The sequence below is a fragment of the Curvivirga aplysinae genome (assembly GCF_009711445.1).
Lineage (GTDB): Bacteria > Pseudomonadota > Alphaproteobacteria > UBA8366 > Aestuariispiraceae > Curvivirga > Curvivirga aplysinae.
The window spans coordinates 1-49017 of the sequence record NZ_SMMC01000204.1; the positions used below are offsets into that span (position 1 = coordinate 1).

Genomic DNA, 49017 nt, shown 5'->3' on the forward strand with positions numbered 1-49017 from the left:
TTAATTTTCTCCACAAAAATCCTATATAATAGATCGTAAAATTAAAAAGGATTTAAGATATGAGAGAAGTCAAAGAAATCATTCAAGGTCTTCCTGCGTCAGATGGCGATGGTGTAAAATTAACGCGCGTAATCGGCACACCTAAACTTGATATGTTAGATCCATTTTTGATGCTGGATGCTTTTGGATCAGATAGTCCCCAAGATTACTTGGGAGGTTTTCCTGCACATCCACATCGTGGGTTTGAGACCGTCACCTATATTTTAAATGGGCGTATGCGTCACAAGGACAATGCCGGTCATGAAGGTGTTATCGAAGAAGGTGATGTACAATGGATGTCAGCAGGTCGCGGCATTATACATTCCGAGATGCCTGAACAAGAACAAGGTTTGTTAAAAGGATTTCAATTATGGATCAACCTTCCTGCTACTCAAAAGATGTCTGAACCACGTTATCAAGAATATGTTTCAAAGGATCTACCTATTGAAGCCAATAAAGCTGGAAGTCGTATCAAAGTAATTGCCGGTAAAACTGATAAAAACACAAAAGGACCGATTGAGGCAGAAGCGACTGCGCCGATATATTTCGACATCAATCTCAAAGCAGGTGATAACTTCACACAATCGATTCCAAAAGGTCATAACTCAGCCCTTTATAATATTGAAGGCGATTTATATGTAGGTGCTAGAGAAACCTTGGTGGGCCAAGATCAACTCGCCATTTTAGAAGACGGTGACACAGTCTCCATTAAAACAATGGGACAAGATGCTCGGTTCCTGTTATTGGCAGGAAAGCCTTTAAATGAACCCGTGGCTCGGGGTGGTCCATTTGTTATGAATACAAAGGCAGAAATCCTTCAAGCCTTTCAGGATTACAACGATGGAAAGTTTTAAACCTCCCATTTTTCTTTCCTATTTGCCTTTTTCAACAAAACCCACTAGATAAAGCCCACGCAGATGGTCGGATGATCGCGGTCTTGCAAGGGAAACCAGCTTGACTGAGGAAAGTCCGGGCTCCACGGAAACACGGTGCCGGATAACGTCCGGCGAGGGTGACCTTAGGGAAAGTGCCACAGAAAAGAAACCGCCTAATCACGGTTAGGTAAGGGTGAAAGGGTGCGGTAAGAGCGCACCGCTGACTTGGTAACAAGTCGGGCATGGTAAACCCCACCGGGAGCAAAACCGAATAGGAACAGTCGCAAGTTCGGCTTGCAGGTGAGTTTTCGCATCACTGTTCGGGTAGGTTGCACCGAGGTGTCTGGCAACAGGCATCCCAGATGAATGATCATCCCCGCAGATAGTTATATCTGGAGAGGACAGAACCCGGCTTACAGACCATCTGCGTATTTCTTATCAAATATATATAGTCACATAAATGTTAACAGGCTTTATTCGTATTCTTATGCCCCCTCCTCCATATTAAACGTCGAGAGGAGCAGGCCAATGCGAAGTATCATTACCTTATTCTTAATATGTTTAGGTGTTATCGCTTCATTTGATGTGGTTGGTGCCGAGAAAGATTGGCGCAATAGCTGGCCAAAAACAGATTTCAGCAAAACAAATATTGACCTTTCCGAAATCTTATCGGGCGGCCCTTCCAAAGACGGTATCCCACCTATCGACAATCCAATCTTTATTCAAGCATCACAAAATCAAATGATCGAACCGAATGAGCCTGTCATCAGCGTCATTCATAATGGTATTGCCAAGGCATATCCTTTGCGCATTATGATGTGGCATGAAATTGTGAATGACGAAATCGATAACCTTCCAATTGCAGTTACTTTCTGCCCTTTATGCAATGCCTCTATCGTTTATGACCGTCGTTTAAAGAATGAGATATATACTTTTGGAACAACCGGGAAACTACGTCATTCAGATCTCATTATGTGGGATCGTCAGACTGAAAGTTGGTGGCAACAATTTTCCGGTGAAGCAATTGTCGGAGAACTCACAGGTAACGACCTAACCGTTATCCCTTCCAGATTAGAAAGCTTTGAAAAGTTCTTGGCAAGAACTGATGAAAACGCCTTGCTTCTTATTCCGAATGATCAAAATATGCGCCCTTATGGTAGCAACCCCTATAGCAGATATGATGGTGGATACCCCTTCTTATATAAAGGCGACTTACCCAAGAATATTAAGCCGTTGGAGCGAGTTGTTTCTTTATCTGATCGCAAACAGGCTTGGAGTTTTAGTTTTCTTAAAAAACATGGTCAGATTATAACTGATGAAAACATTGAAATTACTTGGGAAGCTGGTCAAGTGTCCGCCTTAGACACGGAATGGATTCCAAATGGGAAAGATGTAGGAAATATTATTGTGCGTCAGGATGGGAAAGATATTCCCTATTTTGTAGAATTTGCTTTTGCCTTCTATGCATTTCATCCAGAAGCCCCAATCCATAACATAGAAAAATCTATTATTAATCAATGAGTAAATTCTAAGGAACCCGTCGGCTTTCTTTAAATAGAACTCTGACGGGCTCAGATACACTCATAGATCATTTTACATCAGCTCTTCGGCTGCCTTCTCAATAGCGGGCAAGTTTGCCCAGTTACCGCCAGTTGCCATCAGACAAGTCCAGCCATCAGGACGAGTTAGCATCACTGTCCAACTGCCTGTGCTTTTGGAAACAAACAACTCTACCAAGGACCCATTACCAGCCAAACCATAGCCAGACCGGATCTCTTCATAGCCATCTTCAAGTTGTTGTACGATTTTTTCATGTGGACCACACACGCCTGCTGCGGAAGCAGAAAAACTGCCAAGCCCTATGGCCAGAGCAACCAAAGTGGGTGCGATCATATTGATTAGATATCTCATATCATCCTCCTTTGTTAGAGTGCCCCAATTCAATGTGACGACATGAATGCCTAATCTTGGAAGTAGCTCTTCCTTATGGTCTAAATTTTAGATCGTTTTGACAAAACGTCTTCTAACCAATCTTCTATCAAAACACCGAGTCTTTGCGACCAATATCTCCTTTTACGATATAATTCGCGGTTCAGTTCTAAAATAAGCTTAGACTTTCTTCGCCACTATTTAGATTACTAATATAAGAATAAATAGATAAAATTTCAACTAAATCTTGCTCAAATCTCAGTAACAACGCCGTTATCCTAATTTTAATTCAACAATACCAACTTATTACACCTATTACTTACTAAAATTCACCAATCAATAACTGCCATAAAACCATCATATCTTTTTGATTGATCTCTCAATTGGGGCAGATTACTTCTATAAAAAGAAATCGAATTCATCGAGAATCCCTAAAACCAAGACGGAAATTTTACGCTTTCTAATGCCTGATAAACCTCAAAACCATAGTGTCGTTATTGGTCTAAATGCCGTAATCATTGCTTGGGATGACCCGGTTCCGCGCTTTTTAGTGCGCAACAAACATAAAAATATTAACGAACTTCCTTTTGATGTCTTTCAGCCACTTTCCTATCGCACACTAGAGGAGAATGTCCATGCGCTAGTAGATGATCAAGCAAAACTTGAACTTGGCTATATTGAACAGCTTTATACATTCGGAAACCGGGGCCGTGATCCACAAGAAGAAAAAGGCGGCCCTCGTTTCGTAAGTATTGGTTATCTTGCTCTCCTACTCGGTAAAGCTATCGAAGAATCCAATGCTTTTTCCGAAACCAACCTCTGGAAAGATATTTATGCCTTCTTCCCTTGGGAGGATTGGCGCGAAGGACAACCAGCAATCCTTACTCAGATTAATGAATCATTAGAGGATTGGGCAGCTCATGCAACGAATGACCACGATAAACAAGAAAAACGTGCACGTATTCAAAAGTTATTTGGCAAAACGACCAAAGAGTGGAATGAAGAACTTGTTCTAGAACGCTATGAACTTCTCTATGAAGCAGATCTGATTGTCGAATCTTTGCGTGACAAAAACCAAGAACTTCCCTTCCCAACTGGCATCCCAATGGAATATGACCATCGCCGAATTTTAGCTACTGGCATAGGGCGCCTAAGGTCAAAGATCAAGTATCGTCCAGTTGTATTTGAATTGATGCCATCAAGCTTTACTCTATTGCAGTTACAGCATTTAGTTGAAGCCCTATCTGGTATAAAGCTTCATAAACAAAACTTCCGACGCCTTTTGGAACGTACAGGCATGGTGGAGCCCACAGGCGAGGTTTCCGAACAAACAGGTGGCCGTCCTGCTCAATTATACCGTTTCCGTGCCGAAGTTATGGCTGAACGCCAAGATCCAAATATCACTCTGCCATCCTTATCTAACAGCTAGTCTCTCCCTAATGGAAACAATCATTATTTTAATGTATTCCTAAGAACGCTAGACTTATACTCAAAAGTAGTTTAAGTAAGCTTTCAACAGCGTCATATTTTTTTGACAAACTAATACTCTTACTGAGTATAAAATATACTCAAATTGAGCAAATAAAGGAATAAAACCATGCTTGATCAGGTAGGCACCCCAGAACTGGATCTGGAACTCAGCAATATTCGTGAACGTGTTAAATCTGTTATCAATGATGATGAATGGGATTTTTATAAATCAGATATCGAAGATGTTCTTCGTCTCAAAAAAGAGAAGAATGCGATTATCCTTGGTCATAACTATATGACGCCAGATATCTTTCATTGTGTGTCCGATATTACTGGTGACTCCCTCGCATTAGCAAAACGTGCCATGGATGTGGATGCGGATATCATTGTTGTTGCGGGTGTACATTTTATGGCAGAGACAGCCAAATTGATGAATCCTGAAAAAACGGTTCTTATTTCTGATCCCACAGCAGGATGTAGCTTGGCAGAATCCATCACTGCAGACGATATCCGTAAAATGCGTGCGCTTCATCCCGGCGTTCCTGTGGTCACCTATGTAAACACAACCGTCGAAGTCAAAGCAGAATCTGATATTTGCTGCACCTCTGCCAATGCCAAGCAAATCGTTGAATCTCTTGGTGTCGAGAAAGTTATGCTCTTCCCCGATGAGTTCTTAGCGCAAAATGTTGCGGAACAAACAGATGTGGAAATCATCACTTTCCCGGGCCGTTGTGAAGTACATGAACGTTTTACCGGACAACAAATAAAGTTATTAAAAAAGGCACATCCTGACGCAACCGTTCTTGCCCATCCTGAATGCCCACCAGAAGTTCTACATGAATCTGATTATGCGGGTTCCACAGCAGATATGAGCCGTTTTGTAGAAGAACAAAAACCAAAAGAAGTTGCCCTTATCACCGAATGTTCTATGAGTGCGAATTTGGTAGCGGAACATCCTGAAACCAATTTCATCCGCAGCTGCAATCTATGCCCACATATGCAAAAAATCACCATGGAAAATATCGCAACGGCATTACGCGATATGACTACAGAAATCACCATCGATCCTGCATTGGCTGCGAAAGCACGCCAAGCAGTTGAACGTATGATTGCAGTTCCACTGAATAAGTAAGATATAATCGATGACAGATTTAATTCCCCTTCCCCAACATATTATTAATGATGCGGTCAAGGCATCTATTGCCGAAGATTTCGGGCGGGCTGGTGATATTACAAGCGATAGTATTATCCCTGCAGATATGAGAACCAAGGTGGCGCTGAGAGCACGTATAGATGGTTGCATTGCAGGAACCGATTTTGCCAAGGCTGCTTTCACCTTCTTGGACCGTGATGCCAAAATCACTGTTCATCTACCGGATGGTAGCGAGGTCAAAGCAGGAGATACGATCCTGACAATAGAAGGAAATGCACGTGCAGTTTTAGGGGCTGAGCGGGTTGCTCTCAATTTCATGGGGCGGATGTCCGGGATCGCCTCCGTCACCAGAGAGATCGTCAATAGTGTCAAAGACACCAAGGCACGGATCACCTGCACCCGTAAGACTACTCCGGGATTGCGTGCGATTGAAAAATACGCCGTTCGCGCAGGTGGCGGCTTTAATCATCGTTTCGGGTTAGATGATGCTATCCTGATTAAAGACAATCATATCGCCGTTATAGGTGGTGTTAAACAAGCGATACATCGTGCAAAATCACATACAGGTCATATGGTTAAAATCGAAGTCGAAGTGGATACCCTTGAACAATTGAACGAAGCACTTGAAGCAGGTGCAGATGTCATCTTGCTAGATAACATGACGCCGGAAATGCTGACCAAGGCTGTAAAGATGATTGATGGCAAAGCGGTTGCCGAAGCTTCCGGCGGCGTTACAGCCAAAACCGCCCCATCAATTGCCGCAACAGGCGTTGATGTGATCTCCATAGGCTGGTTGACCCACTCTGCACCCAATATGGATTTAGGATTAGATACCCTCTAAACTAAAAAGGCAGCAAGTTGGTTTGCTGCCTTTTCTTTTCTAGCTTTTGTAAACACTATTCCATAGATTTTACGATATCCTCCACCACATGCTTGGCATCACCAAAAAGCATCATGGTATTATCACGGAAAAATAGTTCATTCTGTACCCCCGCATAACCGGACGCCATGGATCGTTTAATAAACAATACCTGTCCCGCTTTTTCCACATCAAGAATAGGCATCCCGAAGATCGGGCTAGCTGGATCTGTTTTCGCAGCTGGATTGGTGACATCATTGGCCCCAATCACAAAGGCAATATCCGTTTGGGCGAAATCACGATTGATTTCTTCCAATTCCAAGACATCGTCATAAGGGACATTGGCTTCCGCCAATAATACATTCATATGACCCGGCATACGACCTGCAACAGGATGAATGGCGTAACGAACCTTGACGCCCGCTTCTTTCAATAAATCACCCATTTCACGTAAGGCATGTTGAGCTTGGGCCACCGCCATACCATAGCCCGGCACGATAATCACAGAAGATGCATTTTCCATCAAGAAAGCTGCATCATCTGCACTACCTGCCTTCACAGGGCGGTCATCTTCACCACCAGCACCTGCCGCGGGACCAGCGCCTGCATCCGCACCAAAGCCACCTAGAATAACATTGATAATAGAACGGTTCATCCCCTTACACATAATGTAACTTAGGATCGCACCGGATGCGCCAACCAGCGCCCCTGTGATGATCAAAGCCGTATTGGCTAATGTGAAACCGATACCGCAAGCCGCCCAACCTGAATAGGAATTCAACATGGACACGACTACAGGCATATCAGCCCCACCGATTGGAATGATCAACAAGAAACCAATGGCCAAAGATAAAAGAACAATCGCCCAGAACAAGGTCGCAGACTGATCCACACACATCCAGATCACCAGCAGAACCAGAAGCCCACCAAGAGCCGCATTTAACATATGTTGTCCGGCAAATGTTACAGGTGCGGATCGGAAAATGCCTTGTAACTTACCAAAGGCCACAATCGACCCCGTAAATGTAATCGCACCGATTGCAGTGCCTAAACTCATCTCAATCAAGCTGGCCGCACCAATATTGCCCGCCTCACCGATACCATAAGCTTCAGGTGCATAGAATGCAGCCCCCGCTACAAAGACAGCAGCTAAACCAACCAAACTATGGAAAGCAGCAACCAATTGCGGCAAAGCTGTCATTTGAATTTTTAAAGCAATCCCTGTACCGATGGCACCACCGATAAGGATACCTGCAATGATGAGTTCATAAGATAATACATTCGGCATTGCCAAGGTGGTCACAATCGCAATCACCATACCTGCGATGCCAAACATATTTCCCCGACGCGCTGTGTCAGGCGAAGAAAGCCCACGTAAGGACATAATGAAACAAACTGCCGCAATCAAATAGGCAAAAGCTGATAAATTTTCCATGATCTTATCTCCCTTCCCTATTTATGCTTTTTTCTGTTTCTTTTTGAACATGGACAACATCCTGTTCGTCACGACAAAGCCGCCAAAGATATTGATACTGGCAAGCACCACCGCAATAAAGCCAAATATCTTGGACAGGTTCATATCACTAGGTCCCGCCGCGATAAGCGCCCCGACAATGATCACAGAAGAAATCGCATTCGTGACCCCCATCAACGGCGAATGCAAAGCTGGTGTCACAGACCACACCACGTAATAGCCTACGAAGCAGGCCAATACGAATGCAGTGAATAAGAAGACAAATGGTGTTGTACCTGTGGCCTCTGCAACTGATGCCACAGCAGGTGCAGCTTCAACCGCATTTGACCCAATAGTGTCAGCAAGTTGTTGAGCTTGCGATGCTAACTCATTTGCCTGATCGATAATTTGTTGCTTATCCATCGTCTTAACCCTCCTTGCTTTCTACTTTTTTCACCGATGCCTTTTTCGCAGACGCTTTCTTCACGGCAGATTTCTTAGCGCTACTCTTTTTCGCGCTCGCCTTTTTAGACGCTGCTTTCTTGGTCGCAGTTTTCTTTGCAGCCTTTTTCGCCGTCGCCTTTTTCGCCGATACCTTCTTAGGCAATGCTGCAGCTATAAGGCCTTCCAGAACTTCACCACCGCTGCAAACTAACGTACCTTTGATAATCTCATCTTCACGATCCACCGTGAATTTCCCTTCTCCGGCACTCAACATCGGTGTTAAGAAATTCAATAGATTTTTGGCATAAAGCAGACTGGTACTTTCTGCGACGCGCGATGGCATATTGGCATGTCCGATAATAGAAACGCCATGCGCCTCAACAACCTTTCCAAACTCACTCAGCGGGCAGTTACCACCTGCCTCCACAGCAAGGTCGACGATGACCGATCCAGCTTTCATAGATTTGACCATATCTTCATTGACCAGAACTGGTGCCGGACGGCCCGGGATAAGTGCAGTCGCAATCACGATATCCTGTTTGGCAATTGTTTCTGCCACAAGTGCAGCTTGCTTTGCCTTATATTCATCAGACATCTCTTTGGCATATCCGCCATCTGTTTGGGCCTGTAGGAATTCATCATCTTTCACTGCGACAAATTCAGCGCCAAGGCTATGAACTTGTTCTTCGGTCGCCGGACGCACATCAGTGGCACTGACCACCGCGCCTAATCGACGTGCTGTCGCGATAGCTTGAAGCCCAGCTACGCCTACGCCCATGACAAAAACTTTTGCCGGCGGCACTGTGCCCGCCGCGGTCATCATCATCGGCATTGCGCGACCATAATGTTCCTGTGCATCAAGGACAGCTTTATATCCTGCAATATTGGCTTGGGAAGACAAAACATCCATACTTTGGGCACGGCTAATCCGAGGAACCAATTCCATGGCAAATGCCTGAACGCCTTGTTTACTTAGAGCCTGAATTAAGTCTGACCGTGTTAACGCGTTTAGAATACAGATAAGGCTTTGCCCTTGGTTTAGTAACTTTAACTCATCTGTGCCTTCGTCCGCCATCATTGGGGCTTGGACTTTTAAAACAATATCTGCCCCTTTGGTTGTGCTTGATGCATCTTTGGCGATGCTTGCACCTGCATCTTTAAACACTTGATCAGATATTTTTGCGCCTTCACCAGCGCCTGTTTCTATGATTACATTTGCCCCCATCTGCACAAGTTTTTTGACAGATTCAGGCGAAGCCGCGACACGCTTTTCATGAGCGCGCCGTTCTTTCAACACGGCGATTTTCATCTTACTTCCCTTACTCAACTATTATTTCTTAAGTTATTCTTATCATTCAAAACACATCGTAGCCTAACAATGTATATCGTGTCTTTCTAATTTTGCATTTAAACGAATTTTTTTGAGCCTTCACATATTATGAAAAAGAAAATTCACCCCAAATATAATCAAAGAATCATGACATATACATGACTGTCATACATCTGCTCACATGATTGCATAACAAATAGAAAGAACAACGATGAAATGCCTGTTGGTTACGACCCATCCTTTAACGAATAGTCTATGCAAACATTTATCATCCCATGTTGCAGATAAACTTCAAAGCCAAGGACATGAAGTCACCATCGAAGATTTGTATGAACAAAATTTCCAACCCGCCCTTACTGCAGATGAAAGACGATCTTTCTATGACGATCCATATAACTCTTCGACGGTATCAGATGAAGTCGAAAGATTACTTGAAGCCGAACTTCTAGTGCTCGTTTTTCCAACATGGTGGTTTTCATTTCCCGCCATGTTAAAAGGTTGGTTTGATCGCGTTTGGGGGCCAGGTATTGCCTATGATCATGCAAGTGACTTAGGCCCCATCAGCCCAAGACTTAAAAAATTAAAAGAAGTCGTCGTTGTTACGACTTTAGGTTCCCCATGGTGGGTAGACCGTCTGGTTATGCGCCAACCCGTCAAAAAGATACTTAAGCATGGCTTGCTTGGTGCCTGCACAGAAAACTGTCGATTACAATTTCTGTCACTATATGAAAGCGAAAATCTCAATGAAGGAAAATTAGATGCCTTCAAAACCAAAATTAATAAAGCTTTTCAGAACTTAAAAGAAAAGAGCGACTATGATAGTCGCTCCTTATAAAGTCCTAGCTACTCCATAGCTTCCAGTTGATCAATAAAGTTACTCAGCATGGAAAGACCTTTTTTCCAGAATTCTGGATCAGAGGCATCCAGACCAAATGGTGCTAGAAGCTCTTTGTGACGCAAACTTCCACCTGCACGCAACATGTCTAGATATTTTTCTGCAAAACCGCTCTCTGCTTGCTCATAAAGTGCATATAGGCTGTTCACTAAGCAATCCCCAAATGCATAGGCATAAACATAAAATGGCGAATGGATGAAATGCGGAATATAAGCCCAATAATTTCTATAAGCTTCACCAAAGATAAAGGCGTCTCCTAAGCTTTCTTCCGATACTGCCATCCAGATGTCACAGATTTCTTCGGCGGAGAGTTCGCCATTCTTCCGAGCATCATGTACGCGTTGTTCAAAATCAAAGAAAGCAATTTGGCGCACCACTGTGTTCAGCATGTCTTCTACTTTAGACGCCAACATGGCTTTTTTCAGCTTTGGATCATCTTCATTGGCAAGCATGGATTGGAAAGTTAACATTTCCCCAAACACAGATGCGGTTTCCGCCAATGTTAAAGGCGTGTCCGCCATTAAATGCCCCTGTCCACCCGCTAAAACCTGATGCACACCATGACCAAGTTCATGGGCCAAGGTCATAACATCGCGTGTTTTACCTTGATAATTCACTAAAAGATATGGATGCGCAGATGGCACCGTTGGATGGGCAAATGCACCGGGCGCTTTGCCAGCGCGCACCTCTGCATCAATCCAGTTTTTATCAAAGAAAACCTGACCAATATCCGCAAGGTCATCTGAAAAACGGCCATAGGCTTGAAGGACCGTATCACGCGCCTCTGTCCATGGGATTTCACGATCATCTTCTTCGGGCAATGGTGCCATGCGATCCCAGAAGTTTAGTTTATCAACGCCTAACCATTTGGCTTTTAATTTGTAATAACGATGAGAAAGAGACGGATAGGATTCTTTAACAGCCGCCACTAATGCATCGACAACTTCGTCTTCTACATAGTTGGACAAATTGCGACTGGATACAGGGCGTTCAAATCCGCGCCATTCATCTTCCATTGCTTTGTCTTTTGCCAAAGTATTCGTGATATGGCTAAACAGACTGATATTATTGCCAAATACAGTACCTAAAGACTCCGCGGCTTCTTTGCGTATCTCTTCGCGCGGGTCACTCATCTTATGTAGGATTTCCGCATTGGTGACTTCTTCACCTTGAAAGGGAAATTTCAAACTCGCCAATGTTTCATCAAAAAGGCGTACCCAAGCGGAACGGCCCGTTAAGGATTTTTCATGCAAAATACGTTCTTGATCTTCTGGTAATTGATGTTCGCGAAAAGCACGCACATCACGAAGCCATGGCTGATAATGAGAAAGTTTTTCACTATCCGAAATAGATTTTCCCAAGGCCTCTTCTTCAATCAAGTTCAATTCCAGCGAAAAGAATAAAACAATCGTGGAAATAGCTGTAATACGTTCCTGTGCGTCCTGGAAAAAACGGGTCACATCCGCATCCCCCATATCACCCGCATAAACCAAATATGCATAGCTCATAAGGCGTGACAGTTTTTCATCCAGCTCTTCATAGGCCACGATAGCCGTTGCCAAAGCATCACCATCTAAATCCGCAATTTTGCCACGATATTCTTGCGCAAAAGATTCCGCTAAAATCTGGGATTTTTCCATATCATCTTTAAAAACATTTGAATCCGGTGCCGGATATAAATCTGTTAAATCCCAGTTCGGCAAATCCATTGCAACGTCAGCCATTGACATTTTTCCTTTCAGACAGGCTTTAAATTTATTTCTACCTTCCATATGTAGTGATTCAACAAATCAACGTCCAGTGACTTTTTCCAACTTCTTTTCCAAATTAAGGGCTGAAAATAGGGAATTATTGGGATTGATAGGCAGCTTGCGAAAAAGCTATACTGCTGCAAAAGCATGATAATAAATCAAGAACCACAATAGGGATTACAAACGTGAAAGACCTCACCGCCGCCAAGCAATATGACGACGCCTTAAACCTGCCTTCCTTATTTTTCGATAAAGCCGACGAAATGGCAGATACACCGTTCCTTTGGTCAAAGAATAACGCAAAACGTATCTGGGAAAGTATGAGTTGGCCGCAAGTTGCGCGTGATGTGCAAAACCTCGCTAAAGGTCTGGAAGCACAGGGAGTTAAAGCGGGTGATCGCGTTCTACTTTTGTCAGAAAATCGTCCGGAATGGTTAATTGCCGATATCGCTATTATGTGCCTTGGGGCAATTACAGTTCCCTCTTATACAACGAATACAACAGAAAATCATTTACATGTGATTAATGATAGTGGTGCCAAGGTTGCTATCGTTTCTACTGATGCTTTATTGCAAAAATTTGTACCTGCGGCAGCTGCGTCTGAATGCAACATGATTATAAGCATTGAAAAACCAAGCAAAAAGCCAGCCCAAGGATTGCAGGTTAAAAACTGGCAGGCTGTCCTCAGTGAAGGGCGGAAAATTGACTCTGATATCCGTGAACGCGCAAAAAACCTAAAACGTTCTGACACATGCTGTATCATTTATACTTCCGGCACAGGCGGTGTACCAGCTGGTGTAATGCTGTCTCACGGCGCGATTATTTGTAACTGTAAAGGGGCACATGATGCCTTAGCAGAACTACCAAATTTTGGGAAAGAACAAGAAGTTTTCTTAAGCTTCCTGCCTCTTAGTCATTCCTATGAACATACGGCTGGTCAATTTTTCCCAGTTGGGGCTGGTGCGCAAATTTACTATGCCGAAGGTATCGATAAACTATTGAATAACCTAGCGGAAGTACAACCAACAATCATGACTGCTGTACCACGTTTATATGAGAATATCCGTGGTAAAGTTCTACGTAATGCAGAGAAAACAGGCGGCTTAAAAGAAAAGCTATTGATGAACGCTTTGGAACTTGGCGCGCGTCACTATGAAGCCCCAAAATCAATGAGCCTTGGCCAGAAACTATTTAATATCTTGCTGGACAAACTGGTTCGCAAAAAAGTGCAAGCACGCTTTGGAGGACGTTTAAAAGCCTTTGTATCCGGTGGTGCGCCTTTGAATTATGATGTAGGCCTCTTCTTTATTGCACTTGGCTTACGTGTGTTACAAGGGTATGGACAAACTGAAACCGCACCTGTGGTTAGCGTGAACCGCCCTGTTAAAAACAAACTTCGTACAGTCGGTCCTGCCCTGGTCGATGTAGATATTAAAATCGCTGAAGATGGTGAAATCTTGATTGGTGGTGAACTTTGCATGAATGGTTACTGGAACAACCCAGAAAAAACCGCCAGCGCAATGAAAAATGGCTGGGTTCATACAGGGGATATAGGAAGGCTAGATGAAGATGGCTATCTGATGATTACAGATCGTAAGAAGGATATCATTGTCAATTCAGGTGGTGACAACCTTTCCCCTCAACGTGTTGAAGGCATTATCTGTTTAGAAAATGAAATCGCACAATGTATGGTATATGGCGATCGCCGCCCGCATCTGGTAGCAACAATAGTTCCAGATTTTGAAGCTTTATCCGAAAAAGGTATTGATACAAATGATGATGAAGCGGTTAACAATGCCATCAAAGCCGCAATCACGAGAGCCAATAATGAGCTTTCTGTGATCGAAAAGGTGCGTAAATTTATATTGATCAAAGAAGCATTCAGCGTTGAAAACGCAATGATGACACCTTCCATGAAAATACGTAGACATGTCATTGTTGAAAATTACGGTGAAGAATTGGAAGCACTCTATTCTTAACGCGCAAATCTCTTTTGCGTAACTAAACGAGGAAAAAATGAATACACGAGTTAAATGGGTTGAAGGACAACGTTTCGTCGGCAGTGCCGATAGTGGTCATTCTATTGTAATTGATGCATCTGATGACACTACAGCACATGGCAAAACAGCCCTAAGCCCTATGCAATTAATCTTGATGGGTGTGGGGGGCTGTTCCGGTATTGATGTATTACATATCTTACAACGCGGTCGTGAGAATGTTACAGATTGTGTGGTCGAAGTAGATGGCACACGTGCTGATACAGACCCAAAAGTGTTTACCGATATACATATGACTTACATTGTCACTGGTAAAAATCTGGACCCAGCAAAAGTGGATCGTGCCGTGAAGCTTTCTGGTGAAAAATATTGTTCAGCTAGTGTGATGCTTGGACAAGTTGCTAACATCACCAAAGAAATTAAGATCATCGAAGCAGAATAAATATAAAAAGGCCGGAAATTTCTTCCGGCCTTTTCTTTAGATCATATGGTATCAAGCTTTGTTTATTCGATACCGTAAAATTCTTTATACCAATTCACAAAATTAGGTATACCGACAGAAATCGGCGTCGTTGGTTCATATCCAAAATCATTACGCATTGGATCAATATCTGCAAATGATTCAGTCACATCACCAGGCTGCATCGGTTGGAAATCACAATTTGCTTTTCGACCTGTAGCTTCTTCTAAAATACCAATCATGTCCATTAGCTGTTCAGGTTTGTTGTTACCGATGTTGTAAACCCGTGCCGGTGCCTGCTCACTATTATCTTCAGGTGGATTATCCAAACAATTAATAACACCGGTGACGATATCATCCACATAGGTAAAATCACGTTTCATTTCACCATTATTAAATACAGGGATAGACTCCCCGTTAAACATTTTTTTAGTGAAAATCCAAGCTGCCATATCTGGACGCCCCCATGGACCGTATACGGTAAAGAAGCGCAAGCCCGTCATCGGAATTCTGAAGAGATGCGCATATGTATGGCTCATCAATTCGTCAGATTTCTTTGTCGCTGCATACAGAGAGATTGGTGTCTCAGTTAAATCATCTGTAGAAGATGGTTTTTTCTTGTTGCCGCCATATACACTTGAGGAAGATGCATAAACCATATGTTTTATGCCACCTTCTTTGTGACGAGCTAATTCCATGACATTCAAATGCCCAAGCACATTGGTTTGAATATAAGCATGTGGGTTTTCTAGAGAATAACGTACACCTGCTTGTGCAGCTAAGTGAATAATTCGATCGATATCCGGACGTGCCTCAACAACCTTTTTTAAACCTTCCTGATCGGCAAGGTCTACTTTGAAAAACTCAAAATTCTCATTTTCCTGAAGACGGTCACGGCGTGCATATTTCAGATTTACATCATAGTAATCATTCAGATTATCAATACCTACAACCTTTTCACCGCGTGACATAAGTCGCATACTTGTGTGCATACCAATAAAGCCTGCAGCGCCTGTTACCAATACAGTCATGTTTAAATTCCTGATTTAAAATCGTGGATTTGAAGGGTCACGAAAAAGATATTTCCAATTACGCAACGGTATAGCGTATAATTTCCTAGAAGATCAAGAAGTCCCTTTTAATTAGATTCTTCGTAAGTAATAAAACAATCAAAATGAGTAATAAAATTACTTGCAATTTAGGTCAGTAATGCTAACCTATATAGAAGCTAAAGAAGTTTAAGGATCGCCTTTTCCGGCAGAAGATATAAGAAAATCAATAAAATCATATCTTCCTAAAAGATGCTGCGAATAGGCAATAGACCTATGGTCGGGAGAGAAATTATGAAGTTAGAATCCGTATCCCTTGCTGATAAATATGAGCTACAAGAAGGCCGCGTCTACATGACCGGGACCCAGGCTTTGATTCGTTTACCTCTCATGCAACGTCAACGTGACTTGGCTGCGGGGCTAAACACAGCTGGATTTATTTCAGGATATCGTGGTTCGCCACTTGGCGCAGTTGACCAACAATTATGGTCTGCACGAAAATATCTTGAAGAAAACCAAATCCAGTTCCAACCGGGTGTCAATGAAGAGCTCGCAGCAACAACCGTCTGGGGATCACAACAGTCTCAATTGTTTAATGATAGCGAAGTCGATGGTATTTTTGGCATGTGGTACGGTAAAGGTCCGGGTGTTGATCGTACAGGCGATGTTTTCAAACACGCCAATGCAGCGGGCACATCCAAACATGGTGGTGTGTTAGTTCTCGCTGGTGATGATCATAACTGTAAGTCGTCCACTTTACCTCATCAAACCGAATATGCCTTTATGGATGCCTGTATCCCTGTCCTTTATCCTGCTGGTGTACAGGAATTTTTGGATCTTGGTGTACACGGTATCGAAATGTCTCGCTTCTCCGGTTGTTGGACAGCTTTCAAAGTTTTGGCTGATAATATCGAAACTTCTGCCAGTGTTTATGTATCCCCAGATCGTATTAAACCGATTATTCCAACAGATTTTGAAATGCCTGAAGGTGGCTTGAATATTCGTATTCCACATACACCACTAGAACAGGAACATTTACTTCATAAATATAAACTATATGCGGCATTAGCTTATTGTAAGGCGAATAAACTCAACAAAACTATGGTTGAAAGTCCGAAACGTCGTCTTGGCATCATCACCGCAGGTAAAACATATTTAGATGTTCGTCAGGCTTTAGAAGACCTACAAATTACAGAAGAATATGCAAAAGAAATCGGTATCTCTATCTATAAAGTTGGTATGGTTTGGCCGTTAGAGCGCGATGGTATTCGTGAATTTGCCGAAGGGCATGAAGAAATCATTGTGATTGAAGAAAAACGCGCCCTTCTTGAAAATCAGATCAAAGAACAGTTATATAATTGGAACGAAGCTGTGCGTCCCCGTGTGGTTGGTAAGTTTGATGAAAATCAGGAATGGATTTTACCATCAACCAGTGACCTGACCCCTGCCCGCATCGCACGCGTGATTGTAGACCGCCTACGTAAAATGAAAGGTGGAACAACATCCGAAATGGAATCTCACTTCGGTAATCGTCTTGCTTTTCTTGATGATAAAGAAAAAGAACTCAATAAACGCACGGCGTCTGTCACACGCATTCCTTATTTCTGTTCTGGTTGCCCACATAATACATCGACAAAAGTACCTGAAGGCTCTCGTGCGCTAGCGGGTATTGGATGCCACTATATGGCCAGCTGGATGGATCGTGAAACACATACATTCACTCAAATGGGCGGTGAAGGCACACCATGGATTGGGCAGGCGAAATTCTCAAAAACCAAACATGTCTTTGCTAATCTTGGAGACGGCACCTATTTCCACTCCGGCATTTTAGCTGTACGTCAATCCATCGCGGCTGGAGTGAATATAACCTACAAAATCCTTTATAATGATGCTGTTGCTATGACAGGTGGACAACCAATTGATGGTGTCATTACATCAGGCGATATTGCCCATCAGGTAAAGGCTGAGGGTGCAAAAAAAGTCGTTGTTGTCACGGATGAGCCTGAAAAATATACAGTCCCGGGCTTCTTCCCGGCTGGCACCGAGATTTTCCACCGTCACGATCTGGATCATGTGCAAAAAATGTTACGTGATATCGAAGGCGTCACCGTCATGGTCTATGATCAGACCTGTGCATCGGAAAAACGTCGTCGTCGTAAACGTGGCACCTATCCAGATCCTGCTAAACGCGCTTTTATCAATGAGGCCGTTTGTGAAGGTTGTGGTGATTGTGGTGAAGTTTCCAACTGCGTCTCTGTGACACCAAAAGAAACAGCTTTTGGTCGTAAACGTGTGATTGATCAATCTGGATGCAATAAAGACTTTTCTTGCGTAGATGGTTTCTGCCCAAGCTTTGTAACAGTACATGGCGGAAAACCACGTAAAGGTAAAGGCGCAAGCGATGGTGCCGTTGCCAAAGCAGGTGTGAGTGATATCTTCGAAACGCTACCTGCCCCAAAAATACCGGTTATCGAAGATCCATATGGTATCTTAATCACAGGTGTTGGTGGTACAGGAGTTGTTACAATTGGCGCCCTTCTTGGTATGGCGGCACATCTTGAAGGCAAAGGTTGTTCCGTACTTGATATGGCGGGATTGGCACAAAAAGGTGGTTCTGTGACCAGCCATATTCAAATCGCCAATACACCAGAAGATATCAATGCAGTGCGTATTGCAGCTGGTGGTGCCAAACTGGTTCTTGGCTGTGATATGATTACCGCGTCCAATTTTGACGCCATGTCAAAAACAGAACGCGATCACACAAAAGCCATTATCAATACACATGAATCTGTGACGGGTGAATTCACCAAAAATGCTGACTTCACGATTCCAACTTCTGAGATCAAGAATATCATCAGTGATGGTGTTGGTAAGAAGAATGCTCATTTTGTAGAAGCAACCGCCATTGCAACGGCATTGATGGGGGATTCCATTGCCAGCAACATGTTTATGTTGGGCTATGCCTTCCAAAATGGCTTCATTCCTGTGTCGGAAGAAGCAATTATACGAGCAATCGAACTAAACGGTGTTGCAATCAAAGCCAATCAGAAAGCCTTCTTATGGGGACGCCGCGCGGCGCATAACCTTGATGCTATCAAGAAGATCATTGGTGAACGCAAAGCCGATCCAAGAGCTACACAAAAGGCCTTCCCTCAAACAGCTGAAGAAATCATCGCACATCGTATGGCAGATCTAACTGCATATCAAAATAGTAAATATGCAAATATGTATGAAGGATTTGTTCGCAAAGTCCAGAAAGCAGAAAAATCTGTCATAGGTAATATTACGGAAGAGCTAACTGTAGCGGTTGCAAAGTATTTATATAAGCTGATGGCTTATAAAGATGAATATGAAGTTGCACGTTTATATACAGATGGACGTTTCATGAAGCAGCTCAACGAAGCATTCGAAGGTGATTTCAAAGTTAAAATTCATTTGGCGCCACCGTCAACGGCAGAAGTTGACCCAAATACAGGTAAGCCGAAAAAACGTGAATATGGCCCATGGATGTTAAATGTAATGAAAGTATTACCTTTATTCAAAGGATTACGCGGCACCAAACTTGATCCATTTGGTCGAAATGAAGAACGTAAAATCGAACGTCGCTTGATCAAAGAATATCAAGATATGCTTGATATGATTGTAAGCAATCTAAACAAAGACAATCACGCAACCGCAGTTGCTTTGGCCACATTACCTGAACATATTCGTGGATATGGTCACGTCAAAGACAAACATTTGGCAGATGTGGAAGCAAATAAACAAGTGCTATTAGCACAGTTTAAAAACCCGTCTCCCGCAATAGCAGCAGAATAAAAACAAAAGCCCGCCGAAATGGCGGGCTATTTACTGGTCGTATTTGATTATAAATCAGCTTACATGCCAATCGCAGACATATAAGTTTCAAGTAATGCTTCTTGTTCAGCACGATCGGCGTCATCCATTTTGCGGATTTTTAAAATCTGACGCATGATCTTTACATCAAAACCATCTGATTTTGCTTCAGCAAAAACTTCCTTCATATCATCCATAATGCCCTTTTTCTCTTCTTCAAGGCGCTCGATACGCTCAATAAAGCTGCGCAAGCGTGCCCCTGTCGCACCACCTGGACCACGGTCATGATGTGTTTGTTCAGACGAAATTGCCGCAGCATAATCTACAGAACCTGTATCAGCCGGAATACCTTGCATTGGTGCCGTTACTGGTTCAGATACTTCTGCTTCCATTTCGGCATCCATTTCCATTTCATCATCCATATCAGACATGAAAATCCCTTCTCTCAATTTAATGAAATCTTATTTACCACTCTTAGAAAAATTCTGCCGCACAAGATAGTGGGATGCAGCGGAGCTTTCAACGCTTTTAAGAAGAAAGTTGAAAAACTGTGTTTTTGATTGATCAATATCAATGAAATTTATGAAAAAGATCATCAATATGCTTCTCATGCTAACAAAAGATGAATTACTCAAAAAATATTCTGCACCGGTACCGCGCTATACAAGTTACCCAACCTCACCTCATTTCAAAAGTGACGTGACGAGCGAGGTATATGAAGAGTGGATCGCGACTATTCCTTCCGATGAAGGGTTATCCCTCTATTTCCACATTCCATTTTGTGACACATTATGCTGGTTTTGTGGCTGTCATACCAAAATCACCCGACGTTATGAGCCGGTACAAAAATATCTAAAATATCTATTCCGTGAAATTGAACTGGTTGCACAAAAGTTTAAAGAAAGTCATGGCAATAAAAAGCATCCGGTCAAACATATCCACTGGGGTGGCGGCAGCCCGACGATCCTTGAGCCTTCCGACATCATAAAATTGGCAAATCATATCTTTGAAAATTTCGCGGTTTTACCAGATGCCGAATTTGCTGTTGAGATTGATCCACGTGGTATGACGATAGAAGCTGTTCGTGCACTGGCTGATGCAGGCGTTACCCGTGCAAGCCTTGGCATTCAAGATATGACAGAGAAAGTCCAAAAAGCCATTAACCGTATCCAGCCCTATGACGAAACCAAAGCGGTTGTCGAATTACTTAGATCCGAAGGTATCACTGACATTAACTTTGACCTGATTTATGGTTTGCCGCATCAGGACTTAGATTGTATCCGCGCAAATGTGGACGCTGTGAAAGCCTTGAAACCAACACGTTTAGCTTTATTTGGCTATGCCCATGTGCCTTGGATGAAAACCCATATGAAGATGATCCCGGAAGAGGCACTTCCTTCTTCAGAAGAACGTATGAAACAACAGCAACTTGCCACAGAACTGTTATGTGAAGCTGGCTATCGTGCAATCGGTCTTGATCATTTTGCCTTACCAGATGATCCGCTTTCTTTGGCTGTGGAAGAAAATCGTCTTACGCGTAATTTTCAGGGCTATACAGATGACGAGGCAGAAACATTGATTGGTATGGGCGTTTCGTCAATTGGGGTAAGTGATGCAGGTTATATCCAGAACTTCCCCGACATGCGCAGTTATGTGCGTGCAATCGACGCCAATAAATTGCCCGTGGCTAAAGGGGTCGCAACAACGAGCAATGATCGAATGCGACGCACCGCTATCCAGCATGTTATGTGTCGATATGAAGTAAAATTAGATGACATTGCCCATCAATATGGTGCGGCCGATAATCTTGCGCAAACAATTGGTCCAAGATTGGCAGAATTCGAAGCAGACGGTTTAATCTCTCGCGAAGGAAAAACAATCAAAGTAACTGAGGAAGGCAAACCTTTTGTCAGAGCTGTTGCCGCTCTTTTTGACGAATATCTGGAGACAGGTAAAGGAAAACATTCTCAGGCCGTTTAATCAGCCTGAGAACACCCTAGCATCCTAGTGATTTGAATGTCTCTCCGCAAATTTTGCTTTTTGCTCTGCGGTGGCTTCCGTTTGATACTTAGCCTTCCATTCACCATATGGCATACCATAGACAACTTCACGGGCTTGATCATAATCTAAATCAACACCCTTTTCTTCTGCTGCGGCCAAATACCATTTGGATAAACAGTTACGGCAAAAGCCAGCCAAATTCATCACATCGATATTTTGCACATCGGTACGTTCCTGGAAATGTGCAACCATTCGTCTGAAAGCTGCGGCTTCTAGTTCTAATTTTGTTTGTTCATCCATAATCTTGCTCCATAAACTAAGACATTATAGTCCCGTCGTTGTTTCCTTAATCAACCAATCTACAACAGCATGTAACGCATGTTCTTCTGAAGCGCCAGATGCGATTGCTTCATCATACACACGCACTTGGTTTTGCGCACTTGTGCCGCGTTCAAGGATAGTTCTCGCATGTGCAACTTCCGCGACGCAGCCAAGACGCTCCTGATCTTCTTTTGTCAGATCAATCATTTCTTCTAAAAGTTCTGAGTAAGAGATAATCTCTCCGCGGCCAAAATCAATAAGCCCTTTAGCATGACCATATCTTTGCGCACGCCATCTGTTTTCATTCACCAACATTTTATTATAGATACGCCAGCGCTGATTATTCTTGCGAAGGCGCTGTAACATGGAAATAAGGGAGGCATAAAGTGCTGCAATTGCCACACCATCGTCAAGGCGGGTGCAAATATCAGCCAATCGCATTTCTAAGGTTGGAAAACGACAATGAGGGCGTATATCCCACCAAAGTTTAGAACCATCTTCAATAACGCCCGCATCAACCAACACATTTAAATGGTTTTGATATTCTGCCCAACTCTCAAATTTTTCAGGCAATCCCGTCCGTGGCAACTCATCAAAAACCGCAATACGATAGCTAGAAAGTCCAGTATTGCGTCCACGCCAAAACGGCGATGACCCACTTAGCGCCAATAAGTGAGGTAAGAAATAACTGATCTGATTCATCAAATCGATGCGATGTTCATCTTTTTCGATACCGACATGGACATGCATACCACATATGACCAAACGTTGGCCTACAGACTGTAAATCCGCCGCCAGCGCCTTATATCTTTCCTTATCCGTATGTTGCACAGATTGCCAATTTGCCATCGGATGTGTAGATGCAGCGATTGGTGCAAGTCCATGATTAGAGGCCGCTTGCGCCACAGCCTTTCGCATAATCACCAGTTTTTCTCGCGCTTCAGAAGCAGAATGACAAACCGAAGTCCCTATTTCCACTTGAGCCTTTAAAAACTCAGGTGTTGCAAAACCAACATCATCAGAAACACTAGCCTGAACTTCCTCAATGACTGCCTCCTGAACCTTGGCATCTTCAGTCAAATTTCGGGTTTCTGGATCAACTAAAAGATATTCTTCTTCAATACCTAATGTAATCGGCGACCTATCTTCAATCATAGCACATCCCCTTCCCTAGAAAGCGGTATATAGATCTTTATCTGCTAAAACGACGGCGAATGCTTTACGCAGAATTTCTGCGTATTTCTTCTGTCCAGCCTCATCAGCAATTAAATCTTGTCGCACTTCTAGTAATACATTTGGCATGCCACGAGGCACCGCATGATTTTCAACTGTATATCCATAAGGATCCCAACCAGAATATGGCTTATTATCACCAATCATTAAATCTGGATTTTGTTCTTCAAGTACGGCGATTAAAGCTTCACCAACACGACGATCATGATTGGTTAATACACCTATATGCCAAGGGCGTTTTTGCCCATGCATTTCATCTGTACAACTATGTACTGAAATCATAATTGGCATTTGATCATTTGTGGTTTTCGCATCGACAATTGCGGCTAATCGATTGTGATATGGCCAATATAATTCTTCCTGGCGCGCCGTTTTATCTTCACAAGTAACGCGTCTATTTTTAGGAATAATAACGCCATCACTAATGGCCCTAATGCTTGTAAAATCATCTACGGGTCGATTGATATCTATAACCAATCGGGAATACCCAGAAAAAATCGCTGGTGCATCAAAAGCTTCCGACAAGATTTCAGCAATCGGTGCGGCACCAATATCATATCCCATATGTTGATTTAAAATTGACTGATCCAGCCCTAGACTCTCAAGTGATTTAGGTACATCGTTACTGGCATGATCACAGGTAATAATCAAAGATGCAGAGCCTTTCTCATTAACTAAATGAACCGCGGCACCATCCTGATCTGTAAGTAAATTTTTCGTATTCTGCATAGGGGAAACTATATCCATTTTCCTCGATAGGAAAAGCGTAAAAGACGTAGTTATTTTCACGAGGATATTTGCAGATCAACTTTCGTTTATTACCTATCCGATCGCACGTAATTCTCGACGCATAATTTTACCCGTTGTCGTCATAGGTAATTCTTTGACAAAGGCAATTTCACGCGGTGATTCATGCGCAGCTAATCTTTGGCGTACAAATTGATTTATCTCGTCTTTGAGGTCATCACTACCAGCAACTTGATCTTGTAGAATGATGAAAGCCTTTATGCGTTCGGTTCGGATAGGGTCAGGAATGCCAACAACACCGACCATTTTCACGGATGGATGCTTCAAAAGACAATCTTCAATTTCTCCGGGACCGACGCGATAACCAGATGTGGTAATCACATCATCATCCCGTCCGATAAATTTCACATATCCCTGCTTATCTTTAAATCCTGTATCACCTGTAATCAGCCATTCACCTATGAACTTGCCTTTGGTTGCCTCTGGGTTATTCCAATAGCCAAGAAACATGACCGGATCAGGGCTCTTTACTGCAATATTCCCTTCCGTTTCTGGCGGCACAACATTGCCATTATCATCAATGATTTCAACTTGATGCCCCGGTACAGGCTTGCCAATAAATCCCGGATTTACAGGTAATGCGTGACTATTGCCACTGACCACAAGATTGCATTCCGTTTGCCCATAAATTTCGGCAATAGTCAGACCAAATGTATCACGCCCCCATTGTAGTAATTCAGCCCCCATAGATTCCCCGCCACTGATGATGGAACGCACAGAATAATCATGACGGGATTGAGGCTTTTCCACATTACGCATTAGTTTTAGTGCTGTTGGTGGAAAGAAAACATTGCGGATTTTGTGACGCGCTAATAGGGCGAAAGTATCTTCAGGATCAAACTTTTTGGCCCGATAAGCCACTACAGGTACGCCATGATGCAAGCTTGGCAGTAATACATCTAACAAACCGCCAATCCATGCCCAATCCGCAGGAGTCCAAGACACATCCCCTTCTTGGGGAAAGAAGCTATGCGCGGATTCAACACAAGGTAAATGGCCTAATAATGTGCGATGCGCATGTAAAGCCCCTTTGGGCTGACCTGTTGTACCAGAAGTAAAGATAATCAAGGCTGGATCATCAGCTTTCGTATTCACAGATGTGAAAGCTTCACTTTCTTTCTTGATAAAGCATTGCCAGTCAATAGCACCTTCTGCTGGACCATCTACAGAGATCACCAGTTTAAGATCCGGTAAGCTTTCACGAATTTCGTTGAGCTTTTCCAACCCAACTTGATCAGTAACGATAACCTTCAACCCGCCAGCCTTAGCACGATATTCAATTGCCTCCGGTCCAAACAAAACAAATAAGGGCACGGCAATGCAGCCACTTTTATATGTGGCAATATGTGAGACAACAGTTTCTGGGCGCTGTGGCAAAAGAATGCCTATTCGATCCCCTTTTTCAATTCCCTGTGCAGCCAAGGCATTAGCCAGTTTATTTGAAAGCTTTTTGAAATCACCAAAGCTATAATAATCAATACCTGCCTCGCCCTGATCAAAAATTAGGGCGGTGTCTTCTAGGTTTTGACGATCACAAATATCCACGCCGATATTATAAAACTCCGGAATATCCCAGGTAAACTTTTCATAAAGCAGATCATAATTATCTTCTTTGGAAAGCATAGGAACTGCTCCTCTGTCTGTATTCTTAATATCTATGGATTTTTATAACCAACTTAACGGCTAAGGATAAATGATTTAATTCACAACGGAATTGTTAGGTATATATTGTCCATTCCCTTGTTGACCTGCGAAATATTCACCGATTCCCGGATGATCAATTGGGTCTTCGGGATTAGCTGCAGTTAAATTCTGTTCAGAAACATAGGCAATATAAGGATTGCTATTATCAGATTGTACCGCAAACAGGTGATAGAATGGCTGGTCTTTACTTGGTCGCACATCTGCCGGGATGGATTGCCACCATTCTTCTGTATTATCGAATTCTGGATCCACATCAAAAACAACTCCGCGAAATCCATAAATTTTATGCTCTACAGAATCTCCAATGGCGAATTTTGCTTGTCTTTGACGCATGTCTGGCTCTTTTCTTTCTTAAATCCGGCCCCCCGACTATTGAGGATATAAATAATCATAAAAACAATACAAGATAGATCAAGCGAAGTTTATAATTTTTATGAGACGAAAAAGCTTACAAAGCATGGACAGTAACGCAGGGATAAGCTAGAAACCGCAATAGATATTTCAATAGAAAAAAATTATGAGGAGACTGCCAGCCATGGCTGCCAATCAATATGTTTACCGCATGCACAACCTCTCTAAAGCCTATTCAGGCGGCAAAGAAGTTTTCAAAGGCATCACCCTGTCTTTCCTACCGGGCGCAAAAATCGGTGTTTTAGGTTACAACGGTGCGGGTAAATCCACCCTCTTGAAAATCATGGCCGGCATCGACAAAGACTATAATGGCGATGCTGAACCTGCTGAAGGTTTAAAAATTGGTTACCTAGAACAAGAACCACATCTGGACGAATCTAAAACAGTTCATGAGAACGTTATGGATGCAATGGGTGAGATTAAAGATGTTCTTGACCGTTTCAACGAAGTATCCATGAAATTGGGCGAAGTGACCGATGATGATGAGATGATGACATTGATCGGTGAGCAAGCTGAGTTGCAAGAAAAAATCGATGCAGCTGACGCGTGGGACTTGGACCGTGTTGTTGATATTGCGATGGACGCACTTCGTTGCCCTCCAGGTGATTGGGCTGTTGATAAGCTTTCTGGCGGTGAAAAACGTCGTGTTGCCTTGTGTCGCTTATTGCTTTCCAAGCCTGACATGCTTCTTCTTGATGAGCCAACCAACCACTTGGATGCAGAATCTGTAGCGTGGCTACAACGTTTCTTGGCGGATTATACAGGTACCGTAGTTATGGTAACTCACGATCGCTACTTCCTTGATAACGTAACAGGCTGGATTCTTGAATTAGACCGCGGCACAGGCATTCCTTACGAAGGCAACTATTCCGCTTGGTTGGAACAGAAACAAAAACGCATGGAACAAGAAGGCAAAGAAGATGCTGCACGTGCTAAAGTATTGGCACGCGAACGTGAATGGGTGTCTTCCAGTCCGAAAGCCCGTCAGGCAAAATCCAAAGCGCGTATCCAGGCATATGAAAAACTGTTGGAGCAAGAGAACCACAAAGAAGTTGGTGTGGCTCAAATCCAGATTCCACCAGGTCCACGTTTAGGCGATATCGTGATCAAAGCGGATGCAGTAAAGAAAGCCTTTGGCGACAAACTTCTTTTTGAAGGCATGGAATTTAATCTGCCACGTGGTGGTATTGTTGGTATCATTGGTCCAAACGGTGCGGGTAAATCAACCCTATTCCGTATGATCACAGGCAATGAAACACCTGATGAAGGTGAGTTCACAGTTGGTGACACAGTAAAACTTGGCTACGTGGATCAATCCCGTGACAGTCTTGATGACAATAAAACCGTTTGGGAAGAAATTTCAGACGGTTTGGACGTGATTGAACTCGGCAAACGCAAAATGCAAAGCCGCGCCTATGTAGGTAGCTTCAACTTCAAAGGTGGCGACCAACAAAAGAAAGTTGGCATGTTATCAGGTGGTGAGCGCAACCGTGTACATTTGGCAAAAATGCTTAAATCTGAATCCAACGTATTGCTACTCGATGAGCCAACCAACGATTTGGACGTTGATACACTTCGCGCACTAGAGGAAGCGTTGGAAAACTTCGCAGGTTGTGCAGTGGTGATCTCGCATGATCGCTGGTTCCTTGACCGTATCGCGACACATATCTTGGCTTATGAAGGCGATAGTCAGGTTGTGTGGTTCGAAGGGAACTATGAAGATTACGAAGCTGACCGCAAACGCCGTCTAGGTGCAGATGCGGATCAACCACATCGTATTAAATACCGTAAGATTTCCCATTAATCCTGATAGGAAATCATGGGGGATAAACGATATAAGATTGGGATAATAGGCGCAGGGACAACAGGATTGGCCTCTGCGCTTTATCTTGACCGTTCGGGTCATGATGTCACTGTCTTTGAAAAATTTGACAGGCCGAAACCTCTTGGTTCCGGCCTGTTATTGCAACCAACCGGGCTTGCTTGCCTTGCTAATCTGGGCCTTGATAAAAAGGCCCTGCGACTTGGTGCCCCAATTTCGCATTTAAAAGGTCATACCATCAACGGCTGGAAAGTGATGGATGTCGCCTACGAAAATTTAAGTCCCCGCTTATTTGGATTAGGTATCCACAGATCAGCATTGTTCCATTTACTGTATGATGAAGTGGTTAAACGCAAAATCAAGCTTGTTAAAGATTTTGAAGCTATCTCTATTAAGCACAAAACCAAAAGCCCAATCATTCAAAATTCTCTCGGTGATATAACCAATTCCTTCGATTTGGTTATAGATGCATCTGGAATGAAATCTAAAGTTCGAGATCAATTTGCCGAGATAAAGCTCAATAAAAAATACCCTTATGGTGCGGTTTGGGGTATTTCAACAGCTAATCAAGATTTCAATTATCAACATCTCCATCAACGATATGATCTTGCACACACAATGATTGGCGTTATGCCTATGGGTAAGGCCTCAGAAACCGATCAGAAAAACTCCTATGCTTTTTTCTATAGTTTGAAACATGAAAATTTTGACCAGTGGCATAACGAGCCCTTCGATAAATGGCAAAGACATGTTGCGAATTTATGGCCAGAAGCAGGAAAACTCGCTACAGAATTTGATGATCATTCAGACTTAAACAGAGCAATTTATCACGACATTATTCTGAAACGTTTTTATAATGATCGTCTTATTTTTATGGGGGATGCGGCCCATAATACGAGCCCACAACTTGGGCAAGGTGCCAATCTAGGGTTGGCTGATGCACTTGTATTTTCGAAACATCTGGATACAGCTCCAAATCTTGAAGACGCGATCATCAATTATGATAAAGATCGAAGAAACCATGTCCATTTCTACCAATGGGCTAGCCGATGGCTCACTCCCTTCTTCCAATCAGACTCACTAATTGCAGCTCGGCTAAGAGATTTGTTTTTTAATCCCTTCCAAAAAACACCCTATATCAACACACTTTCCATAGAAGTTTTATCAGGTGTAAAGACAGGTTTGTTTTCAAATATCGATCCTGGTAATTGGCATCCTGAATACAGTTTAAAAAACAAATAGAAGCAACGGAAACAATTAGTTTCTGATGATTGACTTGTAAATAAAGCATTTCCTAGCAAAATTAGAAACACGGATACAGCAATAGGAAATTCAGTCATGAATGAAGATAACGCCAATACTGTAAAAATTTTACGCGATACATCCATGTATCATTATCATGCTCATATCTATTTTGATGAGGCGACCAAAGATATTGCTTGGTCCATTCGTGAGCAGATCGAAAAAAAATGGCCTGATATCGATATGGGTCGCTTTTGGGAGCGAAATGTTGGGCCACATCCAAGATGGAGCTTTCAAGTCGCATTTCATCATAAAGATTTTGCGGATATCACCAAATGGTTGATGTTTAATCGAAAAGATTTAGTTGTCTTTTTACATCCGCAATCTGGCGATGAATTAGCAGATCACCGTGATCATCCAATTTGGATGGGAGAAAAATTGCAGCTGGATTTATCAATGATGGAAAAAAAGTCACGCTAGACGATCAAATTACCTAGCGGCGACCACCACGACGATTAGCTGCTCGTTTTTGCTTCATTGCATTTTGCTTACGTGCAGCTGTAATTTCATCACGCATTTTAAGATAAACTGACGCGACTTGCTGGCTAGTCGCGTCTGCCAAAATAGCAGTTTTACGAAGGTTATGACCTTCCTTTAACAACGCCCCGATTAAACGTTCATGATCCGCTTTGGTAGGCTTATAGCTGCTATGAAAGGTTCGTGTGATCTTTATGTTACCGGACTTAGGCTGGTTCACAGGCATTTCTTCTTTCATGCCACGTTCACGTGCAGCTTGTGCAGCCATCTGAAACTCGTATTTCTCACGTGCTTCATTACCACGCATCATACGCAAAGTACCAGATGCCCATGCATCAACAGCAGATTGACGACGCGCTGCCTGTTCAGACTCATTAACCTTACCATCATCTAGTTCAGGATGGGTTTCGGCAATCGCCTCTTCCAAGGTCATATCCCATTGTTTAGCAAGGCGTAACGCTGCTTGTTCTGCAGCCGCCTTTTCCCCTTCTACCGTTGCCGTCTTCATTACCAAGACAACTTTACGGAAGCGTTCTCTATCTCTTTCAGGTATTACAATGGTCATAGCGGCAGCATTATCCGCTTTTACACGTTCAGAAACAAGACCCATTCCCAAAAGAAAAAGAGCCAACATAAAATCTGCTCATCAAAGTTTAGTGAGGTGTTTTCATTTTATACCTTTGGCTTCATGTCTGACCTATCCAATTTAATAGGAAATTTAGCGCGAATTGCATCATCAAGCTCTTCGCTTATATGTGTTGGGAAATGTGTCGCCAGCACTTCTTCAGCTCTAACAATTGCAACATCCAGAATAGATTTTGATCCTTCTTCCACCCATTGCCCAAAAGGTTGGCGGTCAGCGATTTTTGGGTAGAGATATTCTGTTTCCATACATTCCAAAGTTTTGGGATGACCAAGAAAATGACCAGCCCCTAAACAAGCTTCTTTGATCGTTTCTACGCTCAAAGTCTGCTCATTAACTTCGATCCCACGAATGGCGCGCTGCGCTTGACCCAACATATCGTTATCAATCAAAAGAGCCTCAAAACTACACGCCATCAAACTACCCAGCATGCCTGCGGATTCCAATACACGATTGGCACCTGCCATGCCTGCTAATACCGATGCAATTCCTTTTTCATACCCCGCTTGTGCATCAGGCATCTTCGCATCGGTCATGGAAGCAGCAACGGTTACGGGTAAATTATAATATCCCCCGATCTGTGCCGCAGCCGCCATTAATACAGCTTCTTCGCCGCTACCCCCTGAAAATGATCCTGACCGCAAATCAGAAACAAACGGCCAGATCGCGAAGGACATCGGCGTGCCCGGTGCAATCATATTAACCATGCAAAGACAGGACAATCCTTCTGCGGTTACTTGTGCCAAGGTCCCTGCAAGATGCGCAGGTGCTGTCGCCCCTGCTTGGGGTGCAATCGCAATATCACTGATGAGGTCACGTTTGGAACTGGCGATCAGCACTTCCAGATTATCTTCTCCAAAACGTAAAGGGGAAACAATCGGACAGCCGCCAAAAGTCGCAAATGGTTTTTCTTTAAACTTACCGACACCACCTGCAACCATATCAAACATCTCAACCACCGCGTCGATATTCTTTACATCAACGAAAGTCATTTCCGCAGGTTTTTGCGTCCCTGATACAATAGCATAAGCCACATTGATATCATGTTCATACGGATCATCCAGTTCCGTCGGGACAACTGTTTGCCCAAAGCCATGAATATTTTCCAGCGTATCCGTCACGCGGCAAAAATCATATAGGTCCTTTAATGCGGAGGGGCGAAAGTTCTTTTCTTTCGCATTATAAACGGTGACAGCCTCGCCGCTCGTAACATAATTCACATGGTTATGTCCCACGATCAGATTGTCATGTTGTGGATCACGACTATGTACAGTGTATGAGCTTGCAGATTTTTTTAGAGCCTCCTCAACGATGCTTCTTGGAAAGCAAATTCTATTATGTTCATTCAAATGTGCACCATTTGCCAAAGCAATTTCGATTGCTTCGGCTGTTGGTTCACCAATACCCAAGGTTTCGAGAATATCCAAAGCCGCTTCATTAATCATATCAAGATCTCGATCTGTTAACGGTTTGTAACGCCCTCCCGGTAAACCAGCACGTACAGGTCTTTGTGCAGGACCAGCTTCGCGCATCGCTAAACGGCCAGAACGACCACCGCCGCCACGACGATTTCGACGCGCTTCATTTTCCTTATCTACACGAACCATAATCAATATCCTCTAATTTTTTACTTACTTTTTCTCTGTGGAATAGCTCTTTTCTACCCCCTGCTGCCCTAGGCCTACATGAACATAATTAAAAACACAATAAAAATGTATGTACGTTCATTTTTTAAATGTTGAAAATTAAGCAAATAAAGGTAATTTATCAATCTGCAAATCGCAGAAAACGGAAAATCTTAGAATGACGGCAGCAGACGCAAAAAACACAAAAACAAAAAAAACACGTGCAAAACCTGTAAAACAAACGAGTGTCCGCGATAAAAAGAAAGCACATCATCGTGATCTTTTGAATTGATGCGACGATCAAATCAATTGCAGAACATGGATATGCAGGTACGACTGTGAGCACGATTCAAGCAATATCAGGTCTCTCTCGTGGAATGATAAATTTGCATTTCAGCTCAAAAGAAGTTCTTTTTCAGGCTGCGCTTACTCGTCTGGCCAATAATTACGAGACTTTTTGGCGCGCCGCATTGATCAAAGGTGGATCAAAACCTGCCTCGCAATTGATGTCTGTTCTTAAAAATGATCTGAGCAATCAGGTTTTAAAATCGGATATGCTTTCGGTTTGGTATGCTTTTCGCGCCGAAGCAAATAGTCATCCAGAATATCTGGAACTCTGTGGGACAAGAGACAAACAATATACAGCAATGTTGAATAATCTTTGCCTTAATTTGGCAGAGGCACAGGGAGAAAATCTGGAATATGCCAGAGACAGTGCATCAGGTATTTACGCGATGGTAGAAGGCTTCTGGGTTGAAGCCTTCCTGCACCCAAAGACATTTAATAAAAGCAGAGCGACACGTGTGCTTCACGCTTTTATAAAAAGCCGTTTCCCTAAAAGCTTTAAATAGGATCATTTATCCAGAAGAATATCTTTGGCTTGATTGATCAAAGAAGCTTTTTCGGGATCCCCACCTTGATCTGGGTGATGCTTTTGCATCAATTGACGATGAGCTTTTTTTATCTCTTCGTCACTAGCCCCTTCTTCAAGATCAAGAATTTTTAAAGCATCAGTACGTGTCATCATACTTGAATCATCATTTGAATCAGTGCCGTTTTTACGTTTGTTTCGATAATGGCGATACAAACGACCAAAGGCGATCACCATCTTAACACGATTAATCCATGGGATGACGGCAAGCGCTGCTAACCAAAGAAATTGCAAACCACCGCGCATGACGAAAAAGCCGGCTAATGCTAAGATAATCACGACAAATAAAATGCGTCCCGCACGTAAAATATTGGCAGGCTGACTATGAGCAAATGTGTTCAGCAATATTAATATTGCTGCTAATATTACGGTACCCAAAATCAGATAAAACATTGGTAGGCCCTAGTTATCAGTCTTTGCTATCGTCTTTCCAGACGGGTAAGCCAATTGCTTGTATCATATTACGAACTTCCTGACGGGCTGCAATATGTGTCATACTCATTCGACGTTGTAACCCACTTCCTCGAAGGTCAAGCAATGTTAACCCTTCTAAGAATAATTCACGAAAAATTACACGTTCTGAAAACCCTGGTACAAGATCAAATCCTACACGTTTTGCCAAGCCTGTAATCGCCTTATCCATCGCTTTCTGGTTACGAGAATCCAGTTGTCCCAAACGGTTACGTAAAACAACCCATTTAAAGGTTTTATTTGATCCCGTCCGTTTGGCACGCGTCATTTTTTGCTCAAACACCATTTGGGCATATTGGCTTAACTCTGACACCTGCAAAGTTTCCGGGTCAACATGGGCAAGCACGTCCAAATCCACAAAACTGTCATTCAAAGGAGTAATAAGTACATCCGCATAAGAATGCCCTGCCCGGCTTAAAAAACTATCACTCCCGGGTGTATCAATGATCAAGACGTCATTTTCAGAACTTAAACGTTCAACCGCAGCATTTACAGCAGCCTCATCTTCAGCTTTGGCCATCTCTACGGAGGGATTCTTACTCGGTAAAATCGCATCAACTTCCGGCATCGGAAGTAATACGCCTTTACGTGCCATCGTCGCTTTGCGGTTTTCCAGATAACGATGTAACGTCCCTTGTCGTGCATCCAAATCAAGCGCAGCAACTGTATAACCACCGCGCATCATCGCGGCAATGAGATGCATTACTGTGGTCGATTTTCCTGAGCCACCTTTCTCATTCCCGACGACAATAATAAGGGCTTTTTCTTCTTCAGATGTTGCGTCTGTTTGCACCATGTCACTCATTTAATATGCCTGTGTAAAAATCTTTAAAAATAGCATTTAAAAAAGAATATCTTCTTAATCAATGCTAAAAAGAGCAGATCAAGAAGATATTCATTAATTCAGAATCTAAAGAGATTTTTACTTCTTTTCAATATTTGCGAGCTTTTCCTGCATTTCTAAAAGCTGCTTCTGTAGATCATTCAACATATCCACCGGATTTTCTGTTTCCTCAGCATCAGCCTTTGAAGCTTCAGGTTCTTTCATAGGCTCTGCTTTCGAAGCTACAACATTTTGTTCATTTCCGGCAAATGACGTGAACATATTCATGGCTTGCTCAAACATCGCCATATTTTGACGTCCGATTTCTTCAAAATTACCAAATGGGAAAACGCTATTCATATTTTCCGCTAGATAATTCTGCATCTTCTCTTGATTTTGAGCGTAATTTTCCATCGCCATTTCAAGATAATTCGGCAACACAGATTGCGGAATTCCTTCCCCATAATAGGAAATAAGCTGACGCAAGAAGCGGATCGGCAATAAATTCTGCCCTCCCTTTGATTCTTCTTCTACAATAATCTGCGTCAAAACAGATCGTGTAATATCGTCACCTGATTTCGCATCATGGACAGTAAATTCAACACCTTGCTTCACCATTTCGCAAAGATGCTCTAATGTCACATAGCTACTCGTAGCAGTATTATACAAACGGCGGTTTGCATATTTCTTAATGATGATTGGGCTATCACCTTTTTGCTGTGCACCCATAACATTCCCTTTTTTCTTTTTATTAGAACTCTTTGATAAACATAGTATTAAAGAGCTATTCTTTGTTATCTTCCCGCGACGCAACATATTTTATGGTGCGCGTGCTTAATATTTTGCTGCATAGCCTAACAACTGTCCAACGTTTATTTTAGATTATAGATGTTTTTTACCCCATAAAGCTTCATGCATAAAATTTTATCGTGACAAATTAAGTAGAAAATCAGCAAAATATACATATACTCACCTAAATGAAAACAGAAGATGACATGCAATCTATCACCCGTCGATTATTAGCTCTTTGGCAAGAACAAATGAGCCTGATGTCTCAAGATCCCGAAACTCTGGGATATGGGGAAGCCATGTTTAAAGCTATGGGGATGCCTGTACCAGATGCCGCAAAACAAGATACAACCCCCCCCTCAGAAGCCAAAAGCGATCCAACATTTCCATCCCGGACCGGCGAAGCGTCTGGGGCCTCGTCCAATCAGCTTTCACCTGAGCAGCACGCTGCAATGGTTGATGAGCTCACCCGTCGCATTAACGAGCTTGCTAGCCAAATCGCCGAATATGAGGCAGACCCTATTCCATCCAACACTAGCAGAAAAAGCTGAAAACCTAGCGACAACCTTCCAAACAAATTATTCGCAACAGGACATACCTGATTTATTTTCCGAGCTAGACTCAGAAACCAATAGACAATTCAACGATTATCTAACGGGTATCGAAACTTATCGTGCACATCCTTATACTAGAAAGATCAATGATTTACCTGCCATATGGCGTGAAGGAAACACTTGTTTGCATGACTATACATCACTGAAGGATAGTTTAGAGAATGACCGCCCAATCCTTCTCATCCCTTCTTTGATCAATCGCGGATACATTTTTGATCTAGAAGCAAAACGAAGTTTTGCCAGATATTTAACGGAAAACGGCTATCCAACTTATTTAGTGAATTGGAATCACCCAGATGCAGCGGAAAAACAATTTAATTTAGAGGACTATATTCTACGCTTAACTAGGATTTGCCAGCATTTAATTGAGAAAACTGGAAAAGAGCCAATTATACTTGGTTATTGTATGGGAGGTACATTGGCAACAGGCCTCGCCTCTATATTTCCTGAATTAGTCCATTCACTTATAGCACTTGCTACACCTTGGGATTTCAACGCAGATGGCGGCAAACAAAAAGCTATGTTATCTCCTGCATTCCCTTTAATGGAACAGCAAATTAACGCATTTGGGCAACTGCCAACCGACACATTACAATTATGTTTTGGCCTGCTTGATCCGATGTTATCCCTTAAAAAATTTACTAAATTTTCGCAATTAGAGGAACAGAGTGAGCAAGCTTTAAGCTTTGTTGCCTTGGAAGATTGGCTAAATGATGGCGTCCCCCTTGCGGGTCCAACAGCAAAAGAATGTTTGTTTGATTGGTATCAAGAAAATACGCCAGCAAAAGAAAACTGGTTACTCAACGGCAAAATTGTGCAACCGCAACATTTTGATCGACCAAGCCTATGTATTATCCCAATAACCGACCGTATTGTCCCCCCTGAATCCGCCCTAGCATTAGCTAACACTCTTCCCCTTAACATTACATTAAAACCATCCTTAGGTCATATAGGTATGATGAGTGCTAGTCGTGCAGAAAAGCTAGTTTGGGAACCCATTATAGAATTCATAAAAGCCTTACCACGATAATCTCACACTCGAATTTTTCGAAATCCTATTGTTCTGTAACAAATAGATAACTATATTATGCGCATATTGCATTGCAGCAATAACATATTTTTTAACATAATAACAAGACGATTAAGTCACTATCTTGGAGTTAAGAATGACTGAAGTAGTTATCGTATCCGCAACACGTACACCAGTAGGTTCTTTCGGTGGAACTTTAGCAAATGTTCCTGCATCCACGCTTGGAGCAACTGTTATCAAAGAAGCATTAAACCGTGCTAAAGTTGATCCTGCTGATGTTGATGAAGTCATCATGGGGCAAATCTTAACCGCTGCACAAGGACAAAATCCGGCACGTATTGCAGCGATGGAAGCTGGTATTCCCGAAGAAAGCACAGCCTATGTGATTAACCAGGTATGTGGTTCCGGCTTACGAACGCTTGCATTAGGCTATCAAGCCATAAAAGCAGGTGATAGCAATATCGTCGTTGCAGGCGGTCAGGAAAATATGAGTATGTCTGCCCATGCAGCAAATTTGCGTAATGGACAGAAAATGGGCGATATGAAATTTATCGACACCATGATCAAGGATGGATTGTGGTGTGCATTCAACGGTTATCACATGGGCAATACAGCCGAGAATATTGCTGAAAAGTTCCAAATCAGTCGTGAAGATCAAGATGCTTTTGCAGCTGCTTCCCAAAACAAAGCGGAAGCGGCACAAAAGGAAGGTAAATTTAAAGATGAAATCACCCCGGTGACCATTAAATCCCGCAAAGGCGATATTGTCTTTGATGCGGATGAATATCCAAAAGCTGGTGTAACTTCAGAAAAATTATCCGGCCTTCGCCCTGCATTTGATAAAGAAGGTAGTGTTACTGCGGGCAATGCATCTGGTATCAATGATGGCGCTGCGGTAACTGTCCTCATGTCCAAGGAAGAGGCCAAAAAACGCGGTTTAAAACCTTTGGCAACTATCAAAAGTTGGGCAACGGCAGGTGTGGATCCGGCCATTATGGGAACAGGCCCAATTCCAGCTTCTACAAAAGCCTTGGAAAAAGCAGGTTGGTCTGTAGACGATCTTGAACTCATTGAATCCAACGAAGCTTTTGCCGCTCAATCCTTATCTGTGAATAAAGGTATGGGTTGGAATACAGATATTGTAAACGTAAACGGTGGTGCAATTGCAATAGGTCATCCAATTGGCGCATCTGGCTGCCGTATTTTGGTAACACTACTTCATGAAATGGAAAAACGTGATGCCAAGAAAGGCCTTGCGACACTTTGTATTGGAGGTGGTCAAGGTGTTGCTATGTGCCTAGAGCGTGCATAACAAAATCACCTAGTGAACAAAAAAGCCCAGAAGTTTATCTTCTGGGCTTTTTTTTGAACGTTCAACAGACTATGTCGCGACCCAATGTCCAGCGCCATTCTTGCACATTGTTTGTGTTCCGTATCTTTTTTCACCATCGACAACTGTTTCTGCCATTAGGTCTCTACAAATTTGTCCTGTACCATTCATAAAGGTACGCACAGGTGTGAAATGCCCCATCATTTCCTGATCTGCTGCTTGCCAGGTCATTGTTTGACCAGTTTCACCTTCTGTTAAGGCACGATATATTGTACCTTCCATTTCCTGACGATCATGCGCCGTTACTTCATCCATAATGAGATAACCTGCACCACCACCGGCTGCACCGCCAAGCAAAGTCATTAGCCAAACATAATTGCCACCACTACCAACAATGTTATACATAGCGAAACCGCCGACCAAAGCACCTAAAGCAGCTCCATTGGCCATTTTATCTTCTCGAGATGCAGTACCTGTCACGCAGCCCGATAACACTATGCCTAATAGAGCCGTCGCAACAATTTTGGATGACATCAGCTTTTTAATATTCAATCTGCTTTTACGCATAATTTCCTCCGGCCCGACATCGTTCATGTGCCCAATATCGGTATAGGGAATTTTCTTCCCAGACATATAAAATTCTTTTATCTAGCACATTAAAAGCAATAATCGGGCCGTTTTCAGGAAAATTGAAAATATTTTCTCGTCACCTTTTGTTTTCCCATCTCGAAACTATATAAATTCCTTTGAAAGCCTCTATGAAACAAGCAGTAAAGAATTGCTTATTTTCCTGTGACAGGGTAAGAGTTTAAACCTTGATTTTATACAGACAAATTAGAAGATTATTGTGACAAAAGCGTCTATTAAAAAGCCTAATTTCTACAAACGTATTTGGCGTGATTACTTGAGTCATCACAAGGGTAAGTTAGTTTTTGCCCTAATTTGTAGCGTCTTTACTGCGGCAAGCACATCTGGCAGCGCTCTTCTAATGGAACCTATTTTTGATGAGTTATTTGGCAACAAACGTCAGGAACTTATCCCAATTATTATGGCAACCTTTGCAGGTGTATTTGTGATCCGTGGTATCGCATCATACGGGCAAAGCCATTTTTTGACGTCAGCATCTCTCTCATGCATCCATCAGATGCAAAAGCATATGCTTTCCTCGATTTTGAAATCAGATTTACAGTTTCTTCATGATCAAGGAACAGCACGACAACTAAGCAAGTTTACTTCTGACGTGGTGACATTACGTCAAGGTATCGAACAAGTAATGATAGGTGGTAAAGACATCTTCACTGTCATTGGTTTGATTGGTGCTATGTTTTATTCGAATTGGTTTCTAGCAATTTTTGCCTTCATCTTTTTTCCTGCCGTCCTAATTCCAGTTCAGAAAGTAGGAAAAAGATTACGTAAAATATCACGTCAAAACCAACAAGAAGTCGCTGAAATCACATCAATTCTTGATGATAGTTTTAAGAATTTAAGACAAGTCAAAGCGTATACACGGGAAGAATTTGAAAACAATCGTGGTGAGACTGTTTTCTTGCGCAGTAAAAAGCTATTCTACAAGGCAATATTAACACGTGTTTTGGCCACTTCTATTGTCGATTCAATGGCTGGCATCTTGATTGCTGTTGTAATTGGTATCGGCGCCTACATGGTTTTTATCCAGGAACTTACACAAGGCGAATTTATGGCCTTTATTTCTGCAGCCCTTCTGGCTTATCAACCCGTTCGAAGTTTGACTAACCTTTGGTCATCTATCCAAGTGGGTATGGGTGCTGCTGAGCGCATCTTTGAAGTTATAGATCATAATCCAACAATTATTGATGCACCAAATGCAAAAGATCTTATTTTAAATGAGGGTGATATTGAACTTCGAAATGTGGACTTCACTTATACCTTGGATAATGAAAAGATTCTATCAAAACTATCGTTAACAGCCAAATCAGGTCAAACCGTTGCTCTCGTTGGACCAAGTGGCGCAGGGAAATCCACTATTTTAAATCTCATTCCAAGATTTTATGATACTCAATCAGGTGAAGTTCTAATTTTCGGGAACAATGTAAAAGATCTGACGTTAAGAAGCTTACGCGATAAACTTGGCTTAGTGTCACAGGAAACAGGTTTATTTAACGACACGATCAAGAACAACATCCTACATGGCAAACCAGATGCATCGGATGAAGAGCTTTATACAGCAGCAACAGCAGCTTCGGCACATGATTTCATCCTAAACTTACCAAATGGTTATGACACGATGGTTGGGGAGATGGGGATAAAGCTATCTGGTGGCCAACGCCAACGCATTTCTATTGCACGGGCTATGTTGAAAAACGCCCCTATTCTGTTGCTTGATGAGGCGACGTCCGCATTGGACACAGAATCCGAACGAAATGTGCAATCAGCCCTTGAACATTTGATGGAAGGTAGAACAACTATTGTCATTGCCCATCGTCTTTCAACGATCGTTAATGCTGATAAGATTTATGTCTTGGAAAAAGGAAGCGTTGTTGAAGAAGGTAGTCACAACGAATTACTTAAACTAAACGGCCTTTACAGCAAACTACATGAAATGCAAAAAACATCTGAAAATGTCATTTCTTTAGAACGTGAATTAGAAAACGCAACGGCTTAATATTTGGAAAAATTTATGCGCCTTTCGACAGTCACCAAACCAATAGTCCGTTCAAAAGCTGGCCACGCTATTATTGCTTGGTTATTAAGTGTTTATATTCGGTTTGTTTATCTGACAACGAGATGGACCTTTATTGGCTTTGAAGAAAGAGACCGTTTCGCAAAAAAACATGATACCGGAATTGTCTTGCAATGGCATAACCGTATTGCTCTGGTAGGTTTTGGTTGGGATGCGCGGAAACATCCGATTTCACTTTTAGTATCTGGACATCCTGATGGGCGTTTTGTTTCTGCGACACTCGCACATCTAGGAATGGGCGGTATTTTCGGTTCCTCTAGTAAAGGCGGCGCTGCAGCCTTATTGCAATGCATAAAAACTGCAAAGAGAGGCATCTTTATTGGTTTGACACCTGATGGTCCACGTGGCCCACGTATGCGTATGAAAGATGGGCCGGTCGTTATTGCAAAGAAAACAGGCGCGCCTGTATCTCTCTTAGCTTACTCAGTAAAAAAACGTAAAATATTAAAAACATGGGATCGTTTCATTCTACCTAAACCATTCAATGAAGGTGTGTTGATGTGGCGTGAACTCGATGGTATCTCCAAAGATGCAACTGATGAAGAAACAATTGCATATAAGCAATATTTAGAAGATGAATTAACAAAAGCGACAAATGAACTAGATATCATGATGGGACATGAACCTATTGAGGCCGCAGATCCCAATGAAATACCAAAGAACAAGAAACGCGCTTCCTAATACCGCAGGAAATTCTTCTATGATTGATATTCCACAAATCACATTCCCTTCATATAAATTAGCGAGTTACCTTTTAACTCCCTTAATCCCGTTTTATCTCAAAAAACGCATAAAAAAAGATAAAGAAGATAAAACACGCCTGTCAGAAAGATATGGACATGCAAGTCAAGAACGCCCAACAGGGAAACTCATATGGCTTCACGCAGCAAGCGTGGGGGAGCTTATTTCTACCTTAAGCCTTTTGGATAAAATAAATACTGAAAACCCTGATATCACATTATTGGTCACCAGTGGAACAGTAACCTCCGCAGAAATTGCCAAAAATAAGTTACCTAAAAACGTTATTCATCAATTTGCCCCTCTAGACAGTCCAGTTTTTGTAAATCGTTTCCTAAACTACTGGAAACCGGATTTAGTATTGTGGCTAGAATCTGAGTTTTGGCCCAATCATCTAAGAGAGATCAAGTCTCGTCAAATTCCTGCAATCCTGTTAAATGCACGTATGTCTGAGAAAAGCTTCAAACGTTGGTCGGAACATCCAAAATCCATCCAAACTTTACTTTCTTGCTTCACTACTCTCTCAGCACAAAGTAGTAAAGACAGAGATAAACTGGTGAAGTTAGCGAAAGATCGTGAAGTTTTATTACCAGGCAATATGAAGCTAGCTGCACAACCGCTGAGTTATGATCAAATTGAATATAAATCTCTAAAAAAAATAATTGGTAAGCGTAAGATTATTGTAGCTGCGAGTACACATCCTACAGAAGAACAACGCCTTTTAGATTGCTATAAAAGTTACGCATCAACCATAGAGCAAAAGCCCCTGCTGATTATCGTCCCACGCCATCCTCAACGCGGCGCAGAAGTTTTCGATATCATCACCAATAGTAAATTGAAGGCTGCATGCCGTAGCAAAAATGAAGACATTGAGGTATCTACTGACATTTACCTTGCCGATACATTGGGTGAGCTAGGTTTATTTTATGCACTCTCTGATATCGTAATTATGGGCGGTAGTTTCTCTGGGAAAATTGGTGGACATAACCCAATTGAACCTGCCCTTTTGGATACTGCGATTATTGTCGGCCCTGATATGAGCAACTTCGCGTCAATTACCAAGGCAATGTTAGAAGATAAAGCAATTAAACAAGTTAAGAATGATGAAGATCTAACAAAGACAATTTCGAAACTCTTGGTGAAATCTAATCGCGCATCTTCTCTGAAAGAAAATGCAAAAAAATGGGCGGGCAGTCGGAGCAAGTCTATTTTAAAGCGTGTAAAGAATATGGTGTTAACGCACCTATCTGACCACAAAGAGGCAGTTTAAATGAAAGCACCTGCCTTCTGGAACAATCCTAAACCCAGTATGATTGCGAAGATCTTGACGCCAATTGCCAAGCTCTACAGTGCAATCACAGGATATCGGATGATATCGACCATGCCGTTTAATGCGCCTTTAACAGTTATCTGTATTGGGAACTATACGATGGGTGGCGCAGGTAAAACACCGCTGACACAAAACCTTTATCACTTATTGACCGATATGGGTTTCAAACCATGTGTATTAACGCGTGGCTATGGTGGAACGATAGATGGCCCGAAATTGGTTGATGTACAAAACGACACACCTCAGCAAGCTGGTGATGAACCATTTATGATGGCTCATCATATGCCTGTAGTTGTTTGTCATGATCGAAAAACAGGGGCGAGTTACATAGCCAAAGAAGGTTATAATCTTATCCTTATGGATGATGGGTTTCAAAATCCAACATTGAAAAAAGATATTTCGTTTATTGTCATAGATGGTGGCGTTATGTTGGGAAATCAAAAAGTCTTTCCAGCAGGTCCTTTACGCGAACCTCTAGATCGTGCCCTACTTCGGACAAATGCGTTAGTCATGATCGGAGAACCCAAATATGATCTTCCAGCCCTTAAACAAATAAAACATCAATTTCAGGCAAATATCCAACCACAACTTGATCATAAACCTGAAAAAGTGATTGCTTTTTGTGGCATTGGACGCCCAGAGAAATTTAAAGATACCCTTACCCAATTGGATATTGAAGTAATCGAGCTTATCGAATATCCCGATCACCATCCCTATACCGAAGGTGAGTTAACTATGTTGGGAGAGAAAGCAAATGAACTGAATATTCCTTTAATTACAACCGAAAAAGATTGGGTAAAACTACCAAAAATATGGCAGGAACGTATTCAATGCTTGCCCATTATGCTTCAGTGGGATAGGCCTGAAGACGTCAAAACCTATCTAAAAGAAAAACTAACAAAGATTTAAAAGCCTTATGGCCCATACAAGCGAAAGACATAGACAGATTAAGAGATGGCTGATCTATCACCGTCAAGCCGTGTTCGTCTATGCCTTTTATTATCTGTTGCGTTTTGTACCTGTCACAATTGCAGCTGCCTTTGGCGCCTTTATCTTTCGCATCATTGGACCGTATATGAGCGCACATAAAACAGCGCTTAGAAATCTGGAAATGGCTTTTCCTGAAAAGAGCCCGAAAGAGCGTGAAAAAATAGCGCGTGAAGTTTGGGATAATCTAGGTCGTGGTGCAGGTGAATATATGCAAGTGGATACCTTTACAGATAAAGGTGAAAACCCACGTATCCTTATTGAAGGTGCAGAACATTTAATCGCCGCGCGTGATAGCGGTGAGCGCTTCATTATCTTTTCTGCTCATATGGCAAATTGGGAAGTCGCAACAATTGTAGCAGCACTTCACAATGTATATCTAACCAATGTCTATCGCCATGCATCAAATCCCTATGTAGATAAGTTAATTCGCAAAATCCGTGGTAAATTTACAGGCACCTTGATCCCGAAAGGTCGTAAAGGCGCCAAGCAATTGTTTATCCATTTCAAAAAAGGCGCACCACTAGGAATGCTGGTAGATCAAAAGCTAAACGAAGGTATCCCAGTGCCTTTCTTTGGTGAGGACTGTATGACGGCAACGGCCCCTGCGGAACTCGCATTACGATTTGATTGCCCGATCATTCCTACTCAATTGATCCGTCTTCCGGGATCGCGTTTTAAAGTTATTATCAATCCCCCGATGGAAAAACCCAATACAGGTGATATGAAAGCCGACACTCTGACCTTACTGACAGAAATCAATAAAACAATGGAAGGTTGGATCAGAGAAAATCCCGGGCAATGGTTCTGGGTTCATAAAAGATGGCCAAGGCAATAAAAGAGCTCCCAGATGGAAGCTCTTTTTTAATTCCTAGCGGCTCTTCAAGTAATTCAACATTGTATCTGCATCAGACACGTCAAACGGATCGATTGGGCAGTTGTCACCATATTCCGGTTCACTGAACAATTGCTTGATTTCACCATTTTCCACATACATGGAATAACGCCAGCTACGCATGCCAAAACCAAGATTTGATTTATCGACCAACATGCCCATTTTACGAGAAAATTCACCGTTACCATCTGGTAACATAAATACGTTTTTGCGACCTAATTTTAATCCCCATTGGTACATCACAAAGGCATCATTGACAGATAAGCAAATAACCTCATCAACACCTTGTGCTTTCAACTCTTCATAAAGTGCTTCGTAACGCGGTAAGTGAGTGGAAGAACATGTAGGTGTGAAAGCACCCGGCAAGGCAAACAAAACAACGTTTTTATTTGTGAAGATTTCGCTTGAAGTTAGATCGCGCCATTCAAACGGATTCTCACCACCTAAAGCTTCATTACGAACACGTGTTTTGAAAGTAACTTCTGGAACTGTATTTCTCATCTTTAATCTCCTGTTAGATCGTTAATTTATAAATTTGGCTTCTTAACGAGAAGCACGCGCAAAATAGAAGGTTTCATTGCGATTTGCGATTTTAGAAGCTACGGATACTTGGTTTCTCATTGGTCTATCTCCTTGACTGAATTTTCATTTTGGTGATTGTTACCTCGTTGTCTTGAGAAAAACATAGCTTCAAAATTTAATTTGGTGAAACGAGTTATCTTTATTTCAGTAATCGACAAAATCTATTAACTTAAGTTAATAATGAGATTTTATCGATATAAAACTTTACAATTTTAGTATATATGTTTGTCTATATATCCCCTTCAGCCATAAAAAAGGAGCTCAATCGAACTCCTTTTCAAACATCACTTTTGCTCAACTTCCTCAATTGGATATCCTGCTTGTTTCCAGCCTCCAAAACCGCCGCCTAAATGGGCTATGGGTTCGAGCCCCATATTATGCAAAGTATATGTGCTTAATGCGGATCTAGCCCCGGCTGCGCAATAAAAAATGAGCTTTTTGCCACTACCAAATATTTCTTTAAAATAGGGACTGTCTGGATCAACCCAAAATTCTAACATACCGCGTGGCGCGTGATAGGCCCCAGGTATTTTACCTTCTCGCCACAATTCACGGATATCACGGATATCAATCAATTGAACATCCTCATCTGTCATAACCGCCTTTACGTCTTCCGCCGACAGAGTTTCAATTACTTCATTTGCCTCTTTTAACAGAAGTTCCACACCGCGTTTCATAGTTCAAGTTCCCTGTACATTTTATTGCTCCATAATGCGTTTGTTCATCGCATCATGTCCCGCTTGAATATTGGCAGGCCAATTGCTTTTAATAAAGGCCAAGATATCATGAATTTCTTTATCCGTTAACAGCTCATCATAAGCGGGCATATTGCTTATAAAGCCAATAGAAGAATCTGATTGTCCGCCATATTTTACTGTTTGAAATAGAGCAAAATCCGGATGATGCCATGTATGTCCCTCTTCCGTATGAGGGGGGGCTGGCAGTGTTCCATCCGCATTACGACTGCGCCAATTTGGCTCACCTTCTAAACGTTTACCGTGACAGCTAGCACAATTATCTGCATATAATATACGGCCCGCACGCACTGCTTCACGGTCCTTATAACTAATCGTAAATTGTTCTTCCTGCTCAGACAGAGAATTGAAATAAACAGATAGTAATCCAATAACGGCGACAATGGCGATCAAGACAGGCAGGTTACGGCTCATTCTTAGCTATCCTTACCTGCAAGACCAGATAAAATGGGGCAATCAGGCCGATCATCCCCTTGGCAACAACTCACTAAATGTTTCAAGGTATTTTCCATTTCTTGTAATTCTTCAATTTTACGCCCGATATCTTCCAGATGGGATTTCGCTATCGCCTTTACATCTGAACTGGCACGATCCCTATCTTCATATAAAGATAATAATTCTCGACATTGCTTTACTGAAAAACCTAAATCACGTGCCCGATGTAAAAACTTCAATACATGCACATCATTATCAGAATAATCCCGATAACCAGATTGTGGATCACGTGTCGGTGTAACAAGGCCGATATCTTCATAATAACGGATTGTTTTTGCTGACATACCGGATAATTTTGCAGCTTCACCTATAATCATCATCCGTCCCCTATCTCTTTACCCGCCAACGGCTCAATAACCAGGCATTGCTGACAACGAAAACGCTGGATAAAGCCATTGCCCCACCTGCAATCATAGGACTAAGATATCCCACCGCTGCCAGCGGAATACCTAAACCATTAAAGAAAAAGGCCCAAAATAAATTCTGTTTAATATTACGCATCGTAGCTTCAGAAAGTTTCTTTGCCCAATAAATCAAACGTAGATCGGGACGTAATAATGTCACTGCAGCAGCTTCCTTGGCAATATCAGTTCCTTGCCCCATGGCTATACCCACATCCGCTTTAGCCAAAGCAGGCGCATCATTGATACCGTCACCAACCATAGCGACAAAACGGCCCTGACTTTTAACATCGTCAATATAGCTTAACTTCCCTTCCGGTGTCATTTCGGCTTTCAAATGATCCAACTCTAGAACTTGCCCAACATGTTTTACCACATCACGGTGATCACCTGATACCAAATCAGTTTGAATGCCTAAATCTTTAAGCATAACAATTGCTTCCGGTGTTTCATCACGAAGCTTATCTTCCAGAATAAACAAAGCTTCACACTGCCCATCAATCACAAGAAAAGAATAACTACCAATCACTTCTGATGTACCGTCTGAGGGAATATCAACGCCTGCTTCATTTAGGAATTTTGTATTTCCAAGCAAAACTTTCTTGTTCTCAACAATTCCTTCTACACCTCGCCCAGGAACTGCTTTCACCTCTTTTACCTGGTGCAATTCCATATCATCTGCAGCGCTTAAAAAAGCTTGTGCAATGGGATGCTCGCTCCCCTTTTGAAGGGAAGCAGCATAATTCAGTAGTAAACTTTCTGACTGTTCGCCAAAGATAGTTACTGATGAAATTTTCGGCATAGCAATGGTTAACGTTCCAGTTTTATCAAAAACCAAATGGTTAACTTTTGTCATTTTCTGCAGTGCATCCACATCTCGAAATAAGATACCCGCGCGTGCGGCGGCACCTGTACCAGCTAAAATCGCTGTTGGGGTTGCCAAACCAAGCGCACAAGGACAAGCTATTACTAATACAGAAACAGTACTTAACATCGCCTGTTCAATATTCTCACTTAGTCCCCACCAAGTGAAAAAGGTCAATCCTGCGATAACTAAAACAACTGGTACAAACACAGACGCAACTTTGTCTACCAATTTTTGGACAGGTGCTTGACCCGCTTGAGCATTTCTAACTAGCTCAATAATTTGAGCCAAACGACCAGAAGATGATTTTTGACTAACTTCAACAACAAGACGAGTTGTATTGTTAATCGTGCCCCCTGTTACAGCATCCCCTACTCGCTTTAATACAGGCATTGGTTCCCCGGTGAGCATTGCTTCAGAAACTTCTCCAACACCTTCACGTACAAAGCCGTCTACAGGGATAGCTTGCCCAGGTTTAACAACAAGCTCATCACCAGCTTTTAGACTATCAATTGCAACAAGAATTTCTTTCCCGTCTTTTAAAAGAAGGGCTTCTTCAGGAACCAAAGACATAAGTGATTCTAGAGCTTTAGCGGTACCACGGCGTGCTTTTTCTTCCAACATGCGCCCAAATAGAATCAAAGTAATCACAACAGCCGAAGTCTCAAAATATAAATCGCTTGTTCCAATAACTTCAGGCCAGAATGTCACAACGACACTAAAAGCAAATGCGGCCGATGTCCCCAATGCAACAAGTAAGTCCATTGTCCCACGTGCATGCTTTAATGCAATCCACGCACCCTTATAAAAACGCGCGCCAATATAAAACTGTACCGGGATCGTTAATAAAAATTGGTTAAACGCATCCAAATGCCAATGTATATTAAGCGGATGGAATAACATCGGTAATACTAAAGGGAAAGTTAAGATCACTGAAACAACGAGGTCGATATATAATTTACTCAGTGACTTACCATCATCAAGCATAGTATTCTTAGAGGGCTCACTCGCCTCAAAACCTGCTTCTTTTACCGCGGCAAAAATACGCGATTGATCAATTTTTCCCATTAATGCAGAAACAACCCCGGAACCTAACGCAAAATTCACCTGTGCTGTTATAATATCTGGTCTTTCATCTAATACACGTTGCAGCCTTCCCGCGCATCCTGCACAGGTCATGCCCGACACTTGAAAACGGAATGTTTCTGTTTGTTCATTATGTGATATTTGCTTGTTCATTTGACTACTTCCAGTTTTGTACTGCTCCCTAGATAAGGGTTCCAGTAACTGGAAGGTCAAGTAGAAATTTGTAAATGATATGTATGTGCTCTTTATTCTTTTATAATTATCACTTACAATTCTCACGTATTTGATCAAT

45 protein-coding genes and 1 other RNA gene are annotated in these 49017 nt (G+C 42.4%); 23 read left to right on the plus strand and 23 right to left on the minus strand.

Features of this window, described 5'->3' with window-relative positions; translation table 11 throughout:
- The first annotated feature begins 59 nt into the window (after positions 1 to 59).
- The 3 genes from E1160_RS13505 to E1160_RS13515 all read left to right on the plus strand — a co-directional run bounded on the left by E1160_RS13505 (position 60) and on the right by E1160_RS13515 (position 2435).
- A complete protein-coding gene (locus E1160_RS13505) occupies positions 60 to 893 on the plus strand; it encodes a pirin family protein (protein WP_155156051.1) in 834 nt (277 codons plus the stop codon).
- Between the two features lie 59 nt (positions 894 to 952).
- An RNA gene (gene rnpB, locus E1160_RS13510) (RNase P RNA component class A) lies at positions 953 to 1346 on the plus strand.
- A 96-nt stretch (positions 1347 to 1442) separates the two neighbouring features.
- Positions 1443 to 2435, plus strand: a complete 993-nt coding sequence (locus E1160_RS13515) for a DUF3179 domain-containing protein (RefSeq protein WP_155156053.1) — start codon at positions 1443 to 1445, stop codon at positions 2433 to 2435.
- A 72-nt stretch (positions 2436 to 2507) separates the two neighbouring features.
- Here E1160_RS13515 and E1160_RS13520 read toward each other — a convergent pair whose 3' ends face one another.
- Positions 2508 to 2825 carry a hypothetical protein gene (locus E1160_RS13520; protein ID WP_155156054.1) on the minus strand — a complete coding sequence of 106 codons (318 nt, stop codon included), beginning with the start codon at positions 2823 to 2825 and terminating at the stop codon, positions 2508 to 2510.
- Positions 2826 to 3306: 481 nt separating this feature from the next.
- Here E1160_RS13520 and E1160_RS13525 point away from each other — a divergent pair, with 481 nt between their 5' ends.
- From E1160_RS13525 to nadC, 3 genes are all read left to right on the plus strand, one after another.
- Entirely contained in the window at positions 3307 to 4272 is a 966-nt protein-coding gene (locus tag E1160_RS13525; protein ID WP_155156056.1) for an NUDIX hydrolase, read from the plus strand.
- A 168-nt stretch (positions 4273 to 4440) separates the two neighbouring features.
- On the plus strand, positions 4441 to 5445 hold the full coding sequence (nadA, locus tag E1160_RS13530; RefSeq protein ID WP_155156058.1) for a quinolinate synthase NadA: 1005 nt from the start codon (positions 4441 to 4443) through the stop codon (positions 5443 to 5445).
- Positions 5446 to 5455: 10 nt separating this feature from the next.
- On the plus strand, positions 5456 to 6307 hold the full coding sequence (nadC, locus tag E1160_RS13535) for a carboxylating nicotinate-nucleotide diphosphorylase (protein WP_155156060.1): 852 nt from the start codon (positions 5456 to 5458) through the stop codon (positions 6305 to 6307).
- A gap of 55 nt (positions 6308 to 6362) precedes the next feature.
- On the opposite strand, the gene E1160_RS13540 is transcribed toward nadC, so the two are convergent.
- Genes E1160_RS13540 through E1160_RS13550 form a run of 3 tightly spaced genes read right to left on the minus strand, consistent with a single transcriptional unit; the run spans position 6363 to position 9531 of the window.
- On the minus strand, positions 6363 to 7760 hold the full coding sequence (locus tag E1160_RS13540) for an NAD(P)(+) transhydrogenase (Re/Si-specific) subunit beta (RefSeq protein ID WP_155156062.1): 1398 nt from the start codon (positions 7758 to 7760) through the stop codon (positions 6363 to 6365).
- A gap of 21 nt (positions 7761 to 7781) precedes the next feature.
- Complete coding sequence (locus E1160_RS13545) at positions 7782 to 8201, minus strand: NAD(P) transhydrogenase subunit alpha (RefSeq protein ID WP_155156064.1); 420 nt, start codon at positions 8199 to 8201, stop codon at positions 7782 to 7784.
- A 4-nt stretch (positions 8202 to 8205) separates the two neighbouring features.
- Positions 8206 to 9531, minus strand: a complete 1326-nt coding sequence (locus E1160_RS13550) for a Re/Si-specific NAD(P)(+) transhydrogenase subunit alpha (RefSeq protein WP_155156066.1) — start codon at positions 9529 to 9531, stop codon at positions 8206 to 8208.
- 232 nt (positions 9532 to 9763) lie between these two features.
- Here E1160_RS13550 and E1160_RS13555 point away from each other — a divergent pair, with 232 nt between their 5' ends.
- Positions 9764 to 10387, plus strand: a complete 624-nt coding sequence (locus E1160_RS13555) for an NAD(P)H-dependent oxidoreductase (protein ID WP_155156068.1) — start codon at positions 9764 to 9766, stop codon at positions 10385 to 10387.
- Positions 10388 to 10395: 8 nt separating this feature from the next.
- Here E1160_RS13555 and E1160_RS13560 read toward each other — a convergent pair whose 3' ends face one another.
- Complete coding sequence (locus tag E1160_RS13560) at positions 10396 to 12171, minus strand: M3 family oligoendopeptidase (RefSeq protein ID WP_155156070.1); 1776 nt, start codon at positions 12169 to 12171, stop codon at positions 10396 to 10398.
- Between the two features lie 212 nt (positions 12172 to 12383).
- Here E1160_RS13560 and E1160_RS13565 point away from each other — a divergent pair, with 212 nt between their 5' ends.
- Both E1160_RS13565 and E1160_RS13570 read left to right on the plus strand, forming a co-directional pair.
- Positions 12384 to 14177: an AMP-dependent synthetase/ligase gene (locus E1160_RS13565; RefSeq protein WP_328597158.1), complete on the plus strand. Its 1794-nt coding sequence runs from the start codon at positions 12384 to 12386 to the stop codon at positions 14175 to 14177.
- Positions 14178 to 14214: 37 nt separating this feature from the next.
- On the plus strand, positions 14215 to 14637 hold the full coding sequence (locus tag E1160_RS13570; protein WP_155156071.1) for an OsmC family protein: 423 nt from the start codon (positions 14215 to 14217) through the stop codon (positions 14635 to 14637).
- Between the two features lie 62 nt (positions 14638 to 14699).
- Here E1160_RS13570 and E1160_RS13575 read toward each other — a convergent pair whose 3' ends face one another.
- Positions 14700 to 15686, minus strand: a complete 987-nt coding sequence (locus E1160_RS13575; RefSeq protein ID WP_155156073.1) for an SDR family NAD(P)-dependent oxidoreductase — start codon at positions 15684 to 15686, stop codon at positions 14700 to 14702.
- A gap of 294 nt (positions 15687 to 15980) precedes the next feature.
- Between E1160_RS13575 and E1160_RS13580 the strand changes: the two genes are divergently transcribed.
- Entirely contained in the window at positions 15981 to 19520 is a 3540-nt protein-coding gene (locus E1160_RS13580; RefSeq protein ID WP_155156075.1) for an indolepyruvate ferredoxin oxidoreductase family protein, read from the plus strand.
- Between the two features lie 59 nt (positions 19521 to 19579).
- Here E1160_RS13580 and E1160_RS13585 read toward each other — a convergent pair whose 3' ends face one another.
- Positions 19580 to 19969, minus strand: a complete 390-nt coding sequence (locus E1160_RS13585; protein ID WP_407923898.1) for a DUF2312 domain-containing protein — start codon at positions 19967 to 19969, stop codon at positions 19580 to 19582.
- 151 nt (positions 19970 to 20120) lie between these two features.
- Between E1160_RS13585 and hemN the strand changes: the two genes are divergently transcribed.
- Complete coding sequence (hemN, locus tag E1160_RS13590) at positions 20121 to 21518, plus strand: oxygen-independent coproporphyrinogen III oxidase (protein ID WP_235914151.1); 1398 nt, start codon at positions 20121 to 20123, stop codon at positions 21516 to 21518.
- A gap of 24 nt (positions 21519 to 21542) precedes the next feature.
- Here the strand turns inward: hemN and E1160_RS13595 are convergent, their stop codons facing one another.
- The 5 genes from E1160_RS13595 to hspQ all read right to left on the minus strand — a co-directional run bounded on the left by E1160_RS13595 (position 21543) and on the right by hspQ (position 25937).
- A complete protein-coding gene (locus tag E1160_RS13595) occupies positions 21543 to 21839 on the minus strand; it encodes a DUF1244 domain-containing protein (protein ID WP_155156077.1) in 297 nt (98 codons plus the stop codon).
- A 24-nt stretch (positions 21840 to 21863) separates the two neighbouring features.
- Positions 21864 to 23015, minus strand: a complete 1152-nt coding sequence (locus E1160_RS13600; protein ID WP_155156079.1) for a carboxylate-amine ligase — start codon at positions 23013 to 23015, stop codon at positions 21864 to 21866.
- 15 nt (positions 23016 to 23030) lie between these two features.
- Positions 23031 to 23822: an N-formylglutamate amidohydrolase gene (locus E1160_RS13605; RefSeq protein ID WP_218048902.1), complete on the minus strand. Its 792-nt coding sequence runs from the start codon at positions 23820 to 23822 to the stop codon at positions 23031 to 23033.
- A 93-nt stretch (positions 23823 to 23915) separates the two neighbouring features.
- Positions 23916 to 25523, minus strand: a complete 1608-nt coding sequence (locus E1160_RS13610) for an acyl-CoA synthetase (RefSeq protein WP_155156083.1) — start codon at positions 25521 to 25523, stop codon at positions 23916 to 23918.
- A 75-nt stretch (positions 25524 to 25598) separates the two neighbouring features.
- Complete coding sequence (gene hspQ / locus E1160_RS13615) at positions 25599 to 25937, minus strand: heat shock protein HspQ (RefSeq protein WP_155156085.1); 339 nt, start codon at positions 25935 to 25937, stop codon at positions 25599 to 25601.
- Positions 25938 to 26139: 202 nt separating this feature from the next.
- Between hspQ and ettA the strand changes: the two genes are divergently transcribed.
- The 3 genes from ettA (at position 26140) to E1160_RS13630 (ending at position 29559) form a co-directional block, all read left to right on the plus strand.
- Entirely contained in the window at positions 26140 to 27819 is a 1680-nt protein-coding gene (gene ettA / locus E1160_RS13620) for an energy-dependent translational throttle protein EttA (protein ID WP_155156087.1), read from the plus strand.
- A 15-nt stretch (positions 27820 to 27834) separates the two neighbouring features.
- Positions 27835 to 29079, plus strand: a complete 1245-nt coding sequence (locus tag E1160_RS13625) for an FAD-dependent oxidoreductase (RefSeq protein WP_155156089.1) — start codon at positions 27835 to 27837, stop codon at positions 29077 to 29079.
- A 96-nt stretch (positions 29080 to 29175) separates the two neighbouring features.
- The gene (locus tag E1160_RS13630) at positions 29176 to 29559 is read left to right on the plus strand and encodes a DOPA 4,5-dioxygenase family protein (RefSeq protein ID WP_155156091.1); all 384 of its coding nucleotides are present in this window, start codon (positions 29176 to 29178) and stop codon (positions 29557 to 29559) included.
- Between the two features lie 13 nt (positions 29560 to 29572).
- Here the strand turns inward: E1160_RS13630 and E1160_RS13635 are convergent, their stop codons facing one another.
- Entirely contained in the window at positions 29573 to 30250 is a 678-nt protein-coding gene (locus tag E1160_RS13635) for a hypothetical protein (RefSeq protein ID WP_155156093.1), read from the minus strand.
- Between the two features lie 38 nt (positions 30251 to 30288).
- Positions 30289 to 31866 (minus strand): trimethylamine methyltransferase family protein, encoded by a 1578-nt coding sequence (locus E1160_RS13640; protein WP_155156094.1) that lies wholly within the window; start codon positions 31864 to 31866, stop codon positions 30289 to 30291.
- A gap of 356 nt (positions 31867 to 32222) precedes the next feature.
- On the opposite strand from E1160_RS13640, the gene E1160_RS17320 reads away from it, so the two are divergent.
- Positions 32223 to 32735 (plus strand): TetR family transcriptional regulator C-terminal domain-containing protein, encoded by a 513-nt coding sequence (locus tag E1160_RS17320; RefSeq protein ID WP_155156096.1) that lies wholly within the window; start codon positions 32223 to 32225, stop codon positions 32733 to 32735.
- Positions 32736 to 32737: 2 nt separating this feature from the next.
- Here the strand turns inward: E1160_RS17320 and E1160_RS13650 are convergent, their stop codons facing one another.
- The 3 genes from E1160_RS13650 to phaR form a co-directional block, all read right to left on the minus strand.
- Positions 32738 to 33208 (minus strand): J domain-containing protein, encoded by a 471-nt coding sequence (locus tag E1160_RS13650; protein WP_155156098.1) that lies wholly within the window; start codon positions 33206 to 33208, stop codon positions 32738 to 32740.
- A gap of 16 nt (positions 33209 to 33224) precedes the next feature.
- A complete protein-coding gene (locus tag E1160_RS13655) occupies positions 33225 to 34091 on the minus strand; it encodes a division plane positioning ATPase MipZ (protein ID WP_155156100.1) in 867 nt (288 codons plus the stop codon).
- A gap of 117 nt (positions 34092 to 34208) precedes the next feature.
- Positions 34209 to 34838, minus strand: coding sequence for a polyhydroxyalkanoate synthesis repressor PhaR (gene phaR / locus E1160_RS13660; RefSeq protein WP_155156102.1), 630 nt, complete (start codon positions 34836 to 34838; stop codon positions 34209 to 34211).
- Positions 34839 to 35104: 266 nt separating this feature from the next.
- On the opposite strand from phaR, the gene E1160_RS17180 reads away from it, so the two are divergent.
- The 3 genes from E1160_RS17180 to E1160_RS13670 all read left to right on the plus strand — a co-directional run bounded on the left by E1160_RS17180 (position 35105) and on the right by E1160_RS13670 (position 37854).
- A complete protein-coding gene (locus E1160_RS17180; RefSeq protein WP_218048903.1) occupies positions 35105 to 35449 on the plus strand; it encodes a hypothetical protein in 345 nt (114 codons plus the stop codon).
- Positions 35406 to 36542, plus strand: coding sequence for an alpha/beta fold hydrolase (locus E1160_RS13665; RefSeq protein ID WP_218048904.1), 1137 nt, complete (start codon positions 35406 to 35408; stop codon positions 36540 to 36542). Before E1160_RS17180 ends, E1160_RS13665 begins: the two co-directional genes overlap by 44 nt.
- 136 nt (positions 36543 to 36678) lie before the next feature.
- Positions 36679 to 37854 carry an acetyl-CoA C-acetyltransferase gene (locus tag E1160_RS13670; RefSeq protein WP_155156106.1) on the plus strand — a complete coding sequence of 392 codons (1176 nt, stop codon included), beginning with the start codon at positions 36679 to 36681 and terminating at the stop codon, positions 37852 to 37854.
- A gap of 69 nt (positions 37855 to 37923) precedes the next feature.
- On the opposite strand, the gene E1160_RS13675 is transcribed toward E1160_RS13670, so the two are convergent.
- Positions 37924 to 38505 carry a hypothetical protein gene (locus E1160_RS13675; RefSeq protein WP_155156108.1) on the minus strand — a complete coding sequence of 194 codons (582 nt, stop codon included), beginning with the start codon at positions 38503 to 38505 and terminating at the stop codon, positions 37924 to 37926.
- Positions 38506 to 38719: 214 nt separating this feature from the next.
- Between E1160_RS13675 and E1160_RS13680 the strand changes: the two genes are divergently transcribed.
- The 5 genes from E1160_RS13680 to E1160_RS13700 are packed head-to-tail and all read left to right on the plus strand — an operon-like array spanning position 38720 to position 44484.
- On the plus strand, positions 38720 to 40513 hold the full coding sequence (locus E1160_RS13680; RefSeq protein WP_155156110.1) for an ABC transporter ATP-binding protein: 1794 nt from the start codon (positions 38720 to 38722) through the stop codon (positions 40511 to 40513).
- A gap of 15 nt (positions 40514 to 40528) precedes the next feature.
- Positions 40529 to 41272 (plus strand): lysophospholipid acyltransferase family protein, encoded by a 744-nt coding sequence (locus tag E1160_RS13685; protein ID WP_155156112.1) that lies wholly within the window; start codon positions 40529 to 40531, stop codon positions 41270 to 41272.
- Between the two features lie 19 nt (positions 41273 to 41291).
- On the plus strand, positions 41292 to 42599 hold the full coding sequence (locus tag E1160_RS13690) for a 3-deoxy-D-manno-octulosonic acid transferase (RefSeq protein ID WP_218048905.1): 1308 nt from the start codon (positions 41292 to 41294) through the stop codon (positions 42597 to 42599).
- Positions 42600 to 43568: a tetraacyldisaccharide 4'-kinase gene (gene lpxK, locus E1160_RS13695; RefSeq protein ID WP_155156116.1), complete on the plus strand. Its 969-nt coding sequence runs from the start codon at positions 42600 to 42602 to the stop codon at positions 43566 to 43568. It begins immediately after the preceding gene.
- Between the two features lie 7 nt (positions 43569 to 43575).
- Positions 43576 to 44484 carry a lysophospholipid acyltransferase family protein gene (locus E1160_RS13700; protein WP_155156118.1) on the plus strand — a complete coding sequence of 303 codons (909 nt, stop codon included), beginning with the start codon at positions 43576 to 43578 and terminating at the stop codon, positions 44482 to 44484.
- 33 nt (positions 44485 to 44517) lie between these two features.
- Here E1160_RS13700 and E1160_RS13705 read toward each other — a convergent pair whose 3' ends face one another.
- The 5 genes from E1160_RS13705 to E1160_RS13725 form a co-directional block, all read right to left on the minus strand.
- The gene (locus tag E1160_RS13705) at positions 44518 to 45042 is read right to left on the minus strand and encodes a peroxiredoxin (protein WP_155156120.1); all 525 of its coding nucleotides are present in this window, start codon (positions 45040 to 45042) and stop codon (positions 44518 to 44520) included.
- Positions 45043 to 45407: 365 nt separating this feature from the next.
- A complete protein-coding gene (locus tag E1160_RS13710; protein WP_155156122.1) occupies positions 45408 to 45800 on the minus strand; it encodes a rhodanese-like domain-containing protein in 393 nt (130 codons plus the stop codon).
- Positions 45801 to 45821: 21 nt separating this feature from the next.
- The gene (locus E1160_RS13715) at positions 45822 to 46292 is read right to left on the minus strand and encodes a c-type cytochrome (protein WP_155156124.1); all 471 of its coding nucleotides are present in this window, start codon (positions 46290 to 46292) and stop codon (positions 45822 to 45824) included.
- Between the two features lie 2 nt (positions 46293 to 46294).
- Positions 46295 to 46693 carry a Cu(I)-responsive transcriptional regulator gene (gene cueR / locus E1160_RS13720; protein ID WP_235914152.1) on the minus strand — a complete coding sequence of 133 codons (399 nt, stop codon included), beginning with the start codon at positions 46691 to 46693 and terminating at the stop codon, positions 46295 to 46297.
- A gap of 7 nt (positions 46694 to 46700) precedes the next feature.
- A complete protein-coding gene (locus E1160_RS13725) occupies positions 46701 to 48878 on the minus strand; it encodes a heavy metal translocating P-type ATPase (RefSeq protein WP_155156126.1) in 2178 nt (725 codons plus the stop codon).
- Positions 48879 to 49017: the final 139 nt, after the last annotated feature.

Coding starts and splice junctions, on each gene's coding strand:
- E1160_RS13505 (WP_155156051.1), top strand. CDS start 60: ATGAGAGAAGTCAAAGAAATCATTCAAGGTCTTCCTGCGTCAGATGGC.
- E1160_RS13515 (WP_155156053.1), top strand. CDS start 1,443: ATGCGAAGTATCATTACCTTATTCTTAATATGTTTAGGTGTTATCGCT.
- E1160_RS13520 (WP_155156054.1), bottom strand. CDS start 2,825: ATGAGATATCTAATCAATATGATCGCACCCACTTTGGTTGCTCTGGCC.
- E1160_RS13525 (WP_155156056.1), top strand. CDS start 3,307: ATGCCTGATAAACCTCAAAACCATAGTGTCGTTATTGGTCTAAATGCC.
- nadA (WP_155156058.1), top strand. CDS start 4,441: ATGCTTGATCAGGTAGGCACCCCAGAACTGGATCTGGAACTCAGCAAT.
- nadC (WP_155156060.1), top strand. CDS start 5,456: ATGACAGATTTAATTCCCCTTCCCCAACATATTATTAATGATGCGGTC.
- E1160_RS13540 (WP_155156062.1), bottom strand. CDS start 7,760: ATGGAAAATTTATCAGCTTTTGCCTATTTGATTGCGGCAGTTTGTTTC.
- E1160_RS13545 (WP_155156064.1), bottom strand. CDS start 8,201: ATGGATAAGCAACAAATTATCGATCAGGCAAATGAGTTAGCATCGCAA.
- E1160_RS13550 (WP_155156066.1), bottom strand. CDS start 9,531: ATGAAAATCGCCGTGTTGAAAGAACGGCGCGCTCATGAAAAGCGTGTC.
- E1160_RS13555 (WP_155156068.1), top strand. CDS start 9,764: ATGAAATGCCTGTTGGTTACGACCCATCCTTTAACGAATAGTCTATGC.
- E1160_RS13560 (WP_155156070.1), bottom strand. CDS start 12,171: ATGGCTGACGTTGCAATGGATTTGCCGAACTGGGATTTAACAGATTTA.
- E1160_RS13570 (WP_155156071.1), top strand. CDS start 14,215: ATGAATACACGAGTTAAATGGGTTGAAGGACAACGTTTCGTCGGCAGT.
- E1160_RS13575 (WP_155156073.1), bottom strand. CDS start 15,686: ATGACTGTATTGGTAACAGGCGCTGCAGGCTTTATTGGTATGCACACA.
- E1160_RS13580 (WP_155156075.1), top strand. CDS start 15,981: ATGGTCGGGAGAGAAATTATGAAGTTAGAATCCGTATCCCTTGCTGAT.
- E1160_RS13585 (WP_407923898.1), bottom strand. CDS start 19,969: ATGTCTGATATGGATGATGAAATGGAAATGGATGCCGAAATGGAAGCA.
- hemN (WP_235914151.1), top strand. CDS start 20,121: ATGAAAAAGATCATCAATATGCTTCTCATGCTAACAAAAGATGAATTA.
- E1160_RS13595 (WP_155156077.1), bottom strand. CDS start 21,839: ATGGATGAACAAACAAAATTAGAACTAGAAGCCGCAGCTTTCAGACGA.
- E1160_RS13600 (WP_155156079.1), bottom strand. CDS start 23,015: ATGATTGAAGATAGGTCGCCGATTACATTAGGTATTGAAGAAGAATAT.
- E1160_RS13605 (WP_218048902.1), bottom strand. CDS start 23,822: ATGCAGAATACGAAAAATTTACTTACAGATCAGGATGGTGCCGCGGTT.
- E1160_RS13610 (WP_155156083.1), bottom strand. CDS start 25,523: ATGCTTTCCAAAGAAGATAATTATGATCTGCTTTATGAAAAGTTTACC.
- hspQ (WP_155156085.1), bottom strand. CDS start 25,937: ATGCGTCAAAGACAAGCAAAATTCGCCATTGGAGATTCTGTAGAGCAT.
- ettA (WP_155156087.1), top strand. CDS start 26,140: ATGGCTGCCAATCAATATGTTTACCGCATGCACAACCTCTCTAAAGCC.
- E1160_RS13625 (WP_155156089.1), top strand. CDS start 27,835: ATGGGGGATAAACGATATAAGATTGGGATAATAGGCGCAGGGACAACA.
- E1160_RS13630 (WP_155156091.1), top strand. CDS start 29,176: ATGAATGAAGATAACGCCAATACTGTAAAAATTTTACGCGATACATCC.
- E1160_RS13635 (WP_155156093.1), bottom strand. CDS start 30,250: ATGTTGGCTCTTTTTCTTTTGGGAATGGGTCTTGTTTCTGAACGTGTA.
- E1160_RS13640 (WP_155156094.1), bottom strand. CDS start 31,866: ATGGTTCGTGTAGATAAGGAAAATGAAGCGCGTCGAAATCGTCGTGGC.
- E1160_RS13650 (WP_155156098.1), bottom strand. CDS start 33,208: ATGTTTTATCTGATTTTGGGTACCGTAATATTAGCAGCAATATTAATA.
- E1160_RS13655 (WP_155156100.1), bottom strand. CDS start 34,091: ATGAGTGACATGGTGCAAACAGACGCAACATCTGAAGAAGAAAAAGCC.
- phaR (WP_155156102.1), bottom strand. CDS start 34,838: ATGGGTGCACAGCAAAAAGGTGATAGCCCAATCATCATTAAGAAATAT.
- E1160_RS17180 (WP_218048903.1), top strand. CDS start 35,105: ATGCAATCTATCACCCGTCGATTATTAGCTCTTTGGCAAGAACAAATG.
- E1160_RS13665 (WP_218048904.1), top strand. CDS start 35,406: ATGAGGCAGACCCTATTCCATCCAACACTAGCAGAAAAAGCTGAAAAC.
- E1160_RS13670 (WP_155156106.1), top strand. CDS start 36,679: ATGACTGAAGTAGTTATCGTATCCGCAACACGTACACCAGTAGGTTCT.
- E1160_RS13675 (WP_155156108.1), bottom strand. CDS start 38,505: ATGTCTGGGAAGAAAATTCCCTATACCGATATTGGGCACATGAACGAT.
- E1160_RS13685 (WP_155156112.1), top strand. CDS start 40,529: ATGCGCCTTTCGACAGTCACCAAACCAATAGTCCGTTCAAAAGCTGGC.
- E1160_RS13690 (WP_218048905.1), top strand. CDS start 41,292: ATGATTGATATTCCACAAATCACATTCCCTTCATATAAATTAGCGAGT.
- lpxK (WP_155156116.1), top strand. CDS start 42,600: ATGAAAGCACCTGCCTTCTGGAACAATCCTAAACCCAGTATGATTGCG.
- E1160_RS13700 (WP_155156118.1), top strand. CDS start 43,576: ATGGCCCATACAAGCGAAAGACATAGACAGATTAAGAGATGGCTGATC.
- E1160_RS13705 (WP_155156120.1), bottom strand. CDS start 45,042: ATGAGAAATACAGTTCCAGAAGTTACTTTCAAAACACGTGTTCGTAAT.
- E1160_RS13710 (WP_155156122.1), bottom strand. CDS start 45,800: ATGAAACGCGGTGTGGAACTTCTGTTAAAAGAGGCAAATGAAGTAATT.
- E1160_RS13715 (WP_155156124.1), bottom strand. CDS start 46,292: ATGAGCCGTAACCTGCCTGTCTTGATCGCCATTGTCGCCGTTATTGGA.
- cueR (WP_235914152.1), bottom strand. CDS start 46,693: ATGATGATTATAGGTGAAGCTGCAAAATTATCCGGTATGTCAGCAAAA.
- E1160_RS13725 (WP_155156126.1), bottom strand. CDS start 48,878: ATGAACAAGCAAATATCACATAATGAACAAACAGAAACATTCCGTTTT.